This window comes from Streptococcus agalactiae ATCC 13813, from assembly GCF_000186445.1.
Taxonomy (GTDB): domain Bacteria; phylum Bacillota; class Bacilli; order Lactobacillales; family Streptococcaceae; genus Streptococcus; species Streptococcus agalactiae.
Window position 1 is genome coordinate 2,098,326 of the sequence record NZ_GL636070.1, and the last position, 43,443, is coordinate 2,141,768.

The window sequence follows — 43,443 nt, forward strand, 5'->3', positions numbered from 1 at the left end:
GTTTCCTGTTGGGTAACACCAATAACATAGAGTTTAAAATTCCATTCCTAAATTTATTTTATTAGTAAAAAAATAAAAGATGGGCTAGCCATCTTTTATAATATTTGTTTTTTATATTCTTCAGCTTCTTGGAGTGTAGATAAAACAAAATGACCAGGTGTAATCTCGTGCATTTGACGTTCTTGTCCGTCTTGCTCAATAGCTGGATTATACGGCTGGTGAACACGTTGACGTTCACTCTCCGGATCTGGTTCTGGAATAGCTGATAATAGACTCTTCGTATAAGGGTGGATTGGATTGTTATAAACATCATCAGATGTTCCAACTTCTAACAGTTTCCCCCAATGCATAACACCGATACGATCTGAAATGTATTTTACCATAGACAAATCATGTGCGATAAACAAATAAGTCAATCCTTGTTCTCTTTGCAATTTTTGCATTAAATTAACAACTTGTGCTTGGATTGAAACATCTAAGGCAGATATTGGTTCATCAGCAATGATAAATTTAGGCTCTACTGCTAAAGCACGTGCAATCCCGATACGTTGTCGTTGTCCACCTGAAAATTCATGCGGATAACGTGTTAAATGATCTTTATTTAACCCTACAAGATCTAATAGGGCCTGAACTTTACTATCACGATCTGATTTTGATTTAGCTAATTTATGTATGTCTAAACCTTCTGCTACGATATCACGAATCTTCATACGGCCGTTTAAGCTAGCCTGAGGATCCTGAAAAATCATCTGAGCGTCTTTACGAAAACTATGTAATGCTTTACCTTTCAGATGTGAGATCACTTCTCCATTAAAGGTAATTTCTCCATCAGAAATATCATAAAGTTTTAAAATTGAACGTCCAACGGTTGTCTTTCCTGATCCAGATTCCCCAACTAATCCAAACACTTCGCCTTCATAAATGTCAAAACTAACATTATCAATTGCTCTCACTTCATTAGCTTTTCCTTTATTGAAGGTCAAAGAAACATTTTTGACTTCAACTAATTTTTTTCGATTTTCAGTCATTAGGCTTTCCTCCCTTCAATCTCGTTCCATTTTTCCCAACGTTTTTGGATCGGTAATGGAGGAAGCACCTTAGGTGATCTTTCATCTAAAAGCCATGTAGCAGCGAAATGTGTTTCTGAAACTTTGAAGTACGGTGGTTCTTCTTCATGATCAATATCTAATGCAAATTCATTACGAGCTGCAAATGCATCTCCTTTAGGTGGATTCAACAAATCTGGTGGTGTTCCTGGAATTGACTCTAAACTACCTGATTCTGTGTCGGTTGTCGGCATTGAATTCAATAATCCCCAAGTATATGGATGTTGTGGATTATAAAAGACCTCATCAACAGTTCCAAATTCAACAATTTTCCCTGCATACATAACTGCTACACGATCTGCCATCCCTGCAACGACCCCTAAGTCATGAGTTATGAAAACAATGGAGGAGTCTCGTTCTGCTTGAATTTTTTTCATTAAGTTCAAAATTTGTGCTTGAATTGTTACATCTAAAGCAGTCGTTGGTTCATCAGCAATAAGAATTTCAGGATCAGCAGCTAAAGCAATCGCTATAACCGCACGTTGACGCATTCCTCCAGACCACTGATGTGGGTAATCATTAATATGCTCTTCAGCATTTGGGATACCTACATCTTTCATTAGTTCGAGAGCTAATTTTAAAGCATCCTTTTTTGAAATTTTTTGATGAATCATCATTGGTTCTGCTATTTGCATACCAATTTTCATCGTTGGATCCAAACTAGTCATAGGGTCTTGGAAAATCATAGAAATCTCATTCCCGCGTACCTTAGTCCACTCTTCTTCTGATAGTTCAACAAGGTTACGCCCCTTAAATTGAACATTCCCCGATATCTCTGAATTTTTAGCATTTAAACCAATTAAAGTTCTGGTAGTTACAGATTTTCCTGAACCAGATTCACCAACGATTGCAAGAGTCTCACCTTTTTTTAATTCAAAGTTGACATCACGAATTGCTTTTACTTCTCCAGCATATGTGTGGAAGTCAACATGAAGATTATTAACACTTAAAATAGTTTCTTTTTCCATGATTATACCTCCTTATTCATCGCTAGATTTTGGATCAAAAGCATCTCGCAACCCATCACCAAGCAAAATAAATGCCAATGAAATCATTACCAATGCTAAAGCTGGCAAGATAACTTGATATGGATAATATTGTAAATTTTCTTGTGCATCTGAAATCAATGATCCTAATGAAGCTGTCGGTGGTTTAACACCTAAATTGATTGCTGAAAGTACCGCTTCATACATAATAGCACTTGGGATTGTCATCATAATTTGTACAATGATAATACCAGAAATGTTAGGTAAAATATGTTTGAAGGCTATTTTAATTGGACTTTCCCCAAGTGAACGTGCAGCAAGCACAAACTCTCTTTCTCGATATGATAGGGTTAAATTCCTTACCTGACGAGACATAGAAGTCCATCCGGTAAAAGCAATAGAGATAATAATAGCCGTAATACCGTTACCAAGGACCAAACCTAACATTGTAACGATAACTAAGTTTGGAATTGATGAAATTACCTCTACGACACGTTGCATTAATGTATCAAGGCGTCCTCCAGCAAAACCTGAAACAAGACCGTATGTAACACCGATAATTAAATCAATGAATGTAGCTGCAATAGCTACAAGTAAGGAAATTCGAATACCTACGATGATGCGCTTAGCAACACTTCTCCCTAGAGAATCTGTACCTAAAGCATACTTAACTTTTTCAGGGACATTTTGAGACTTATAAGCGTCTGTAGATTCTGTATTTCCAGCGTACTTAATGCTACCATTCCAAAAAGGAAGGTTTGAACTCAATTTAGGTGGTAAGTTGCGATATGTAGTTACTTTTTTCGAATCAAACCCATTAGCATCCTTCTGAGTTACAAATAAATTTGAGGCTAACGAAAAAGTAAGTAAAAGAGCTAATAAATAGAGTGAAACTACTGCTAATTTGTTTTTTTTCAAGCGACGCCACGCATCTTGCATAAACGAAAGAGCAGGCTTTTCAATTTTTTCTTGTGTGCTAGAAGATCCTGCACCTACAAGTTTAAATGTTCTGTTTTTATCTGCCATAACATCTCCTTACTGCAAGCGAACACGTGGGTCTACGATACTAATAACAACGTCTGTTATCAAGATAGCAACCATCAACATTACTGCATAAACAATGGTTGTCCCCATAATAACAGGATAGTCTTTTGTTGGAATCGAAGTAACAAACTGCTGCCCAATTCCTGGAATCGAGAAAATCTGCTCAATTAGTGCAGAACCAGTTAACAGACCCGCCGCCAAAGGGCCAATTAGAGTTAAAATTGGAATCATAGAATTACGGTAAGCATGTTTTCGAGTTACTTGACGAATTGTCATACCTTTTGAACGAGCTAGTTGCACATAATCAGAATTTAAAGTTTCAATCATTTCACTACGGAAGAAGCGTGAAACAGATGCTAATGTAGGGAGTCCTAGAGCTAAAGAAGGTAAAATGGTTTGAGAGAAAGTCCCCCAACCTGATAAAGGCAACAAGTTCCACTTAAATCCAAAATAGTCTAATAATAAAATACCAATGATAAATGAAGGCATAGAAATCCCTAGCGTTGCAATAATACTTAAGATACCATCGACTTTATCATTCTTATGACGTGCCGAAATAGCTCCTACCAAAATACCGCCTAAAACACCAAATACGAGAGCCTGAACACCTAGATGTACTGAAACTCCTAATCTCAAGCTAATCATACGTGATACTGGCTGATTCACTGATTGATAACTCGTTCCAAAGTCACCATGAAGTACATTCCAAAGGTAAGTCAAATATTGTTGCCATACAGGCTTGTCTAAACCATACTGTTTATTAAGCAATGCGATCATTTCTTCAGTGAGTTTTGGATTATTGTAGGGTGTTCCTGGAAGGATCTGCATCAGAAAGAACGATAGGGTTATGACAACCCATAGCGTTACTAACAAAATAGCAACACGCTTTAAAATATATTTAATCATATCATTTCCTTTTCTTAGAATTGCTAAAAATAGCAAACTCTTTCACTTTCTTTACTTAACCAAAAGCAAGAACTGGCAATTACCAATTCTTGCAAAGGTTTAGTGTAAAGTAATTTAATTATTTTTTATAAGCATGTGTAAAGTCTATTGACAAACCTGTAGTATTACGAATAACACCTTTTAATTTTGGATTTTGTAAACCTTTACCACTACGGAAGTAGAGTGGGTTATAAGCGCCTTGCTCAAATAGAATTTTCTCTGCTTCTTTATAGTCCTTTGCTGATTCTTCTGGTTTTAAGGCATCTTCAGAAATTGCCTTGTTATAAGCAGCGTCATAGTCCTTGTTAGCAAATTTTCCATCGTTATTTTGTGAATCTGACTTAAAGAGGCCGTAGAAAGTTGACCCTTCTGGATAATCCCCACCCCAAACAGAAACTACGATATCAAAGTTTTGTTTTCTACTGTCTTCTAAGCGTTGTTTAAAGGTTACAAATTTTTCTTCAACAGTAAGTCCTGGAAGAGCAGCTTCCCAAGTAGACTTGATATAGTCAACAGAGTTTTTGGCAGCAGGAACATCAGCATCTGCTGTAATTGTTAATTTTAGCTTAGTCAAGCCTGATTCAGCCAAACCTTCTTTAAAGAGTTTTGCTGCTTCAGTTTTATTATATTCATAACCTGGGGCAACATATTTTGCCAAATCAGTTCCATCTGGTGTTTTGGCTAAACCAGTCGGTGCAAAAGCAATTGCCGGTTTTGAGCCTGTATCAACGGCTGCTTGAACAACTCCTTTACGGTTAGTTGCTAAGTTTAAGGCGCGACGAATCTTAACATTATCGAGCCCTTTCACAGAACCAGTGGTATTATATTGCATGTAAGCGGTGGTCGCTTCAAAGACATCTATGACATCTTTATTATTTTTATTAGCTTGATAAATAGCAGAAGTATTTGAGATATTAGCTGCATCTAACTCACCACGTTTATACATTTGAACGGCGGTATCTGGTTTTTTAACGGTCTGGATGCGAACTTCTTTTGTTTTTACATTTTTAGCGTCCCAATAATTTTTGTTTTTCTTCAGCGTGAAAGTACCATTTGAACCATTCCAACCTTCAACAGTATATGGTCCTGAGTAAACTGTATTTTTTGAAGTAGTTGCGTAATCTTTTCCATATTTTTCAACAACTTCTTGTTTTTGTGGCATGAAGTTAGTGAATGCAAGGTAGTAGATGAATTGTGGAGACGGACTAGAATAAAGTAATAACAACTTTGTCATCGCCTTCTGCCTTAACACCTAGCTTATTCAAGTCTTTTTCTTGCCCTTCGTTGATTTTATCAGCATTTAGAACATGCCCATCAACAGCAAGATAAGCATATTGTGAAGCTGTTTTAGGATCAACTAAACGTTGCCATGAATAAACAAAATCCTTTGCAGTAAGTTTGCTGCCATCTGACCACTTCAAGCCTTTACGTAATGTAGCTGTATAAGTTAAGCCATCTTTTGAAACATCAACTTTAGTAGCCAAATCTGGTCTTGTCTTTCCATCTTTATCTAAGCGAAGGAAATTACTACTAGAGTTACCAATAGCTAGATTTGAGTAAGTGTCTGTAACTTTAGATAAATCTAGTGTATTGATTTCTGTTGGAATAGCCCAATTAATCGCTCCATTAGAATCCTGGGAAGCTGATTTACTTCCACATGCAGCAAGAGTCGCAACTGAAGCAAGTGTAAGGACACCAACTCCAACACGGCGCCAGTTATTTTTCTGTTTTGCCATAGCTTTGTTCTCCTAATTCATTTATCTAGTGACTAACATTATACCACAAAAAATTCTTAAGAAAAGACAAAAACGCAAAATTTTCAGATAATTTTTTAACTTTCATTTTTTTACATTTTTTTTACATTTTTATAACAAACGTTTTCTTCATTCAATTATCTGAAAATAATAATTCCTAGTATGGTATAGTGATATGGTATAATAGGAGGGACATAGTTTAAAAAATTTCTAAAGGTGTTATTTTGAAAAAAATTATTACTTCTATTCTATTACTTAGTTGCATTTTTTTTATGCCAACCATCTCTGCTGAATCTTTTAATGCTTCCGCTAAACATGCCTTAGCAGTTGATTTAGATTCAGGAAAAATCTTGTATGAAAAAGATGCTAACAAACCCGCTGCTATTGCTTCCTTGACTAAATTAATGACCGTTTATATGGTCTATAAAGAAATTGATAACGGTAACCTTAAGTGGAATACCAAAGTAAATATATCTGACTACCCTTATCAACTAACACGCGAATCTGATGCTAGTAATGTTCCTTTAGAAAAAAGGCGCTATACTGTTAAACAGCTCGTGGACGCTGCCATGATTTCTAGTGCTAACAGTGCAGCCATTGCTTTAGCTGAACATATTTCAGGAACTGAAAGTAAATTTGTTGATAAAATGACTGCTCAATTGGAAAAGTGGGGAATTCATGATAGCCACCTAGTCAATGCTTCTGGCTTAAATAATAGTATGTTAGGCAATCACATTTATCCAAAATCGTCACAAAACGACGAAAATAAAATGAGTGCACGTGATATTGCTATTGTTGCCTACCATTTGGTCAACGAATATCCTTCCATTCTTAAGATTACTAGTAAGTCTGTTGCTAAATTTGATAAAGATATTATGCATTCTTATAACTACATGCTACCAGATATGCCTGTCTTTAGACCAGGTATTACAGGTTTGAAAACTGGGACAACGGAATTAGCTGGCCAATCTTTTATTGCTACATCCACTGAAAGCGGAATGAGACTACTCACTGTTATTATGCATGCTGATAAGGCCGATAAAGACAAATATGCTCGCTTTACAGCAACTAACTCTCTCTTGAACTATATCACAAACACCTACGAACCTAACCTTGTATTAGCTAAAGGAGCTGCATATAAAGGTAAAGAAGTAAGTGTGAGAGACGGAAAAGAACAATCGGTTATCGCTGTTGCTAAAAACGATTTGAAAGTAGCACAGAAGAAAAATATCACTAAACAAAATCAGTTAAAAATTAACTTTAAAAAAGAGCTTACTGCTCCTATTACAAAAAAAGAGAACCTAGGGAAAGCTTATTACGTTGACCTTAATAAGGTTGGAAAAGGCTATCTCATAAAGGAACCTAGCGTTCATTTAGTGGCAAAAGATAGTATTGAGCGCAGTTTCTTCCTCAAAGTGTGGTGGAATCATTTTGTGCGCTACGTTAACGAAAAACTTTAATAGTAATCTCCCTTTGACACAGGACTTACTGCACAGCAGTTTCTTTAACTAGTTTTAGGGGGAGATATAAAATTAAAAATCACTAATGAAATGTCTTTTTTATTAGTGATTTTTTGTTATAATATTAATAAAAAGTTTTCAGGAGTTACCTATGCCTAAATTAATCGTATCTTTCCTCTGCATTTTATTATCCGTGACTTGTGTAAACTCTGTGCAAGCTGAAGAACATAAAGATATTATGCAAATTACCCGAGAAGCCGGATATGATGTTAAAGATATTAATAAGCCTAAAGCGTCTATCGTTATTGACAATAAAGGTCATATTTTGTGGGAAGATAACGCTGATTTAGAACGTGATCCCGCTAGCATGTCTAAAATGTTTACTTTATATTTACTATTTGAAGACTTAGCTAAAGGAAAAACAAGCCTCAACACCACAGTGACTGCAACAGAAACAGACCAAGCCATAAGTAAGATTTATGAAATTAGTAATAACAATATTCATGCTGGGGTTGCTTATCCTATTCGTGAACTGATTACTATGACAGCTGTCCCGTCATCTAATGTAGCAACTATTATGATTGCTAACCACTTATCACAAAACAATCCTGACGCCTTCATTAAACGAATCAATGAAACCGCCAAGAAACTCGGTATGACAAAAACTCACTTTTATAACCCCAGTGGGGCGGTAGCGAGTGCTTTTAATGGACTTTACTCCCCAAAAGAATACGATAACAATGCTACTAACGTTACGACTGCACGTGATCTATCAATTTTAACCTATCATTTCCTTAAAAAATACCCTGATATACTGAACTATACAAAATATCCTGAAGTCAAGGCCATGGTCGGAACTCCTTATGAAGAAACATTTACAACTTATAACTACTCTACCCCCGGCGCTAAATTTGGATTAGAAGGAGTAGATGGCTTAAAAACTGGTTCTAGCCCTAGCGCTGCTTTTAATGCCTTAGTTACAGCTAAACGCCAGAATACTCGCTTGATAACTGTGGTTTTAGGAGTTGGCGATTGGTCAGACCAAGACGGAGAGTACTATCGTCATCCGTTTGTCAACGCTCTTGTAGAAAAAGGTTTTAAAGACGCTAAAAATATTTCTTCTAAAACTCCTGTATTAAAAGCCGTTAAACCTAAAAAAGAAGTTACTAAAACCAAAACCAAATCTATTCAAGAACAGCCTCAAACAAAAGAACAGTGGTGGACAAACACAGATCAATTTATCCAATCACATTTTGTATCTATTTTAATTGTTCTGGGCACCATCGCTATCCTTTGTCTTTTAGCTGGGATAGTATTACTTATAAAGCGCTCTAGATAATAACTGTGCTAATATAAAAGCCCCTTCATCAATAACATAGGGGCTTTTTATTATCTCTTGAAATCTTCAATTAACCAACTGAACCTTCCATTTCATAGGAAATTAAACGATTTAACTCTACCGCATATTCCATTGGTAATTCTTTCGTAAAGGGCTCAACAAACCCCATAACAATCATTTCTGTTGCTTCAGCTTCAGATAAACCTCGACTCATCAAGTAGTACAGTTGCTCTTCAGAAATCTTAGACACCTTTGCTTCATGCTCTAAAGCAACCTGTGAATTATGAATCTCATTAAACGGTATGGTATCTGATTTTGAAATATCATCCATCAATATGGTGTCACATTCTATATGTGACACTGATTTTTTGGAATCTTTATTAAATGTCACTTGACCTCGATAATCAACTTTTCCTCCACCCTTAGCAATTGATTTAGAGACAATGGATGAACTAGTATGGGGAGCATTATGAATCATCTTTGCACCCGTATCTTGGTGTTGTCCTTTGTTTGCAAAAGCAATAGACAACATCGTGCCACGTGCTCCTTCACCATCAAGGTAAACCGATGGGTATTTCATTGTTGTTTTAGCTCCTAGATTTCCATCTATCCACTCAACTGTTGCATCTTTTTTAGCGGTAGCACGTTTTGTCACTAAATTATAGACATTATCGGACCAATTTTGAATAGTCGTATAGCGCATATAAGCTCCATCAAGTGCAAAAATTTCAACTATAGCTGCATGTAAACTATTTGAAGAATAAGTTGGGGCGGTACAACCTTCAACGTAGTGAACACTTGCTCCCTCATCAACAATAATAAGAGTACGTTCAAATTGTCCAGTATTTTCATTATTAATACGGAAGTAAGTTTGAAGTGGAATATCCACCTTAACACCTTTAGGGACATAAATAAATGTTCCACCTGACCATACAGCAGAGTTCAGAGCAGCTAATTTATTATCTGTTGGAGGGACAAGTTTAGCAAAATATTTTTTGAATAGCTCTGGGTACTCTTTAAGTGCAGAGTCAGTATCCGTAAAAACAATACCCAGTTTATCATATTCTTCTTTCATATTATGATAAACCACTTCTGATTCATATTGTGCTGATGCTCCTGCAAGATAGGCTCTTTCAGCTTCTGGAATCCCAATTCTTTCAAAAGTTTCTTTGATTTTTTCTGGAACATCATCCCAATCACGCGCAGGTTTATCAGATGCTTTTTGATAATAAATAATATCATCAAAATCAATATCTGATAAATCTGCTCCCCAGGTCTGCATTGGCATTTTATTAAACGTTTCCAAGGATTTTAGACGAAAGTCCAACATCCACTCAGGTTCACCCTTAGCTGCAGATAACTCACGAATAACAGCCTCATTTAGACCTTTTCCCGTAGAATAAATTGGCTTTACATCGTCATGAAATCCAAATTTATATTCCCCAAGATCTATTGGCTGTGGTTCTACTTTTTCATTTATTTCGGACATACTTATCCTTTCTTTAATATTTAAATTTAAGACATTCTTCTACTAGACCACCTTATGTCAGTAAAAGTTGTTTAAATGTAATTCCTTCAACTATGGTTGTCAGAGTTCTGCCTGATTATCTCTCTCAATAGCCTTTCTTAAAGCATTCCACGAAAGCGTAGCACATTTGATACGTTGTGGAAATTTTGATACCCCAGCTAGAAACTCTGCATCCCCAAGTTTCTCTTGTTTTGGATTTTGATCGCCTTGAACCATTTTGGAGAATACATCAGCAAGCTGCAATGCTTCTTCTTTTGTTTTCCCAATAACTGCATCTGTCATCATGCTTGATGAAGCCGTAGAAATTGTACAACCATTACCAGCAAATGCAATATCTGAAATAATATTCCCATCAAATTTAACAGATAAGGAAATAACATCTCCACATGTAGGATTATTTAACTGCACTTGTTCAACGCCTTCTAAAAATCCATGATGATGAGGGTGTTTTGAATGATCAGCTACCACTGCCATGTAGAGGTTATCTAATTTAGAGAGTGCCATTGAAAAACTCCTTAGTTTTTTGGATAGCGTCTACCAATTTGTCGCAATCCTCTTTGGTATTATAGAAATAGAAACTTGCTCGAACCGCCGAATGGATACCAAGATGATTAATAAGGGGCTGTGCACAATGATGACCTGCACGAACAGCCACTCCTTCGTAATCCATTGCAGTTGCCACATCATGTGGGTGTAAACCTTCTAAATTGAAGGCAATAACGCCTACATGAGATTCAGCATCACTAGGTCCGTAAATAGTTAAACCATCGATAGCCTGTAATTTAGGCAACACATAAGAAACTAAACTTTGTTCATATTGATGAATCTCATCCATACCAACATCCGTTAAATAATCTAAAGCTTCTCCAAAAGCGATCGCTCCAGCAATATTAGGCGTTCCAGCTTCAAACTTCCAGGGCAATTCCTTCCATGTTGCACTTTGCTCATAGACAAAATCAATCATTTCACCACCAAATTCGACAGGTGGCATCTTATCTAAAATGCTTTCTTTCCCATAAAGAACACCAATACCAGTAGGACCAAGCATCTTATGGCCAGATAAGGCGAAGAAATCACAATCAAGGTCTTGAACATCAATCGCCATATGTGGCGCTGATTGAGCTCCATCAACAACCATGTATGCCCCAACTTGATGCACACGTTCTGCTATTGCTTTTACTGGTGTAATACAGCCAAGTACATTCGAGATATGTGCCAAACTAACAAATTTAGTTTTAGAGGATAATTTATTATAGAAATCTTCTAAATCTAAAGAACCATCTTTTAGATAGGCATAAACCAATTTAGCGCCAGTTCTCTCGCAAGCTTGTTGCCATGGGATAATATTAGAATGATGCTCCATAATGGAAATAAGTACCTCATCACCTCGTTCTAAAATACTTTCGGCAAACTTAGCTACCCAATTTAATCCTGTTGTGGTGCCACGTGTGAATAAAATTTCTTTACTTGATTTAGCATTTAAAAACTGTGTTACTTTTTCACGAGCATTCTCGTACTGAGCAGTCGCTCGTTCTGCTAAAGTATGAACACCACGATGGACATTTGCATTGTCGTTTTGGTAGTAGTCTCGCAAAGCTTCTAAAACTTGATTCGGTTTTTGTGTCGTTGCTGCATTATCTAAATAGATAAGCGGCTCATCATTAACTAATTGATTTAAAATTGGGAAATCTTGCTTTAGTTTATAACTATCTAGTAATGTCATATTAACGTTTTTCTAGTTTTGTATCAATAACGGCAATCATTTCATCGCGAACTTCTTTTACTGGTATTTCAGCAATGACTGTTCCTAAAAATCCACGAATAACTAATTGCTCTGCTGTTTTTTGGTTCAAGCCACGGCTCATCAAATAATATAAATCCTCTGGGTCAACCTGACCAATTGAGGCTGCGTGACCAGCTGTAACATCATTTTCATCAATCAAAAGGATAGGATTAGCATCTGAACGTGCTTTGTCTGATAACATGAGAACTCGGCTTTCTTGTTGGGCGTCTGCTCCCTTTGCACCTTTTATAATATGTCCGATACCGTTAAAAGTAAGAGTCCCACGCTCTAAAATAACCCCATGCTGTAAAATATGTCCTACTGAATTACAGCCATAGTTTGTAACACGCGTATCAATTCCTTGAACTTGACGCCCTGACGAAGCAGCAACTACTTTTAAATTAGCGTGGCTTCCATCACCAATTAAATCAGAATCAAAGTCAGCAACAACATTGCCCTCATTCATCACCCCAAGGGCCCAATCTATTGTTGCATCGCTACTGTGACGACCACGACGACTTATAAACGTTGTCACATTTTCTCCGAGGCGATCAATTGAGGCAAATTTAATTTGGCTACCTGCTTGGGCAATTACTTCTACAGAAATATTAGCACTTGTTCGTTCTGTCCCATCACCAATTGACTCAAATCGCTCTAAGTAACTAACTTTTGCATTTTTTCCAACAATAAGAAGGATATGCTTATTAAATGGTACTTTAGATTGACTATCTTGATAAAAAAGACCTTCGATTGGTTGAGTAATTTCAACATTATCTGGAATATAAAGCACTGCACCACTGTTGAAGTAAGCTGTGTGATAGGCAGCAAGTCTATCTTCTTCAAAAGGACGTGCTTTCCCAAAGTAGCGCTCTATGACTTCTGGAATTTCTTCCAAAGCCGAATAGAAATCTGTAAAGACAACGCCTTTCTCTATTAATTCCATAGGAACTTGTTCAAGGACAGTTTGGGTCCCAATTTGAACCAACTTGGGATTGTTTCCTAACTCTGTGAAATCTGGAATGTTAGCTGTATAGTCATTCTCTAAAATAGTTCCATCACCTAAATTCCATCTATGAAATTTTACACGTTCAATTACTGGTAATTCTAGTTCTTCTATTTTTTCAAAAGCCTTTAGTCGTAATTCTTGTAACCAAGTAGGCTCACCTTTGGCTTGTAAAAAATTTAATATAGCTTCTTTAGACATTTGTAACTCCTTTTCTCTTCTAGTTGAAGTGACAAATTAGACTTCTTCTTTATACTCTAAACCAAGCTCTTCAGCGATTTGAGCATAACCTTCTTTCTCAAGGCGAACCGCTAATTCTGGTCCTCCTGACAATACTACCTTCCCGTCCATCATAACGTGTACTTTATCTGGTGTAATGTAATTCAAAAGGCGTTGATAGTGTGTAATAATCATAGCACCAAAACCTTCACCACGCATTTCATTGACTCCCTTTGATACCACTTTAAGAGCATCAATATCAAGGCCAGAGTCAATCTCATCCAAGAGGGCAAACTTAGGCTCTAACATTAGGAGTTGTAAAATTTCATTGCGCTTCTTCTCACCACCTGAAAAACCTTCGTTAAGATAACGTTCCGCCATTTCTTCTTTCATGCCAAGTAGTTCCATCTTTTCATCTAACTTAGTGATAAATTGGCGGATGGAAATTTTATCATCATCAGCCTTTCCCGCATTCATAGCTGCTCGGATAAATTCAGCATTAGTAATCCCTGGAACCTCTGAAGGGTATTGCATCGCAAGAAATAGACCCAAACGAGCACGTTCATCCACTTCTAGCTCTAAAATATCTTCACCATCAAAAAGAATTTCACCTGCTGTAACTTCATAATTAGGATTTCCCATAATAGCTGCTGAAAGTGTCGACTTCCCAGTACCATTTGGACCCATGATAGCAGCAATTTCTCCTGTTTTCAACGTTAAATTAAGACCTTTTAAAATTTCTTTATCTTCAATAGAAACATGAAGATTTTTGATTTCAAGTACAGACATTGTACACTCCTTTTCTTGGTTAACAGAGAATATGTGATATTTCTCTATGGTTTAAAGAAGATATTATAGGGCACTCACCCGATATTATATTCTAAATAATTATAGCAAAAATGAGGTGTGACTGCTATCTAAATGATTAAAACTAAAAAAGCCTTTTCAGGCTTTTATTTTTGATGCTTATCGCTATATTTAGCAATAACACTTTGTCTGTAATCACTGTTACCAATGAACTTTAAGAGATTAAATAGTGGTGTCCGATTCTCACCCCAAATATTTAAACCTTCTATAAAAATTTCCATTGCTAATAGTAGCGCCAATAGAAGAAAAATTCCCCCAATACGACTAGAAACATTTAAAAGCAAAGCGATAAGTGAAAAGATAATTGCAATACCATAAACAACTAAAACTGCTCCTCTATGTGTAAATCCCATAGATAGCAATCGGTGATGCAGGTGCATCTTATCAGCTTCAGAAATCTTTTTTCCTGATAATTTACGCCTCACAATAGCAACAGCTGTATCCAAAATAGGAACTCCTAAAATAATGACAGGTGTTATCACTGCAACAGCTGTGGAGTTTTTTAAACCTTGAAGCGATAATACACCAATCATAAATCCTATAAACAAGGCACCAGCATCACCTAGGTAGATAATGGCTGGATGATAATTATAAGGGAAAAAACCAACTATTGAGGCGATTAAAATAACAATAGTTAGCGTGAGAAAAAAATCTATTTTAGGTAAAAAGAAATAAGAAACCACTGCCATCGTTGCTAGACTGATGATTGAAACACCACTAACTAGACCATCTAGACCATCAATCAGATTGATAGCATTAGTGATTGAAATAATCCATAAAACTGTCAAAAAGAAAGTTAGAATAGGACCAAACTCCAAGAGTGGACCACCTATTGGAATCTTAAAACTATCAAATCTAAAATGTGTAAATTTCCATATGATAACAGCTGCAATAATAATTCCCAACATTTTATAACGAGGTCTTAATTCAAAGATGTCATCTATAAATCCTGTTGTTGTAACTACGAGACCGCCAATAATTACAGGCAAAATGTAGTGAAAATAAGAGACTTCTATAAAGTGTCTACTGGCCGCCATTGGCATGAAAAATAATGTTGTTACAACAAAGGAGAGAAATATTGCTAAACCACCACTACTTGGCATTGGTACTTTGTTGATTCTTCGAGCGTTCGGTTTATCAACCGCTCCTACCTTCAAAGATATAACTCGAATAATAGGAGTTAGAATGATTGATAATAAAAATGCTCCAATCAATACAAAAATATACTCAATTGTAAAAGGTATCATTTTATCCCATCTCAATCATTTGTAATTTTGAAATAGCATCATCATGAATCAATTGAATACTATGCTCTTTCAAGTAAGCTCGTGTTTTTGTGCCCACATTAGCATGTTCAAGCATTCGAGCGTACATCAAATTAGCAAAGTAGCTTGGTTGGTTTTCCAAGTCTAGCAAAATTGTCATATGATAGCCTTTACCATTTTTATAGAGTTCAGAAGCTTCTATTGGAAAATCAATCGTTTGTGAAAATCGAACTACAGCTTCAATATTATCAAAATCAAAGACATAGTGAACATATCCAATCGTTTCTACTTCCTTTTCAGGTTGTTCTTCAGAAACATTTTCCTCAACTACTTCTTGAGTTGCTTTATCCATCATATTTTCAATTTCTGCTAATTTGGCATGGGCATCCGTATCCCCTTTTTCCAACATCGATTGTTCCAATGTTTTAAAAAAGTCTTCTGGAGACATTTTTGAAATGTCACCCAAATCTGCTAATTCTTCTAAATTTAAATCTTTACTTAATTCAGACTTTGTAACAAAAACATCAATGCGATCTTTTTTAGGTGTTACTCGAAAACTTAACATACCACTATTTTTAAAGTTTTCTGGCAAGTCTAATTCATCCATGACAGAATAGAAAAATTCCTCAGTCTTCTCCTGAGGGATTAGGAAATCTTTCAGCTCCATACCACGATCTTCTAAATCTTCCATACTAATTGTAATTTTCAGTGTTGTTTCACTGATTTGTTTCATTTCCATATCATCACCTCATACGAGTATTCAGTTTTCTTATTATACCGAAAAAGCTATTTTTTAGCAATTTTTCGCAGCCTAACACGCTAAAAAGCTGAGGAATACTCAGCTTTTTATGTTATATTTTAGAATAAATGAACAACTAACCAGTAGAGGATGAGTAAACTTCCTAAGACTATACGATACTTACCAAAGATGGTGAAATCGTGTCGTTTGACATAGTCTGTCAAGAAACGAATAACATATAAACTAACTACGAAAGCTGTCAGACTTGCTACTAAAAGTATTAAAGATTGGTCTAAACTCAAGACGTTACCATCTAAAAAGTATTTAACCGCCTTAAGTCCACTATAACCAAACATAGTTGGGATGGCAAGGAAGAAAGTAAAGTCAGCAGCGACCGAACGACTAGTTCCAATAATAATTGCTCCTAAAATAGTAGCTCCAGAACGACTGGTTCCCGGAACAATACTGAGAACCTGGAAGCATCCAATCAAGAAAGCTGTCTTATAAGACATACTTGCCAATTCGGTTACCTGTGGTTTGAGGTGTGCATTACGTTTTTCAACCCATATGAAGACAAAACCATAAAAGATTAGGGCTATTGCAATCGGGATCATGAAATTAAAATGAGCTTCAAACCAATTATCAAATGGTAAAGCAATTAAAATAGATGGAATACAAGCTATCACTACTTTTAACCATAATTGCCAAGTTAAACGAATTTCTCTAGCAGATTTACCTGGCTGAAATGGGTTAAGGCGTTTAAAATAAATGACAATAACTGCCATAATTGCCCCAAGTTGTATAACAATATTAAACATTTCAACAAAGGATTTGCTTTGGTTCAACTTCATAAACTCTTGAACCAAGATTAAATGACCAGTACTAGAAACAGGTAACCATTCTGTCACTCCCTCAACGACTCCTAAAAATAGGGCTTTGAGTAATTCAATTATTAACATAATAACTCCATAAATTTTTCTTTATTATATCATACTTTTGGAAAATTAGAAGGCACCGCCACCTCCGCCGCCTCCGCCGCCTGAGAAACCACCTGAAGAACCGCCTGAATTAACACTAAAATTAGAAGCGTGACTAACATTTTCAGTTATCGTTGAAAAATGATTACTAGATTGATTGACTGAAATCGCAAATCGATGACTATCAATGTTTGCAAACCTTTCTGGAATATCTATTTGGTTCACTCTGAGTACTTTCTCAACACGGTCAGCGTAGCCGAATAAAGTAGCGTAAACCAATATTCGATTCCATAATACGATACTTTCTAACTCTGAACGATCAAACGATTTGATATCCCTTAGCATGTTCCTAAAACTAGTCCATTGGTAGACACGACTTGCTCCATCTTCAGTTACAATATAACCGTTACTTATTTTTCTTGTCATCATAAAAATGATTTTATTCAACAACAGGATAACACCAAACAATAAGAGATAGATACAGAAATAGGTAAAATAATTTAAAAAAAGCGTATAAATTATAACAACAAAAGAAATAAGAGGTGATAGGTAACTGAATCTTTTCAACCTAGATAATTCTTTAGACTCTTCTGAAGACATTTTACGATAAGGGGATGAAATTCCCTTTCTTCTAAGAGAGTTTATATTGTCTTTAGAAATCAACCTTGTGAGACGCGTAATTCTTGATAAGGCATTACTTCCTCGGCGTCTCATTTGAGTTTGCAGATCTGAAGCCTTGTGCTTCTTTTTCAGTTCACGTAGTGTTTCTTTATAACTAAATTGGTAATTAGAAAAGAGTTGGTCTGGCTTCAAACTCGTAGAATCCGCAAAAGCAAACTCTATAAAATCTATTTCTGCATCAGAAGCTCTATCTAAGTTAGCTAGAGATAACAAGTTATCATCATAATTCAATACTTTTCTATCAATCAAGTCTAATAGAATTGACTGAATGAGTTGCTCTTGACTGATAAGGTGAGTTTTTTTCTCCTCATCTTGAAAATTTTTAAAGCTCATACTATAAATGCTTTGAGTTAACTCTAGTGGTGAAAGGTCCTCAGGTGCTTCATATAAATGATGATCCTTAGGGAATTGCCCGTATTTATTAACTTTTTTTCTAAACAGGGACACCCTAATTGAGATGAATAGTGTCACAATAATAAAGAATGAAGGTAATAATATCCTCAACAAGAAACTTAGGATAAAACCATGACGCTCTATCATCTTCTCTTGATGTTCAATTTTTTTCTTGTAATTATTTTTACTGTTTGTAGGTAGATTAAAATAAGATCTATCCCAATAACCATGAAATTCTAATCGTTTGTTTACATTAAAAGCTGTCAAATGGTAACGATTATTATTTTGTCTTATTTTAGGAGGAGTTTTAAGATAACCCAAGTGCCCCCAAAGACGAGAAAGAGCAACCTTTTTGTCAGTTGATATCCAAAAATCTACTTTCTCTAACGTTTTATCCCAGTCGCTAATAGGAATCCAGTTAAGTTCACCAACATCCTTATGCATAAATAGAACATTTTTTAGTTTCCACTGAACATTGACTTTAACAGTATCACCTGCTTCACCACCATTAAACACTTTCAAACGGTAGCCATCCTCCAAATCTTCTATCTGGTAACTAACTTTCCTTGCTTTACCATTAATTGAAACTTCGACCTGTGGCTTATTATTAATATCAAAATTGTCAGGTAACTTACCCGCCGTACCTAATGTGACATACTGTCCATTATAGGTCGAATCAAATTGGTAAGTAACCTTCTCTGTAAAATCAGCACTATTATCATTGTGAATAGTTAGATTACCCTCATAATGAGGAATGTTATAGTCCACCTCATCTGCTTGAACTGAAACCATAAAAAAACTAAGAGCTAAACAAATAACCAAAAAACATTTCTTCATTATCATCCTCCTTCCTTTGTTTGTATACCATTTTAACATAAAAATACAATTAATCGCTTTCAATAAGATAATGATATTGAAATCGACCTTGTTTTTCGGTAAAATAGGAGGAAGTAACTTATCGGAGGCTGTTGAATGAAAAAAATATTACTAAGTTTATTCACTGCTTTGCTTATCACCTTTGGAGGTATGACAAGTATACAAGCAGATGAATATCTACGTGTCGGTATGGAGGCAGCCTATGCGCCTTTCAACTGGACACAAAATGATAACACAAATGGTGCAGTTCCTATTGAAGGAACTGATCAATATGCTAATGGTTATGATGTACAAGTCGCTAAAAAGTTAGCTAAAAAGTTAAATAAAAAAGTTGTTGTTGTCAAAACAAAATGGGAAGGCCTTGTTCCAGCACTAACTTCTGGAAAACTCGATATGATTATTGCAGGAATGAGTCCTACAGAAGAACGTAAAAAAGAAATTAATTTTTCAAAGCCTTACTACATTTCAGAACCTACTCTAGTTGTTAATGCTGAAGGAAAATATACTAATGCTAAAAATATTAGTGATTTCAAAAATGCTAAAGTAACTGCCCAACAAGGAGTCTACTTATACAACCTCATTGATCAAATCAATGGTGTCAAAAAAGAAGTTGCCATGGGGGACTTTAATCAATTAAGACAAGCTGTAGAATCTGGTGTTGTAGACGCCTATGTTTCAGAACGTCCAGATGCAACTTCCGCTCAAACTGCTAATCCTAAATTAAAAATGATTGAACTGCACCAAGGGTTTAAAACATCTGATGCCGATACAAATATTTCTGTTGGGATGCGTAAAGGTGACAATCGTATTAATCAAGTTAATCAAGTTCTCGAAAGCATTTCTAGAGATAAACAAATCGCCTTGATGGATAAGATGATTAAAGAACAGCCATCCGTTAAAAAAGAAAAAAATGGGAAACCAAACTTCTTTGAACAGATGGCAACTATTTTAAAAAACAATGGTTCTCAATTCCTCAGAGGAACAGCTACAACCCTCCTAATTTCTATGGTAGGAACAATCGTCGGATTATTTATCGGCCTTCTCATCGGTGTTTTCCGTACAGCACCAAAATCTGACAATAAGTTAAAGGCTGCCTTACAAAAATTATTAGGTTGGTTACTTAACATCTATATTGAGGTCTTCCGCGGGACACCTATGATTGTACAATCAATGGTTATCTACTACGGAACAGCACAAGCTTTTGGAGTTTCGCTGGACCGTACACTAGCAGCTATATTTATTGTTTCAATCAATACTGGTGCTTATATGAGCGAAATTGTACGTGGTGGTATTTTCTCTGTTGATAAAGGACAATTTGAAGCCGCAACTGCACTTGGTTTCACCCATGGACAAACCATGCGAAAAATTGTTCTACCACAAGTTGTACGTAACATACTCCCAGCTACTGGTAATGAGTTTGTTATCAATATCAAAGATACCTCTGTACTGAACGTTATCTCTGTTGTCGAACTCTACTTCTCTGGTAATACTGTTGCAACACAAACCTACCAATATTTCCAAACATTCACCATTATTGCGATTATTTACTTCATCTTAACCTTCACCGTAACACGTATCTTACGTTACATTGAAAAACGTTTTGATTCAGATAATTACACAACCGGTGCGAATCAATTACAAGTCTAGGAGGTTGGTATGACACAAGCTATTTTAGAAATTAAACATTTGAAAAAATCTTACGGAAGCAATGAAGTGTTAAAAGATATTTCGCTTTCGGTCAACAAAGGCGAAGTTATTTCTATCATTGGTTCTTCTGGATCAGGAAAATCAACTTTCCTACGTTCTATTAACCTCTTAGAAGAACCAAGTGGAGGAGAAATCTTATATCACGGTCACAATGTTCTTGAAAAAGGCTATGATTTAAATAATTATCGTGAAAAACTTGGGATGGTCTTTCAATCTTTTAACCTCTTTGAAAATTTAAACATCTTAGAGAATGCTATTGTCGCACAGACTACTGTTCTAAAACGTGAACGCCAAGAAGCTGAAAAGATTGCTAAAGAAAACTTAAATGCTGTTGGCATGACTGAGCAATATTGGAAAGCTAAACCAAAACAATTATCAGGTGGGCAAAAGCAACGTGTCGCAATCGCCCGAGCACTTTCTGTTAACCCAGAAGCTATACTTTTTGATGAACCAACTTCAGCCTTGGATCCAGAAATGGTTGGTGAGGTCCTTAAAACAATGCAAGATCTAGCTAAATCTGGATTAACAATGATAATTGTGACACACGAGATGGAATTTGCTAAAGAAGTATCAGACCGCGTTATTTTCATGGACAAAGGAATCATTGCAGAACAGGGTACTCCTAAGCAACTTTTCGAAAATCCAACACAAGAAAGAACTAAGGAATTTCTACAACGCTTCTTAAAATAAAATTTATCCACATTTAAATATAGACTATTTATACCCCTCCAGTTCCATTGTCATCATTACAATGGAACTGGAGGGGATTTTTTATTGCCATATCTTTGGTGAAATCTACGACTAGCCTCAACTATAGATCAAATTAGACAGTCGTTATTGGATTGTATACTATTAAATAAGTTACTAAATCTCATTTTTTAATTTTAAGTGATATTTAATTAATTATATATTTGTTTAAAATTAAAAACATGTTGTTTTAATGAGTTTTAAATGATATAATATGGTATGCACAAAATGAACTAACCACTGTGCAAGAATAGTTTATTATTTTTGAAAGGATTTTATAATGAAACTTAAAATCAGTGTTTTAACAGCAGCTTCAGCTGTCACTCTATTATTAGCTACTTCAGCAAGTCTTGCGAAGGCAGACACAGTGTCTTATCCTTCACGCGATGCCGGGTTTATCTACTCTCGTGGGTACGCTCCAAAACACTTCCTAAGTGCTTACGATAAATAAAAACTGATCTTATTAACTTAACCGATACACTTTCACAAGTATAAATTTTCATTCAATTACATTAAAAATAATTATTTAGTTTGCTGAAAAACGATCACTCAACGATCGTTTTTTTATGTGCACATGATAGCCATTAGCTACTTTTTCGTTGGGTATTTTCCTCATTCATCTTTCACTTAATATCGCTTGTCAAATCCAAACCTCATTAATAAAGGTTTAATATTTCTTTGAACTTATTACTTTTGATTGATATTTAATTACTTTGCTATTTATTTTTAAATTTATCAACAAAGTACTTTACCAGTTAATTTTTTTGTGGTATACTGGTGTCTGTTAACGTTAATAAATTGTCTATAGGAGGTAATCATGGCTGAAAAAACAGACCTATCGTCAGCCTATCGCAGACTTAAAAGTCCTAACATTAAAACTAGAAAACGTGCTCTGAAAATCATTCATGAGTACAAACGTTACGGTAAAAAATAACTTTTTTCCGTCTCTCCAATTATAATAAATAAGTCAGACACAAAATAACCAGAGCATTTGCTCTGGTTATTTTGCTTCTATAAAAAGTTCATTATCTTGTTTTAAGAGCAGATAAAACTTGTGTACGAATATCTTCAACACCTTCTGGGTTATTTGGTAAGAAAATCGTTTGATTACCATTAATAGCAAATGTATTTAAAGTATCTAAATATTGATTTGTTAACAAGATAGACATGATTTGTTCTTCTGTCAATGTCACGTTAGCATCTTTCAATTCTTGAATCGAATCAGCTAACCCATCTACAATTGCTTTACGTTGTTGCGCAATACCCACACCATGTAGACGATCTTTTTCTGCTTCTGCTTCTGCAGCAGTTACAATTTTAATCTTATCAGCATTCGCTAATTCTTGAGCTGCTACACGTTTACGTTGTGCAGCATTGATTTCGTTCATAGATTGTTTTACTTCTGCATCTGGCTCAACCTTAGTAATTAAAGTCTTAACAATGATGTAGCCGTATGTTGACATTTCTTCTGCCACTTGATGTTGAACTTCCAAGGCTATTTCATCTTTCTTTTCGAATAGCTCATCTAATGTAAGTTTAGGTACTGATGAACGCAAAGCATCTTCGATATAAGATTTAATCTGAGCTTCTGGCTTTATTAATTTGTAATAAGCGTCTGTAACGTTATTTTCATTGACACGATATTGTGTAGCAATATTTAAAGTGACAAAAACATTATCTTTTGTTTTTGTCTCAACGATAATTTCACTCTGTAAAAGACGTAACTGCACTCGTGCTGCAATCTTATCGATACCCAATGGTACACGAATATGAATACCGCTAGTAGCAATCTTTTGATATTTACCAAAGCGTTCAATGATGGCTACTGTCTGTTGTTTAACAACGTATAAAGAAGTTATCAACAGAACAATCACTAAAACCAAAATAACCGTAAGAATAATTAATGACATCATAAATCTCCTTTGTATGAATGTTTTAAAACAATTCTAACACAATTTGTCAAAATTTTCAAAATACTAATACTTTATCATACTAAAATAGAAACTCTGATAAAATAAAAAATTAGAAGTATCTCTCCTAATTTTTTATTTTATCAATTATTCAACGCTCATGAGGTATGGATATACAGGTTGATCTCCTTGGTGGATCTCAACTTCAACATCTTCATAAGTTCCCTCAAGATATTCCGACAAGGTCTCGGCTAATGCTTGTTTACCATCTTCACCAACATAGATTGTCACGATTTCACTATCTTCATCAATCATTTTATCAAAAGTGTCTTTAAGTGCTTTTTCCATATCTGGTGTAGATACTAGAATTTTACCATCAACCATCCCAAGGATGTCGTTTTCATGAATTTCAAAGCCATCTATCGTTGTATCACGAACAGCTAAAGTCACACTACCACTAATGACATCTGAGAGGCTATTTGTCATATCAGCTACATTAGTTTCAAGAGACTTAGCAAGATCAAAAGCAAGTAAGCTAGTAAATCCTTGTGGAACTGTACGTGTCTCTACTACTGCTGCTGGAATATCAACGACATCTGCAGCTGACTGTGCAGCCATGAAGATGTTCTTATTGTTTGGTAAAATAATAACATTTCTAGCGTTTACTTTTTCAATCGCTTTTACAATATCTTCTGTAGATGGGTTCATAGTCTGGCCGCCAGAGATGATATAATCAACACCTTGTGATTTAAAAATCTCAGCTAGACCGTCACCAGCTACAACAGCAATAATACCATATTCTTTAGTTTCTTTGACAGTTTCTTCAACTTCAACCTTTTGCATTTGGGCATCATGTTGGTTACGCATGTTTTCAACTTTAACCTTCACAAGCGACCCATATTTCAAACCTTCTTGCATAACAAGACCTGGATCTTCTGTATGAACATGAACCTTGACAATTTCATCATCATTAACAACTAGTAAAGAATCCCCTAGATTGCTAAGATAACCTTGAAATTCTTCGTAGTTAAATTCCTTAACGTAAGTTGGTCCTTGCTTTAAACCAACCATGACTTCTGTACAATAGCCATATTTAATATCTTCTGTGGCTACGTGGCCTACTACAGCTTTATGGTGCTCTGCATTAACCATTTCAGTCATTGTTGCGGGAGTTGCTTTAAAATCTTCTGATGCGATATATTCCCCAGTCAGTGCTGAGAGGAAACCTTCGTAAATAAAGACGAGTCCTTGACCACCAGAATCAACAACACCAACCTCTTTAAGAACAGGTAGCATATCCGGTGTTTTAGCAAGAGCACGCTTAGCACCTTTAAGAGTTGCGCGCATAACTTCAACTGCATCATCAGTTTCTTCAGCTTTCTTTAGAGCAGCGGTAGCTGCACCGCGTGATACTGTCAAGATAGTTCCTTCAACTGGTTTCATAACGGCTTTATAAGCTACTTCAACACCATTCTGGAAAGCGTGTGCCAAATCTTGACCCGTTAATTCTTCTTTATCCTTGATACTTTGACCAAAACCACGGAATAATTGTGATGTAATTACACCTGAATTTCCACGTGCTCCCATCAATACACCTTTAGAAAGAATTTGACCAACTTCTCCAACAGTCGTCGCTGGTTTGTCTGAAACTTCCTTGGCTCCGTTTTCCATAGTCATCCCCATATTCGTACCAGTATCACCATCTGGAACTGGGAATACATTTAATGAGTTGACATACTCTGCCTGTTTACTCAGACGTGTACTGGCAGCTTGTACCATTTCTTGGAATAAACTTGTCGTAATCTTTGACACTAATCTTCTCCTACAACCTTAATACTTTGCACATAAACATTCACCATATCAGCAGATAAACCAAGCTGATTTTCGAGATTGAATTTCACTCGCTCTTGAATATTTTTTGAAACTTCACTAATTTTGACGCCGTAACTCATGACAGTATAAACATCTACTGCAATGCCCGCTTCACTAGACCTCACAACAACACCTTTTGCGTAGTTTTCCTTACGCAAAAGTGCTTGAAAGTTATCTTTGATAGCACTTTTACTTGCCATACCAACAACGCCAAAAATTTCCGTTGCTGAACCTCCAACGACAGTTGCAATAACGTCATCAGAGAGTTCAATTTGACCATCTCTTGTATTGATTTTTACAGTCATATCTACTACCTCAAAAAGTTTTTATCACTCTATTCTATCATATCTCACTATTATTGTAAAAAAATAGAGGCATCTAACTATCAAATCAGCCTTAGAAACACTAAAAAAAGCCCTAAGGCTTTCTCAGTTTATTAAACGCGTTCTACTTTACCAGATTTAAGCGCACGAGCTGAAACCCAAACTTTTTTTGGTTTACCGTCGATAAGAACAGTAACTTTTTGAAGGTTTGGTTTAACAGTACGTTTTGTTTGGTTCATCGCGTGTGAACGGTTGTTACCAGAAACTGTTTTACGTCCTGTGAAATAACATACTTTAGCCATTTTACGAGTTCCTCCTATATTGATCAATATTTACGGATGTGCTAGCACCACATACTAGACTATTCTATCACAACTTACTTCTTCTAGCAAGTTCTTTTCAAAATTACTTTTTCATTTGTTTTATCTAAATCGCTTACATATTTTTTATAATAAGACACACTTCCTTCTAATTCATTTTTTAGTTTACATTTTCTTTCAAAATATTATAATAGACAACAATAATCAAAGGAGGTTTCATATGACACGTAAAATTGGAATTATAGGCATGGGGCACGTTGGATCAACTGTTGCACACGCTCTTATTGCACAAGGTATTGGTGATGATTATGTCTTTATTGATACTAATGTTGATAAGGTTAATGCTGATATGATTGATTTTCAAGATGCTCTGGCAAATGCTACTTATCACGCTAATATAGTATTAAACGACTATGACGCGTTGTCAGATGCTGATGTTGTGATTTCAGCCTTAGGTGATATTTCACTACAGAATAACAAAGAAGCTAATCGCTTTGCTGAACTACCATTTACCAGTAAAGAAGTCTACGACGTTAGTCAAAAGTTAAAATCATCTGGTTTTAGAGGGATCCTTATTGTCGTTACTAATCCTGTTGATGCCATCACCCAGCTTTATCAAGAATATACTCAATTTCCTAAATCACGCGTTATCGGAACAGGAACCTTATTGGATACTGCTCGGATGAAAAGAGTGCTTGGTCAACGCCTACAAGTTGATCCAAGGAGTATCGGTGGTTATAATCTAGGAGTGCATGGTAACTCCCAATTTGTCGCTTGGAGTCAGGTAACTGTAAAAGGACAACCAGCTATATCACTATTAAAAGCAGAAGAATTAGAACAGATAAAAGAAGCTTCTTTAAAAGGCGGTCACACTGTCTTTTTTGGTAAAAAATATACTAGTTATGGTATCGCTACCGCAGCTGTCCGCATCGTTTTAGCTGTGTTAAATGATTCCCATGAGTTACTACCTGTATCTACCTTCTATGAGTCCGAAGGGGTTTACCTTGGATATCCAGCTATTATTGGTAGAGTAGGAATTGTAGAAAGAATTTCTCTTTCACTAAGCCCAAAAGAAGAGCAACAACTCACAGATTCAGCGGCATTTATTCGAAATTATCTTAAGCATATCAATCTTTAAAGAGTATCTATTTAATAAAAAGTCATATAATCCAAAAAAAGCTCACCATAAGTGAGCTTTTAACTATTATCTGTTTTATGTTAATTATGCTTTGTTTGCTGAACCAAACACGTCAATACGTTCTTCAACTGCTTCTGTAATTGCATCGAAACCAGGTTTCAAGAATTTACGTGGGTCAAAGAGTTTTTTCTTCATGTATTCAGCTTCGTTAGCGTTGAATTCAACAGCGTAGTCACGAGTTGCTTGACAGAAAGCTAATTGACATTCTGTGTTAACGTTAACTTTAGCAACACCAAGTTTGATAGCTTCTTGGATTTGATCATCAGGAATACCTGAACCACCGTGTAACACGATTGGGAAACCAGGAACAGCTTCAGTCAATTTCTTCAAGTGATCAAGGTCAAGTCCTTCCCAGTTTGCTGGGTATGGTCCATGAATGTTACCGATACCTGCAGCCAAGAAGTCAATACCAGTTTCAACCATAGCTTTAGCATCTTCGATTGGTGCTAATTCACCTTTACCGACAATACCATCTTCTTCACCACCGATAGTACCAACTTCAGCTTCTACTGAAATACCTTTAGCATGTGCTTTAGCAACAACTTCGCGTGCTTTTTCAAGATTTTCTTCAACTGGAAGGTGTGAACCATCAAACATAATTGAAGTGTAACCTACTTCAATACACTCAAGGGCATCATCGTAATGACCGTGGTCAAGGTGGATAGCAACTGGTACAGTAATCCCCATTGATTCAACCAAAGTTTCAATAAGTTGTTTACAAAGTTTGTAACCACCCATGTATTTAGCCGCACCCATTGAAGTTTGGATAAGTACTGGAGCTTTTTTAGCTTCTGCTGCGCGCAAGATAGCTTGAGTCCACTCAAGGTTGTTTGTGTTAAATCCACCTACTGCATAGCCGTTATCACGAGCTGCTTGGACGAATTTTTCTGCTGAAACGATTGCCATTATTCAGGCCTCCTATTTATTTTTTGGGCGTTGCCCACTTACATGTTAATTCTAGCACAATTCTATAAAAAATGCTAGTTTTTTACTGAAAATACGTGAGAAACTTAACAGAGTTAAACGAGGTTTTTTCAGAAAGCAGTCATTCCGCTTTCAATTCTTTACGTGCCAACAGGATCTGTTCTTTAACCTGGTCAAACCCCGTTCCTCCTAATGAATTTCTTCGTTTAACTGCTGTCTTTGCAGTTAATATTTCATAGATATCGTTTTCTATCAACTCTGAAATTTCTTGATAATATTTTAAAGATATATCCTGTAAATAAGAATCATTTTTACTGCATTCTAAAACCAATTTACCTACAATTTCATGTGCTTTTCTGAAAGGTATCCCCTTACTTGCTAAATAATCTGCTAATTCTGTTGCATTTGAAAAATCAGTCTCCGTTGAGGTCATCATTATGTGCTCATTCACAGTCATTGTCTCAAGCATATTAGCCATGATTTCAATAGCTATGCTGACTGTTTCTACGCTATCAAACATCCCTTCTTTATCTTCTTGTAAATCTTTGTTATAAGCTAACGGCAATGATTTCATAACAGTTAGTAAACTAAATAAATTTCCATAAACACGGCCTGTCTTCCCTCGAATTAATTCTGCCATATCAGGATTTTTCTTTTGAGGCATAATAGATGATCCTGTAGAGAAAGTATCTGATAATGTGATGAATTGATATTCATAACTGCACCAATTAATGATTTCTTCACAAAAACGTGATAAATGCATCATTAAAATGCTAGCATTGGATAAAAATTCTATGATAAAATCACGATCTGAGACAGCATCAAGCGAATTATTATATGGTTTTTCAAAATCTAATAAACGAGTTGTCATATGGCGGTCAATAGGAAACGTTGTCCCTGCTAGAGCTGCTGCTCCTAATGGTGATAGATTGGTGTGTTTCATATTAAACTCTAATCGCTCTGTATCACGCGTAAACATATTATAGTAAGCCATTAGATGATGTCCAAATGAAATCGGCTGAGCATGTTGTAAATGTGTATACCCTGGCATAACAGTATAGATATGATTTTCTGCTAAATTAACTAAGGTTGTTCGTAAATGAAGCAATTTCTTCATCATTTCTTGCAATTTATCTTTCAAATAAAGGTGCATATCTGTAGCCACTTGATCATTTCGTGAACGTGCAGTATGAAGCTTACCTGCTACTTCTCCAATTTCAGCGGTTAATAAGCTCTCTATGTTCATATGAATGTCTTCATTTGATATGCTAAAAGTCAATTGACCTGCTCTGTATTTATCTTGCAATATTTTTAAACCATCTTTTATCAAGCCTGCTTCTTCTTGACTAATAATATCCGTTTTGCCTAACATTGTGACATGGGCCATAGAAGCCTTCATATCATATGGAGCTAACTTTTGGTCGAAACTGATTGATGCACCGAACTCTTCAACCCATTTTTCAAGACTACTTTCAAAACGACCACCCCATAACTTATGATTTTTTGTCATCCTCTTATCTTCCTTTATTTATCCTTTGTTTACTTGTGCATTAACTTGGGTTGGAAGTCCCCAGAGTTTGATAAAACCAACTGCTGCATCTTGATCAAAGCTATCAGCAGCTGTATAGGTTGCTAAATTCTCATCATATAATGAATTAGATGAGTGGCGAGCAACGACTTGGGCAGAACCTTTATATAACTTAACTTTTGTAGTACCATTAACCACTTTTTGTGTTTCTTTGATATAGGCAATGATAGCTTTTGTAGCTGGACTAAACCATAAAGCATTATAAATAAGATTTGATAGTTCATTTTCAAGGATAGGTTTAAAATGAGACACTTCACGGACTAATGTTAAATCTTCAATTTCTTTATGGGCAGCTAACAGTACCATTGCCGCAGGACATTCATAAATTTCACGTGATTTGATACCGACTAAACGATTTTCAACATGATCAATGCGTCCAATACCATGTTTTCCTGCAATTTCATTTAGCGATAAAATCAAATCTGCTAGTGTCATTTCTTGATTGTTTATAGCTATAGGCTTCCCATTTTGGAACGTAATATCAATATATTCTGCAGAATCAGGAGCTTCTTCTGGTGATTTTGTAATACCAAAAGCTTCTTCTGGCGCTTGATTCCAAGGATTCTCAAGCACACCACATTCATTGGCACGTCCCCATAAATTTTGGTCTATAGAATAAGGGTTATCTAAATCTGCTGGAATAGGTACGCCGTTAGCTTTTGCAAAAGTAATTTCCTCTTCACGATGCCACTTCCACTCACGAACAGGGGCAATTACTTTTAATTCAGGATCTAGTGCTGCAATTGCAACTTCAAAACGCACTTGGTCATTTCCTTTACCTGTACATCCATGTGCAATTGTGGTCGCACCTGTTTGATGTGCCATTTCAACTAATTTTTGAGCAATAATTGGACGACTAAGCGCTGAAACAAGCGGGTATTTTTGTTCATACATCGCATGTGCCTGTAAAGCTGGTAAAACAAAATGCTCAGCGAACTCATCTTTAACATCTAAAATATAAGATTCTATGGCACCTATTGTTAAAGCCTTTTCGTGAATAAAATCAAGATCTTTACCTTCGCCAACATCCATACAGACAGCAATAACGTCATAATCTTTTTTTAACCAAGCTATAGCAACAGAGGTATCTAAACCACCAGAATAAGCTAAAATTAATTTTTCTTTTCCCATAAAAAATCCCCTTCCAAATTCCGATATTTTGTAATATTATACACTTGTTATATTTATTGTCAAATGTTTTTATAGTTTTTGTATGTTTTTAGTATATTTATTTCTAAATAAATAAAACAATAACTGCCAATTGGCAGTTATTGTTTTAAATAATTATGATAAGGGTAGTTCTACACAAAATTCTGTTCCAATTTCCAACTGACTGGAGACACTAATACGTCCCTTACAAAGAACAATTATACGTTTAACTATTGCTAGTCCTAATCCATTTCCTTGTTGATTATGCGACTGATCCGCTTGGTAAAATTTATCAAATATATGCTGAACATCATATTGAGAAATTCCCCTACCTTTATCAGAAATAATAACTCTCAGATAATGATTATTAGTTTCTTCCATTCGTACACTTAAGTCTACAATATCATCGGAATATTTTATTGCATTATCTAAAAGGTTTATCCAAACTTGCATCAGCAAGTCAGAGTTTGAGTAAATAGTATATGGTTTTGAATCCAGTTGAAAATTTATCCTTTTAGCTTGCCAACGTTCTGTTAAACTAATCATTGCTTGACGAATTTGTTCATCTACACGAACAGAGGATAGCTCCCCAATAGTCTCCTGATTATCCACGCGCGACATTTGCAACATCGTATCACATAATCTTGTTAACCTTAGGCTCTCTGTTTTAACAAGACCTAATAACTCACTTTGTGTTTCTTCGTCTAATTCTGGATCTTGTAATAGTTCTACAATATTAGCTACTGCAGCAATCGGAGTCTTTAGCTCATGAGAAACATTAGTGATAAAGTCTTTTCGCATATGATCCATATGAGACAAAGAAACAATCATCTGATTAATACTTTCAGATAGCTCATCCAATTCATTATAATACTCATAGGATTTACGACGATTACTGTTTCGATAAATATGACCTTCAAAGTCACCGTCTGCAACATTGGACACAATATGGCTAATATCTAAAATTGGTTTTGTTAAATGATAAGAACCGTACCACATACTAATACTAGCTATCACAAGGCTTAAAAAAACAACAGCGAGAGCACTAACTTGTAATACATGAGTATTTAAGACTCCTTGAAAAAAAGTAAAAACTATTGCTGCAACTAGTAAAAGAGAAGCTAGGACTGAGAAAAGCATCGTTAACACAAACATTAATGTGAAATAAAATCTTAACGGAAACCGAAATCGCCTTAGCTTAGTCATTTTTTGCACGATACCCTACCCCTCTCACCGTCTCAATCTTAAAATCTGGTAAGTGTTCTACTTTTCGTCTAATTTTATTGATGCAAGCATCTACCACCCGCTCATCTAAATCAGTATCCATTCCCCAAATACTATCCAATAGTTCTAAACGTGTGAAAATCCTATTAGGATAGCTAAGTAAGTGGAAAAGAACCCTAAATTCTTTCTGAGGAAATATAATTTCTTGCTCAAAATATTCCAAGCTTAATTCATCTTCATTAAGACAAGTATTCCCAATAATTAGCTGATGTTGAGCTACAATATTAGCTCTCCTCAAGAGTGCCTTAATACGTAAAGCTAATTCTTGTAACTGCACAGGCTTAACCATATAATCATCTGCACCAAGGCCAAACCCTTTTGTCATATCTTCCATTTGTGATTTTGCTGTCATAACAATGATTGGGACATTATAAGCAGCTGACCTGAGTTCTTGAATTAATTGATAACCATCCATCATGGGCATCATGATATCAGTTATAATCAATTGTACTTCTTCTGTATCTAGACAATTTAGAGCTTCTTGTCCATTTGAAGCAGTGATAAATTGGTAGCCCTCTTGTGTTAATTTTGTGGTAATGATTTTTTGTTGAACAATGTTATCCTCTACAACTAATATTTTAATCATTAAATCACCTCTAGCTTATTGTAACACAAGTTAGAAGTTTTCTTTAACTAATTTCCCGTCCTTTAAACGATAAACGGTATCTACTAAATCTAGAACGCGCTCATCGTGTGTCACCATAATAGCTGCAGTATTATGTGATTTAACTTCCTGACGAATAAGTTCTGTAACTTGACGCCCACGTTCTTCATCAAGGCTAGCTGTTGGCTCATCTGCCAAGATAACCTTAGGATGATTAATAAATGCTCTAGCAATTGCTGCTCGTTGCTTTTGTCCTCCCGATAATTGGTTAGGGTATTTATGTGCACACTGCTCTATTCCTAAATCTGATAATAATTTATTAATTTCTTCCAAGCTTGTTTTCTTATCATAGTGTTTTACAAATCGAGCCTCTTGTTGCAACTGTTCTTGGATTGTTAAATAAGGAAGCAGTTGATGACTTTGAAATATAAAACCTAGTGCTTCACGGCGCAATTGTGTTCTTTGTCTTTGAGACAAATCCGTAACGTTCTCATGATTGACATACAAACTACCTTGATCTGCGCCAAGAAGTAACCCTGCAATGGATAAAAGTGTGCTTTTACCTGAACCTGAGGGTCCCAGTATAGCTACAAACTCACCTGCAGAAACTGATAAATCTAAATTATCTAATATTGATAAAAGCTCATCTCCATCTAGATAGTGTTTTGAGATGTGTTTTAATTCTAAGATTGCTGACATTATTCTCCTCCCCCATTAATAACTTCGACTGGGTCGATTTTAGCAACTTTTACAATTGACAAAGCACTACTAATCATTGCAATGACTAAAAATACAAACGATACTAGAATAATATTTTGCCAATTAATAACAAATGGCATTTGAGCTGGTAATACATAAGAGAGAGCAATCGCCAATCCATCTCCAACAATGATACCAAACAGTGCCAATATGATGACTTGACTCAATTGAAATAGGGCAATCTCTGACATTTTTGTCCCAATAGCTTTCATGACGCTAAATTCATGACGTTTTTGAAGTGTGATGATGTAGAAAAAGACACCTAAAATACCAGCTGATGCTACGACAAGGACCCATAAAATCATATTCAAAGTGGATTGTTCGGCACTATAACCAGGAATATGTTGAATGACATCTTTTTTACTAACAGCTTCTAATTGAGTTGGTAAATGAGATATACTTTTATCATTTTTCATAACTAATGCCTGAGGTAAGAATTGGTATTGAGGATTAATCTTTTTATTAATTTCGGTATAAATGTCTTTATCAATAAATGCCACAGGTCCGTGACCATACATACTATTATGGACAAATCCAACGACTGTTAGTGATATAGATGATGACTTATCAATCACCTTATCACCTAACTTTATCCCTTCAGCTTTTAAACTATCATTTAAAATAATAGCTTTTTTGTAACTTGTCAGTTGTTTTCCCTCAGAAAGTGTAGGTGCCATAAAAGAATCTTTATCAATAGCAAAATAAGAAATATCAATTTTCTTTTCATGTCCTTGTCGAGTTAAACTCGAACGTTGAATATTTAAAGTGGTACTATCTTTTAAATTCAAACTGTTTAAGTCTGTCTGATCTTTAGTTGTCAATACAGATGATGTAATCACTTGTTCAGCACCTTCATTCAAAATATAGGTTTGAGCTGGGTTATTTTCAATAGCAGCACTAACAGCTCTACCTAAACCGTTTGCTAAACCTGATAAAAAAACTACCATGAACATCATAACAATGATTAGCAATTCAATCAGGAGGTATTTTTTCTTATAAAAGGTTAATTCTTTCCAAGCATGTGACATGGTTTTTCTCCTTTGATCTTTTGATGTGAACATAGTATCACAGCTTTATGACTTGAATATGACCTCTAAAAATAATGATATTTTATCATTAAATTATTTAAAAAATAGCTTGACAATTTTTTAGTAAGCGTTTACAATTCTAATTATGAAACCGTTCCCATAATAAAAGAAAGGAGTTTCTATGAGTACAATTAGACAAGTCGCCGAGAAAGCTGGCGTATCAACATCTACTGTCTCAAGGTATATATCTCAAAATGGTTACGTTAGTCAAAAAGCAAGTCAAAAAATCGAGCAAGCTATCCGCGAACTCCATTATGTTCCAAATTTCCTTGCACAATCTCTGAAAACCAAAAAAAATCAACTTGTTGGATTACTACTTCCCGATATTTCAAACCCTTTCTTTCCAAGACTTGCTAGAGGAGTTGAAGAATTTCTAAAAGAACAGGGTTATCGTGTCATGCTTGGCAACACAAATAACAAGAGCCATTTAGAAGAAGAGTACTTAAATGTGCTATTACAAAGTAATGCTGCAGGGATTATTACAACACACGATTTCACCAAAAATCATCCTGAAATAGATATTCCAGTTGTAGTTGTTGACCGCGTTAATCAAGAAACACAGTACGGCGTTTTCTCTGATAATAAAGAGGGAGGAAAATTAGCAGCTCAAGCTATTTGGACAGCAGGTGCTACCAATATATTACTCATTCGTGGTCCGCTAGATAAAGCTGATAACCTTAATCAAAGGTTTCAAGGAAGCCAAAATTACCTATTAAACAAAGGGGCTTGTTTTGCTATCGAAGATAGTGCCAGTTTTGATTTTGCAGAGATTCAAATTGAAGCGAAAACTTTACTTGACCACCATCTAGACATTGATAGCATTATCGCTCCATCTGATATACATGCTATTGCCTACCTACACGAGATTCTTAATCGAGGGAAGCGAATCCCTGAAGATGTACAAATTATTGGTTATGATGATATTTTAATGAGCCAATTTATCTACCCTTCGTTGTCAACTATTCACCAATCATCATATATTATGGGACAAAAAGCAGCTGAATTAATTTTCAAAATTACTAATCAATTACCTATTACCAATAAGCGTATTAAATTACCCGTTCATTATGTCGAACGTGAAACCCTAAGGAGGAAAATAGATGAGTAACATTGTCATTATCGGTAGTATTTCCATGGACTTAGTTATGGAAACCAATCGTATCGCCAAAGAGGGAGAAACCGTATTTGGCCAACATTTTTCAATGGTTCCAGGAGGTAAAGGTGCTAATCAGGCTGTCGCTATTGGGCGTCTTAGCCAAGAGCGAGATAATATTACTATTCTTGGTGCCATTGGCGAGGATTCTTTTGGTCCCATTCTTTTGGATAATTTAAACAAAAATCATGTTACTACGGATTTTGTGGGAACGATACCATCTTCTTCAGGTGTTGCCCAAATCACTCTTTATAATAATGATAATCGAATCATTTACTGTCCTGGAGCCAACGGAAAAGTTGATACTAAAAAATGGTCTCAGGAGTGGGCAATAATTAAAGAAGCTGATTTAGTTGTATTACAAAATGAAATTCCTCATCAAGCAAATATGAAAATTGCTAATTTTTGTAAAGAACATAGTATTAAATTACTCTATAATCCTGCACCATCTAGAGAAACTGATATTGAGATGCTCGATAAGGTCGATTATTTCACACCAAATGAACACGAATGTCAAGAGCTGTTCCCAAACCAAAAACTAGAGGATATATTAGCCACATATCCTGAAAAACTAATTGTAACACTCGGCACAAAAGGAGCCATCTACTCTGATGGAAAAGAAAACCATTTAATTCCTGCCTTAGAAACTAAAGCTGTTGATACAACTGGTGCAGGTGATACTTTTAACGGTGCATTCGGTTATGCTATCTCTAAAAAATTTAAGATTGCCAATGCCTTACGTTTTGCAACTCTAGCTGCTCACTTATCCGTGCAAAAATTTGGTGCACAGGGTGGCATGCCTACTATTAAAGAAATGGAGGACAACCAACATTATGAAAAAGACTGGCATATTAAATAGTCATCTCGCTAAATTAGCAGATGACCTTGGGCATACTGATCAAGTTTGTATTGGAGATCTGGGTCTACCTGTTCCAAATGGCATTCCAAAGATTGATTTGTCTTTGACCTCTGGAATACCTAGTTTCCAAGAGGTACTTGATATCTATTTAGAGAATATATTAGTTGAAAAAGTCATTTTAGCAGAAGAAATCAAGGAAGCAAATCCGGATCAATTATCAAGGTTATTAGCTAAACTTGATAACTCTGTTAGCATAGAGTACGTCAGTCACGATCATTTAAAACAAATGACCCAAGATGTCAAAGCAGTTATTCGTACAGGTGAAAATACACCGTATTCAAATATTATTCTACAATCTGGTGTTATCATCTAGAAAGGAGTTTAGTCCATGAAAATTGACATGAGGAATATCTCCAAATCCTTCGGTACTAATAAAGTTCTAGAGAAGATTGATTTGGAATTACAATCTGGTCAAATACACGCGCTTATGGGTGAAAATGGTGCGGGTAAATCAACTTTAATGAACATTCTAACAGGACTTTTCCCAGCAAGTACAGGAACTATTTATATTGATGGTGAGGAGCGAACTTTTTCAAACCCTCAAGAAGCAGAGGAATTTGGCATTAGTTTTATTCACCAAGAGATGAATACTTGGCCGGAAATGACTGTCTTGGAAAATCTCTTTCTTGGACGTGAAATCAAGACAACTTTTGGCTTACTCAATCAAAAATTAATGAGACAAAAAGCACTTGAAGCTTTTAAAAGATTAGGTGTAACTATTCCCCTAGACATCCCGATTGGTAACTTGTCTGTTGGACAACAACAAATGATTGAAATCGCCAAAAGTCTCCTAAACCAACTCTCTATTTTGGTAATGGATGAACCGACTGCTGCTTTAACAGATCGTGAAACTGAAAATCTTTTCCGAGTTATCCGAGGTTTAAAACAAGAAGGAGTGGGCGTTGTCTATATCTCCCATCGAATGGAGGAAATTTTTAAAATCACTGACTTCGTAACCGTCATGAGAGATGGTGTCATTGTAGATACAAAAGAAACATCACTCACAAATTCTGACGAATTGGTTAAAAAAATGGTTGGCCGAAAATTGGAAGATTACTATCCTGAAAAACATTCTGAAATTGGGCCTGTTGCTTTTGAAGTTAGTAACCTCTGTGGAGATAATTTCGAGGACGTTTCCTTTTATGTCCGTAAAGGCGAGATTCTTGGATTTTCTGGATTAATGGGAGCTGGGCGTACTGAAGTTATGCGAACTATCTTTGGAATTGATAAAAAGAAGTCTGGTAAGGTGAAAATTGATGACCAAGAAATCACTATTACTAGCCCAAGCCAAGCTATCAAGCAGGGCATTGGTTTTTTGACCGAAAATAGAAAAGATGAAGGTCTCATCCTAGACTTCAATATCAAGGACAATATGACTCTCCCTAGCACTAAAGATTTTAGCAAACATGGTTTCTTTGATGAAAAAACAAGCACAACATTTGTGCAACAATTGATTAATCGTCTCTACATTAAATCAGGGAGACCAGATTTAGAGGTTGGAAATCTTTCTGGAGGTAACCAACAAAAGGTCGTTCTCGCTAAATGGATTGGTATTGCTCCTAGAGTCTTAATTCTTGATGAGCCAACACGTGGTGTTGATGTCGGAGCTAAACGAGAGATTTACCAATTAATGAATGAACTAGCAGACAGAGGTGTTCCAATTGTCATGGTATCATCAGACTTACCTGAAATTCTAGGTGTTAGTGACCGCATCATGGTAATGCACGAAGGTCGAATCAGTGGAGAACTCAGTCGAAAAGAAGCTGACCAAGAAAAAGTTATGCAACTAGCCACAGGAGGTAAGTAAAGTGAAAAATATGATGAAATATATATCAGAGTTAACAACCCTGATTGCGTTAGCTGGTTTAATGGTTATTATCACACTCATTAATCCTAATTTCCTCACAACCAATAATCTACTCAATTTATTATTACAAGTAACTGCAAATGGTTTTATCGCTTTCGGGATGACCTTCGTTATTTTGACTGGCGGTATTGATTTATCAGTCGGGTCCATATTAGCCCTATCTAGTGCATTAACAGCTGGATTAATCGGCCACGGAGTACCCGTTGGTATTGCTATCGTTTTATCTGTTGCCTTAGGTGGCATCTTGGGAATGCTAAACGGACTCTTCATTTCTTACGGAAAATTAGCACCATTTATCGTTACACTGGCAACAATGACTATCTTTAGAGGAGCAACGCTAGTTTATTCAAACGGCAACCCAATTACCGCTGGCTTATCCGATAGTTTTCTATTCCAATTTTTGGGACAAGGCTATATTGTTGGTATCCCATTCCCAGTCATTCTCATGTTTCTTACTTTTATTATTTTGTATATTTTGTTACATAAAACAGCCTTCGGGAAATCTGTTTACGCTTTAGGAGGTAATGAAAAAGCAGCGTATATCTCGGGTATTAAGTTAAACAAAGTTAAAATTATCATCTACACTATCTCAGGTATCATGGCTTCCATTTCTGGGTTAATTATCACATCACGCCTTAGCTCAGCACAACCAACAGCTGGAGCAAGTTATGAGATGGATGCTATTGCCGCCGTTGTCTTAGGTGGAACGTCTTTATCTGGTGGGAAAGGACGTATCATTGGAACATTGATTGGTGCTCTCATTATTGGTGTCCTGAACAATGGATTAAACATCATTGGTGTCTCTGCATTTTGGCAACAAGTTGTGAAAGGTATCGTTATTTTAATGGCTGTTTTACTTGATCGCTTTAAAGTAGCAAAATAGTCTTTACTCTAATTTCTATAAGTTCATTATATTTTATCTAAAGGAGTTTCAAATGAAATTTGGAAAAAAACTTGGCTTTCTAGCCTTATTGATGTCTATTGTCCTCATTCTAGGTGCATGTGGTAAAACTGGACTTGGAAATTCTACTGGGAATTCTACAAAAAATGTAACCAAAAAATCTGCTAAAGATTTGAAACTAGGTGTATCTATTTCAACAACTAACAACCCCTACTTTGTTGCGATGAAAGACGGTATTGACAAATATGCGAGCAATAAAAAAATAAGCATTAAGGTAGCTGATGCTCAAGATGACGCCGCACGTCAAGCAGATGATGTCCAAAACTTTATTAGTCAAAACGTAGATGCTATTTTGATTAATCCCGTTGACTCAAAAGCTATTGTAACAGCTATTAAGTCTGCAAACAACGCTAATATTCCTGTTATTCTAATGGACCGTGGTAGTGAGGGAGGCAAAGTATTAACTACTGTCGCTTCAGATAACGTTGCTGCTGGTAAGATGGCTGCGGATTATGCTGTTAAAAAACTAGGCAAGAAAGCAAAAGCCTTTGAATTATCTGGAGTACCAGGTGCCTCTGCTACTGTAGACCGTGGTAAAGGATTTCATTCAGTTGCAAAATCTAAACTTGACATCCTTTCAAGCCAATCTGCCAATTTTGACCGCGCCAAAGCTTTGAATACTACACAAAATATGATTCAAGGACATAAAGATGTCCAAATTATTTTCGCACAAAATGATGAAATGGCACTTGGGGCTGCACAGGCAGTCAAATCTGCTGGCTTGCAAAATGTTCTTATCGTAGGAATTGATGGTCAGCCAGATGCCCATGATGCTATTAAAAAAGGAGATATTTCAGCCACTATTGCACAACAACCAGCTAAGATGGGAGAAATAGCAATTCAAGCAGCAATTGATCATTATAAAGGCAAAAAAGTAGAGAAAGAAACGATTTCTCCAATTTACCTTGTTACCAAAGACAATGTTGAAAAATACAATTGGTAAAAGTACACAAAAAGTCGTGAAAATTCACGACTTTTTATATTATAATTTTGCTAACATATTATCGATATGTTGAACTGATTTTTCTTTACCTAATAAATAAATAGTATCTGGTAACTCTGGTCCATGCATTTCACCAGAAACCGCAATACGAATAGGCATAAATAGGTTCTTACCTTTAATACCTGTTTCTTTTTGAACAGCCTTAATTTGAGGGAAAATAGTATCTCTAGTGAATTCTTCGTCAGAAAGCGATACTAACTTTTCCTTAAAAGCAGATAAGACTGTTGGGACTGTTTCAGCTGCCATTACTTCTTTTTCGGCTTCTGTTAATTCTGGAAAATCTGCAAAGAAAAGGTCTGTTAATGGTACAATCTCATCAGCTGATTTTAATTGAGGTTTATAAAGCTCAACTAATTTTTCAGCTTTGTCTGTAAGTCGACCAGCTTCTTCTAAGAATGGTTTGCAAAGTGCAAAAACACTCTCAAAATCAGCATTTTTTAGGTAATCATTACTCATCCAATCCATCTTCTTCTGATCGAATGCTGCTGGTGATTTGCTAAGACGATTTTCATCAAATAGATTAATTAATTGCTCGCGTGAGAAGATTTCTTCTTCTCCACCAGGATTCCAGCCAAGAAGGGCAATGAAATTAAAGACAGCTTCCGACATATAACCTTTTTTACGATAGTCTTCGATAAATTGAAGAGTATTGGTGTCGCGTTTTGATAATTTCTTACCAGTCTCTGAGTTTATAATCAGTGTCATGTGACCAAATTGTGGCGCTTCCCAACCGAGTGCTTCATAAATCATTAATTGTTTTGGCGTATTTGCAATATGGTCATCGCCACGAATAACATGCGAAATTTGCATGTCATGATCATCAATGACTACTGCGAAATTGTAAGTTGGATAACCATCTTTCTTCTGAATAACCCAGTCTCCGCCGATATTAGAGCCTTCAAACTCAATGTCACCTTTTACCATATCAGTCCATTTATAAATCCCAGATTCATTAACAGCAAGGCGTACTGTCGGAATGATGCCTGCTGCTTCACGCTCTGCAATGTAAGCTTCTTTTTCAGTTTCTGACATTCCGATAAATTCGTTGATATAGCGAGGTGTTTCGCCTGCCAATTCTTGGCGTTCACGCTCTGCTGCTAATTCTTCCTCAGTCACATAGGACTTGTAGGCTTTACCTTCTGCTAACAACTGATCAATATAATGTTGGTAGAGCTCAAGGCGTTCTGATTGACGATAATTTTCATGTGTTTCAGGGCTTTCATCCCAGTCCATACCTAGCCAACGTAAGTTCTCCAATTGAGAGCGTTCACCATCTTCGACGTGACGTTTTCGGTCAGTATCTTCAATACGAATAACAAAATCCCCACCATGATGGCGAGCATAAAGGTAGTTAAAGAGCGCAGTACGCGCATTTCCGATGTGTAACAATCCTGTTGGACTTGGTGCATAACGCACACGAATCTTATTAGCCAAAATTCTACTCCTATATTTTCTGATAGTAAACTTTTTCAGTTTAACTGAATTAGTCAAGGGGGCAAAACATCATTCAAACTCTTACAAATGATTGCCAATCAACCCTATTATACCACTAAATCACTAAAAATGATAATCAGTAATAATAGCCACACTAATTTTCGATAAAAAAAGTAAAGCAAAATTGCCTTACTTTTTAAAAATATTCTTAAAAGTTAAACAAATCATTAAAATTCTCTACCATTGTTGGGTGAGTGAAAATTTGTTTTTGGAAATAAGTATATGGGATTTCATTATCCATTGCCATTGTGATGATATTAATTAATTCATGGGATTCTGCACCAAATAAGCGAGCTCCCAAAATAAGATTTGTCTCAGTATCTACCACAACTTTAAAAATACCTCTAAGGTCATTATTAACATGTGCACGTGGCATGGCAGAAACAAGAAGGCTATTAGATTTAACTTGATATCCTTTTTCCTTAGCGGTTTTTTCATCTAGACCTACCGTTGCTAAAGGAGAATTTGTAAAGGTTGAAGTCGGTACTGCTCCTCGATTTTTTAGAGAATAATCCTTATCACCATTCAAATAATTTAAGACAATACGTGAGTCATCTAAAGAAATATATGTGAATTGAGGGCCGCCATTAACATCACCAACTGCAAAAATATTCTCGACAGAAGTTTGGCAATATTCATCAACAGCAATAGCTCCACGTTCTGTCAATTTAATATCTGTATTTTCAAGTGCTAAACCTTCTGTATTTGGCTTACGTCCTGTTGCATATAATACTGCATCAAAGCTTAATTTTCCATCCTCAAAGCTAATAACAACGTCTTCATCTTCATTTTGTACAGATTTGATATCGGCTGATAATTTAAAAGATATCCCCATCTCTTCTAAATAATCTTGAGCCATCTCTGATAATTCCTCTTCCTCACGCGCAAAGATACGGGATTGACTATCAATAACTGTCACTTTGCTCCCTAATTCGGAATATAAAGTCGCAAATTCAAGCCCAATATTACCGCCTCCAATGATACCTAACCGTTTAGGAAGATGAGCCAATTCTTGGATTGCCGTTGAATCATAAACATGTTGAGAATCAGCTAATCCTGGGATTGGTAATTGTACTGACTTAGCACCAGTATTGATAATAATAACATCAGCTGTAAGTTCTTGTTTGTCAGCTCCTCCTGTTAATTCGACCACTTTATTTGATATAAAGCGAGCTTTAGCATTATAAACATCCACAGTGTCTTTATTATCCAACATAGCAAAATTTTTAGCACGTAAACGACTTGTAACTTCATTTCTAGTAGTCATAGCTTCTTGAAAATCGTGATTTTTGCTAGCTGATACTAAAAGCGTTTTTGTCGGAATACATCCAATGTTGATACATGTTCCCCCATACATTTTATCGTCTTCTTCGACCATTGCAACGCTTTTACCTTGTGTTGCTAATTTTGCTGCTAATGTTTTACCTGCTTTACCAAAACCAAGAACAATGACATCATATTTTTTCATTTTAAATTTCCTCCGCTTTTATAATATAGTTTCAGTATAGCAAAAGATGTTTCCTCTGTCTGAATTCCAGCATAAGGCATGATAAGCCTAACTGTTACCTTTAAATCTAGTTTTCTAAAATAAAAAAAACCATCGCTAAT

The 43,443-nt window shown here is 35.8% G+C and carries 38 protein-coding genes and 1 pseudogene; 12 read left to right on the forward strand and 27 right to left on the reverse strand.

What is annotated here, in order from left to right; all coding sequences use genetic code 11:
- Positions 1–95: 95 nt before the first annotated feature.
- The 5 genes and pseudogenes from HMPREF9171_RS103665 to HMPREF9171_RS01000000113095 form a co-directional block, all read right to left on the reverse strand.
- Positions 96–1,028 (reverse strand): ABC transporter ATP-binding protein, encoded by a 933-nt coding sequence (locus HMPREF9171_RS103665; protein ID WP_000138505.1) that lies wholly within the window; start codon positions 1,026–1,028, stop codon positions 96–98.
- Entirely contained in the window at positions 1,028–2,074 is a 1,047-nt protein-coding gene (locus HMPREF9171_RS103660) for an ABC transporter ATP-binding protein (RefSeq protein WP_000410286.1), read from the reverse strand. The genes HMPREF9171_RS103665 and HMPREF9171_RS103660 overlap by 1 nt, the downstream gene beginning before the upstream one ends.
- Before the next feature lie 12 nt (positions 2,075–2,086).
- Positions 2,087–3,118, reverse strand: a complete 1,032-nt coding sequence (locus HMPREF9171_RS103655; protein ID WP_000764053.1) for an ABC transporter permease — start codon at positions 3,116–3,118, stop codon at positions 2,087–2,089.
- Between the two features lie 9 nt (positions 3,119–3,127).
- Positions 3,128–4,042, reverse strand: a complete 915-nt coding sequence (locus HMPREF9171_RS103650; protein ID WP_000598964.1) for an ABC transporter permease — start codon at positions 4,040–4,042, stop codon at positions 3,128–3,130.
- 118 nt (positions 4,043–4,160) lie between these two features.
- Positions 4,161–5,817, reverse strand: a pseudogene (locus HMPREF9171_RS01000000113095) (peptide ABC transporter substrate-binding protein).
- Between the two features lie 242 nt (positions 5,818–6,059).
- On the opposite strand from HMPREF9171_RS01000000113095, the gene pbp3 reads away from it, so the two are divergent.
- Both pbp3 and HMPREF9171_RS103640 read left to right on the forward strand, forming a co-directional pair.
- Complete coding sequence (pbp3, locus tag HMPREF9171_RS103645; RefSeq protein WP_000720947.1) at positions 6,060–7,295, forward strand: D-alanyl-D-alanine carboxypeptidase PBP3; 1,236 nt, start codon at positions 6,060–6,062, stop codon at positions 7,293–7,295.
- Positions 7,296–7,446: 151 nt separating this feature from the next.
- Positions 7,447–8,634 (forward strand): D-alanyl-D-alanine carboxypeptidase family protein, encoded by a 1,188-nt coding sequence (locus HMPREF9171_RS103640; RefSeq protein WP_001125242.1) that lies wholly within the window; start codon positions 7,447–7,449, stop codon positions 8,632–8,634.
- 70 nt (positions 8,635–8,704) lie between these two features.
- Here the strand turns inward: HMPREF9171_RS103640 and sufB are convergent, their stop codons facing one another.
- The 9 genes from sufB to HMPREF9171_RS103595 all read right to left on the reverse strand — a co-directional run bounded on the left by sufB (position 8,705) and on the right by HMPREF9171_RS103595 (position 18,926).
- A complete protein-coding gene (sufB, locus tag HMPREF9171_RS103635; RefSeq protein ID WP_001289834.1) occupies positions 8,705–10,123 on the reverse strand; it encodes a Fe-S cluster assembly protein SufB in 1,419 nt (472 codons plus the stop codon).
- Positions 10,124–10,222: 99 nt separating this feature from the next.
- Positions 10,223–10,666: a Fe-S cluster assembly sulfur transfer protein SufU gene (sufU, locus tag HMPREF9171_RS103630; protein WP_001218456.1), complete on the reverse strand. Its 444-nt coding sequence runs from the start codon at positions 10,664–10,666 to the stop codon at positions 10,223–10,225.
- Positions 10,653–11,885, reverse strand: a complete 1,233-nt coding sequence (locus HMPREF9171_RS103625; RefSeq protein ID WP_000173344.1) for a cysteine desulfurase — start codon at positions 11,883–11,885, stop codon at positions 10,653–10,655. The genes sufU and HMPREF9171_RS103625 overlap by 14 nt, the downstream gene beginning before the upstream one ends.
- 1 nt (position 11,886) lies before the next feature.
- Positions 11,887–13,149, reverse strand: coding sequence for a Fe-S cluster assembly protein SufD (gene sufD, locus HMPREF9171_RS103620; protein WP_000031277.1), 1,263 nt, complete (start codon positions 13,147–13,149; stop codon positions 11,887–11,889).
- Positions 13,150–13,185: 36 nt separating this feature from the next.
- Positions 13,186–13,956, reverse strand: coding sequence for a Fe-S cluster assembly ATPase SufC (gene sufC / locus HMPREF9171_RS103615; RefSeq protein WP_000114502.1), 771 nt, complete (start codon positions 13,954–13,956; stop codon positions 13,186–13,188).
- A gap of 164 nt (positions 13,957–14,120) precedes the next feature.
- Positions 14,121–15,281 (reverse strand): glycosyltransferase family 4 protein, encoded by a 1,161-nt coding sequence (locus HMPREF9171_RS103610; protein WP_000612110.1) that lies wholly within the window; start codon positions 15,279–15,281, stop codon positions 14,121–14,123.
- 1 nt (position 15,282) lies between these two features.
- Entirely contained in the window at positions 15,283–16,038 is a 756-nt protein-coding gene (mecA, locus tag HMPREF9171_RS103605; RefSeq protein ID WP_000425371.1) for an adaptor protein MecA, read from the reverse strand.
- Positions 16,039–16,157: 119 nt separating this feature from the next.
- A complete protein-coding gene (locus HMPREF9171_RS103600) occupies positions 16,158–16,997 on the reverse strand; it encodes an undecaprenyl-diphosphate phosphatase (RefSeq protein ID WP_000905327.1) in 840 nt (279 codons plus the stop codon).
- Positions 16,998–17,042: 45 nt separating this feature from the next.
- Positions 17,043–18,926, reverse strand: coding sequence for a DUF2207 domain-containing protein (locus HMPREF9171_RS103595; protein ID WP_000710528.1), 1,884 nt, complete (start codon positions 18,924–18,926; stop codon positions 17,043–17,045).
- A gap of 135 nt (positions 18,927–19,061) precedes the next feature.
- Here HMPREF9171_RS103595 and HMPREF9171_RS103590 point away from each other — a divergent pair, with 135 nt between their 5' ends.
- The 3 genes from HMPREF9171_RS103590 to HMPREF9171_RS01000000113100 all read left to right on the forward strand — a co-directional run bounded on the left by HMPREF9171_RS103590 (position 19,062) and on the right by HMPREF9171_RS01000000113100 (position 22,353).
- Positions 19,062–20,612, forward strand: a complete 1,551-nt coding sequence (locus HMPREF9171_RS103590) for an ABC transporter substrate-binding protein/permease (protein ID WP_000722379.1) — start codon at positions 19,062–19,064, stop codon at positions 20,610–20,612.
- Positions 20,613–20,621: 9 nt separating this feature from the next.
- On the forward strand, positions 20,622–21,362 hold the full coding sequence (locus HMPREF9171_RS103585; protein WP_000189496.1) for an amino acid ABC transporter ATP-binding protein: 741 nt from the start codon (positions 20,622–20,624) through the stop codon (positions 21,360–21,362).
- A gap of 874 nt (positions 21,363–22,236) precedes the next feature.
- Positions 22,237–22,353, forward strand: coding sequence for a putative metal homeostasis protein (locus tag HMPREF9171_RS01000000113100; RefSeq protein WP_000818733.1), 117 nt, complete (start codon positions 22,237–22,239; stop codon positions 22,351–22,353).
- 91 nt (positions 22,354–22,444) lie between these two features.
- On the opposite strand, the gene HMPREF9171_RS103580 is transcribed toward HMPREF9171_RS01000000113100, so the two are convergent.
- From HMPREF9171_RS103580 to rpmB, 4 genes are all read right to left on the reverse strand, one after another.
- Positions 22,445–23,329, reverse strand: a complete 885-nt coding sequence (locus tag HMPREF9171_RS103580; protein ID WP_000052515.1) for an SPFH domain-containing protein — start codon at positions 23,327–23,329, stop codon at positions 22,445–22,447.
- 147 nt (positions 23,330–23,476) lie between these two features.
- Positions 23,477–25,141 carry a fatty acid kinase ATP-binding subunit FakA gene (gene fakA, locus HMPREF9171_RS103575; RefSeq protein WP_000036699.1) on the reverse strand — a complete coding sequence of 555 codons (1,665 nt, stop codon included), beginning with the start codon at positions 25,139–25,141 and terminating at the stop codon, positions 23,477–23,479.
- Entirely contained in the window at positions 25,141–25,506 is a 366-nt protein-coding gene (locus HMPREF9171_RS103570) for an Asp23/Gls24 family envelope stress response protein (RefSeq protein ID WP_000216444.1), read from the reverse strand. The genes fakA and HMPREF9171_RS103570 overlap by 1 nt, the downstream gene beginning before the upstream one ends.
- A gap of 131 nt (positions 25,507–25,637) precedes the next feature.
- Positions 25,638–25,826, reverse strand: a complete 189-nt coding sequence (gene rpmB / locus HMPREF9171_RS103565) for a 50S ribosomal protein L28 (protein WP_001140949.1) — start codon at positions 25,824–25,826, stop codon at positions 25,638–25,640.
- Positions 25,827–26,064: 238 nt separating this feature from the next.
- On the opposite strand from rpmB, the gene HMPREF9171_RS103560 reads away from it, so the two are divergent.
- On the forward strand, positions 26,065–26,982 hold the full coding sequence (locus HMPREF9171_RS103560; RefSeq protein WP_000197057.1) for an L-lactate dehydrogenase: 918 nt from the start codon (positions 26,065–26,067) through the stop codon (positions 26,980–26,982).
- 84 nt (positions 26,983–27,066) lie between these two features.
- Here HMPREF9171_RS103560 and HMPREF9171_RS103555 read toward each other — a convergent pair whose 3' ends face one another.
- The 7 genes from HMPREF9171_RS103555 to HMPREF9171_RS103525 all read right to left on the reverse strand — a co-directional run bounded on the left by HMPREF9171_RS103555 (position 27,067) and on the right by HMPREF9171_RS103525 (position 34,378).
- Positions 27,067–27,948 (reverse strand): class II fructose-bisphosphate aldolase, encoded by an 882-nt coding sequence (locus HMPREF9171_RS103555; RefSeq protein WP_001018987.1) that lies wholly within the window; start codon positions 27,946–27,948, stop codon positions 27,067–27,069.
- Positions 27,949–28,087: 139 nt separating this feature from the next.
- Entirely contained in the window at positions 28,088–29,476 is a 1,389-nt protein-coding gene (gene argH / locus HMPREF9171_RS103550) for an argininosuccinate lyase (RefSeq protein ID WP_000164576.1), read from the reverse strand.
- A gap of 18 nt (positions 29,477–29,494) precedes the next feature.
- Entirely contained in the window at positions 29,495–30,685 is a 1,191-nt protein-coding gene (locus HMPREF9171_RS103545; RefSeq protein ID WP_000514057.1) for an argininosuccinate synthase, read from the reverse strand.
- A 153-nt stretch (positions 30,686–30,838) separates the two neighbouring features.
- Positions 30,839–31,918: a sensor histidine kinase gene (locus HMPREF9171_RS103540; protein WP_001892052.1), complete on the reverse strand. Its 1,080-nt coding sequence runs from the start codon at positions 31,916–31,918 to the stop codon at positions 30,839–30,841.
- Positions 31,902–32,573 (reverse strand): response regulator transcription factor, encoded by a 672-nt coding sequence (locus HMPREF9171_RS103535; protein ID WP_000590685.1) that lies wholly within the window; start codon positions 32,571–32,573, stop codon positions 31,902–31,904. Before HMPREF9171_RS103535 ends, HMPREF9171_RS103540 begins: the two co-directional genes overlap by 17 nt.
- 30 nt (positions 32,574–32,603) lie before the next feature.
- The gene (locus HMPREF9171_RS103530) at positions 32,604–33,290 is read right to left on the reverse strand and encodes an ABC transporter ATP-binding protein (protein WP_001274146.1); all 687 of its coding nucleotides are present in this window, start codon (positions 33,288–33,290) and stop codon (positions 32,604–32,606) included.
- Complete coding sequence (locus HMPREF9171_RS103525; protein ID WP_000017573.1) at positions 33,290–34,378, reverse strand: ABC transporter permease; 1,089 nt, start codon at positions 34,376–34,378, stop codon at positions 33,290–33,292. The genes HMPREF9171_RS103530 and HMPREF9171_RS103525 overlap by 1 nt, the downstream gene beginning before the upstream one ends.
- Before the next feature lie 181 nt (positions 34,379–34,559).
- Here HMPREF9171_RS103525 and HMPREF9171_RS103520 point away from each other — a divergent pair, with 181 nt between their 5' ends.
- Genes HMPREF9171_RS103520 through HMPREF9171_RS103495 form a run of 6 tightly spaced genes read left to right on the forward strand, consistent with a single transcriptional unit; the run spans position 34,560 to position 40,281 of the window.
- A complete protein-coding gene (locus HMPREF9171_RS103520; RefSeq protein ID WP_000104358.1) occupies positions 34,560–35,546 on the forward strand; it encodes a LacI family DNA-binding transcriptional regulator in 987 nt (328 codons plus the stop codon).
- Positions 35,539–36,450: a ribokinase gene (gene rbsK / locus HMPREF9171_RS103515; RefSeq protein ID WP_000065855.1), complete on the forward strand. Its 912-nt coding sequence runs from the start codon at positions 35,539–35,541 to the stop codon at positions 36,448–36,450. Before HMPREF9171_RS103520 ends, rbsK begins: the two co-directional genes overlap by 8 nt.
- Complete coding sequence (gene rbsD, locus HMPREF9171_RS103510) at positions 36,425–36,823, forward strand: D-ribose pyranase (RefSeq protein WP_000750736.1); 399 nt, start codon at positions 36,425–36,427, stop codon at positions 36,821–36,823. Before rbsK ends, rbsD begins: the two co-directional genes overlap by 26 nt.
- Positions 36,824–36,838: 15 nt before the next feature.
- Entirely contained in the window at positions 36,839–38,317 is a 1,479-nt protein-coding gene (locus HMPREF9171_RS103505) for a sugar ABC transporter ATP-binding protein (RefSeq protein ID WP_000687216.1), read from the forward strand.
- 1 nt (position 38,318) lies between these two features.
- Positions 38,319–39,260, forward strand: a complete 942-nt coding sequence (locus tag HMPREF9171_RS103500) for an ABC transporter permease subunit (RefSeq protein WP_000794185.1) — start codon at positions 38,319–38,321, stop codon at positions 39,258–39,260.
- A 52-nt stretch (positions 39,261–39,312) separates the two neighbouring features.
- Positions 39,313–40,281, forward strand: coding sequence for a substrate-binding domain-containing protein (locus tag HMPREF9171_RS103495; protein WP_000668258.1), 969 nt, complete (start codon positions 39,313–39,315; stop codon positions 40,279–40,281).
- Between the two features lie 39 nt (positions 40,282–40,320).
- Here HMPREF9171_RS103495 and gltX read toward each other — a convergent pair whose 3' ends face one another.
- On the reverse strand, positions 40,321–41,775 hold the full coding sequence (gene gltX, locus HMPREF9171_RS103490; protein WP_001284496.1) for a glutamate--tRNA ligase: 1,455 nt from the start codon (positions 41,773–41,775) through the stop codon (positions 40,321–40,323).
- Between the two features lie 208 nt (positions 41,776–41,983).
- Positions 41,984–43,303, reverse strand: a complete 1,320-nt coding sequence (locus HMPREF9171_RS103485) for an FAD-containing oxidoreductase (protein ID WP_000759709.1) — start codon at positions 43,301–43,303, stop codon at positions 41,984–41,986.
- Positions 43,304–43,443: the final 140 nt, after the last annotated feature.

Excerpts from the sequence above, each read along its gene's own strand:
- HMPREF9171_RS103665 (WP_000138505.1), bottom strand. The coding sequence starts at position 1,028 with ATGACTGAAAATCGAAAAAAATTAGTTGAAGTCAAAAATGTTTCTTTG.
- HMPREF9171_RS103660 (WP_000410286.1), bottom strand. The coding sequence starts at position 2,074 with ATGGAAAAAGAAACTATTTTAAGTGTTAATAATCTTCATGTTGACTTC.
- HMPREF9171_RS103655 (WP_000764053.1), bottom strand. The coding sequence starts at position 3,118 with ATGGCAGATAAAAACAGAACATTTAAACTTGTAGGTGCAGGATCTTCT.
- HMPREF9171_RS103650 (WP_000598964.1), bottom strand. The coding sequence starts at position 4,042 with ATGATTAAATATATTTTAAAGCGTGTTGCTATTTTGTTAGTAACGCTA.
- HMPREF9171_RS103640 (WP_001125242.1), top strand. The coding sequence starts at position 7,447 with ATGCCTAAATTAATCGTATCTTTCCTCTGCATTTTATTATCCGTGACT.
- sufB (WP_001289834.1), bottom strand. The coding sequence starts at position 10,123 with ATGTCCGAAATAAATGAAAAAGTAGAACCACAGCCAATAGATCTTGGG.
- sufU (WP_001218456.1), bottom strand. The coding sequence starts at position 10,666 with ATGGCACTCTCTAAATTAGATAACCTCTACATGGCAGTGGTAGCTGAT.
- HMPREF9171_RS103625 (WP_000173344.1), bottom strand. The coding sequence starts at position 11,885 with ATGACATTACTAGATAGTTATAAACTAAAGCAAGATTTCCCAATTTTA.
- sufD (WP_000031277.1), bottom strand. The coding sequence starts at position 13,149 with ATGTCTAAAGAAGCTATATTAAATTTTTTACAAGCCAAAGGTGAGCCT.
- sufC (WP_000114502.1), bottom strand. The coding sequence starts at position 13,956 with ATGTCTGTACTTGAAATCAAAAATCTTCATGTTTCTATTGAAGATAAA.
- HMPREF9171_RS103610 (WP_000612110.1), bottom strand. The coding sequence starts at position 15,281 with ATGATACCTTTTACAATTGAGTATATTTTTGTATTGATTGGAGCATTT.
- mecA (WP_000425371.1), bottom strand. The coding sequence starts at position 16,038 with ATGGAAATGAAACAAATCAGTGAAACAACACTGAAAATTACAATTAGT.
- HMPREF9171_RS103600 (WP_000905327.1), bottom strand. The coding sequence starts at position 16,997 with ATGTTAATAATTGAATTACTCAAAGCCCTATTTTTAGGAGTCGTTGAG.
- HMPREF9171_RS103595 (WP_000710528.1), bottom strand. The coding sequence starts at position 18,926 with ATGAAGAAATGTTTTTTGGTTATTTGTTTAGCTCTTAGTTTTTTTATG.
- HMPREF9171_RS103590 (WP_000722379.1), top strand. The coding sequence starts at position 19,062 with ATGAAAAAAATATTACTAAGTTTATTCACTGCTTTGCTTATCACCTTT.
- HMPREF9171_RS103585 (WP_000189496.1), top strand. The coding sequence starts at position 20,622 with ATGACACAAGCTATTTTAGAAATTAAACATTTGAAAAAATCTTACGGA.
- HMPREF9171_RS01000000113100 (WP_000818733.1), top strand. The coding sequence starts at position 22,237 with ATGGCTGAAAAAACAGACCTATCGTCAGCCTATCGCAGACTTAAAAGT.
- HMPREF9171_RS103580 (WP_000052515.1), bottom strand. The coding sequence starts at position 23,329 with ATGTCATTAATTATTCTTACGGTTATTTTGGTTTTAGTGATTGTTCTG.
- HMPREF9171_RS103570 (WP_000216444.1), bottom strand. The coding sequence starts at position 25,506 with ATGACTGTAAAAATCAATACAAGAGATGGTCAAATTGAACTCTCTGAT.
- rpmB (WP_001140949.1), bottom strand. The coding sequence starts at position 25,826 with ATGGCTAAAGTATGTTATTTCACAGGACGTAAAACAGTTTCTGGTAAC.
- HMPREF9171_RS103560 (WP_000197057.1), top strand. The coding sequence starts at position 26,065 with ATGACACGTAAAATTGGAATTATAGGCATGGGGCACGTTGGATCAACT.
- HMPREF9171_RS103555 (WP_001018987.1), bottom strand. The coding sequence starts at position 27,948 with ATGGCAATCGTTTCAGCAGAAAAATTCGTCCAAGCAGCTCGTGATAAC.
- argH (WP_000164576.1), bottom strand. The coding sequence starts at position 29,476 with ATGACAAAAAATCATAAGTTATGGGGTGGTCGTTTTGAAAGTAGTCTT.
- HMPREF9171_RS103545 (WP_000514057.1), bottom strand. The coding sequence starts at position 30,685 with ATGGGAAAAGAAAAATTAATTTTAGCTTATTCTGGTGGTTTAGATACC.
- HMPREF9171_RS103535 (WP_000590685.1), bottom strand. The coding sequence starts at position 32,573 with ATGATTAAAATATTAGTTGTAGAGGATAACATTGTTCAACAAAAAATC.
- HMPREF9171_RS103530 (WP_001274146.1), bottom strand. The coding sequence starts at position 33,290 with ATGTCAGCAATCTTAGAATTAAAACACATCTCAAAACACTATCTAGAT.
- HMPREF9171_RS103525 (WP_000017573.1), bottom strand. The coding sequence starts at position 34,378 with ATGTCACATGCTTGGAAAGAATTAACCTTTTATAAGAAAAAATACCTC.
- HMPREF9171_RS103520 (WP_000104358.1), top strand. The coding sequence starts at position 34,560 with ATGAGTACAATTAGACAAGTCGCCGAGAAAGCTGGCGTATCAACATCT.
- rbsK (WP_000065855.1), top strand. The coding sequence starts at position 35,539 with ATGAGTAACATTGTCATTATCGGTAGTATTTCCATGGACTTAGTTATG.
- rbsD (WP_000750736.1), top strand. The coding sequence starts at position 36,425 with ATGAAAAAGACTGGCATATTAAATAGTCATCTCGCTAAATTAGCAGAT.
- HMPREF9171_RS103505 (WP_000687216.1), top strand. The coding sequence starts at position 36,839 with ATGAAAATTGACATGAGGAATATCTCCAAATCCTTCGGTACTAATAAA.
- HMPREF9171_RS103495 (WP_000668258.1), top strand. The coding sequence starts at position 39,313 with ATGAAATTTGGAAAAAAACTTGGCTTTCTAGCCTTATTGATGTCTATT.
- HMPREF9171_RS103485 (WP_000759709.1), bottom strand. The coding sequence starts at position 43,303 with ATGAAAAAATATGATGTCATTGTTCTTGGTTTTGGTAAAGCAGGTAAA.